This window comes from Micromonospora humidisoli (assembly GCF_016900955.1).
Taxonomy (GTDB): domain Bacteria; phylum Actinomycetota; class Actinomycetes; order Mycobacteriales; family Micromonosporaceae; genus Micromonospora; species Micromonospora wenchangensis.
This window is the reverse complement of record NZ_JAFEUO010000003.1, coordinates 510052-565910: the sequence shown is the minus strand read 5'-3', so window position 1 is coordinate 565910 and position 55859 is coordinate 510052. Positions and strand designations below refer to the sequence as shown.

The window sequence follows — 55859 nt, the reverse complement described above, 5'->3', positions numbered from 1 at the left end:
TCCGGACCACCGTGCCGGACGCGACGCCGAGGCTGCGCCGTACGGTCGAACCGGGCGAGTTGGTCGGCAGCCAGACGACGCCGTCGGGCATCTCGGTGATGGCCGCCGGCAGGGTGACCGCACCCCGGTCGGTGCCCACCGTGACCGGGTCACCGTCGGCCACGCCGAGCGTCTCGGCGGTGCCCTTGCCCAGCCGGACCACCGGCGGACGGGCGGTGCCGGCGAGGTGCTCGTCGCCGTCGGTGAGGCTGCCCAGGTCGATCAGCTGGTGCCAGGTCGCCAGCACCGCCTCGCCCGCACCCGGCTGGGGCACGGTCGCCGGGGCCACCGACGGGCTGACCGGCCGGTCCGCCCGGGTCGGCGGCAGCGCGCCCAGCTCCCGGCGGATGCTCGACACGTCGCCGGTGCCGAGCCGGACGTCGAGCTGCGCGGCGATCGCGTCCAACACCCGCGCGTCGGTCATCGCGGTGGTGTGCAGCACCGCCTCGAAGGTGCGCAGCCGGCCCTCCCAGTCGAGGAAGCTGCCGGCCTTCTCGACCACCGGGGCCACCGGCAGCACCACGTCGGCCCGGCGGGCCACCGCCGAGTTGCGCAGCTCCAGGCTGACCAGGAAGGGCACCGCGTCGAGCGCCTGCTCGGCCAGCCTCGGGTCGGCCAGGTCGGCCGGGTCCACCCCGGCCACCACCAGGGCGCCGAGCTGACCGTTCGCGGCGGCGGCCAGGATCTGGTCGGTGTCCCGACCGGCCTGGCTGGGGATCACCCCGGCCGGAATGTCCCACGCCTCACCCAGTTCGGCACGGGCCGACGGCTCGGTCACCGGACGTCCACCGGGCAGCAGGTTGGGCAGACAACCCGCGTCGACCGCACCCCGGTCACCCGCGCGCCGCGGCACCCAGGCCAGCTTCGCACCGGTACGCCTGGCGACGTCCGCGGCGGCGGAGAGGCCACCCGGCACGCCGGCCAGCCGCTCGCCGACGAACAGGATCGCGCCCTCGGCGCTCAGCGCCTCGGCCACCGTGTCGTGCTCGGCGAGCACGCTCGCCTCCTCGCCCGGCACCACCCGGGCCAGCTTGGCCCCGAGCTTCTCCAGGCCGCGGGTGGCGAACGGGGCGATCGCGTAGACCGTCAGCTTCTTCTTCAGGTACGCCTTGCGCAGCCGCAGGAAGAGGATCGGGCACTCCTCCTCCGGCTCCAGCCCGACCAGCACCACCGTGGACGCCTTCTCCACGTCGGCGTAGGTCACGTCGGTGACCCCGGCGACGGTGCTGGCCAGGAAGTCGGACTCCTCGCGGGAGACCGGCCGGGCCCGGAAGTCGATGTCGTTGGTGTTGAGGGCGACCCTGGCGAACTTCGCGTACGCGTAGGCGTCCTCGACGGTCAGCCGGCCGCCGGTGAGCACCGCCGTGCCGCGACCCTCGTCGCGGGCGGCCCGCAGCCCGTCGGCGGCCCGGGTCAGCGCCTCGCTCCAGGACGCCTCCCGCAGCTCACCTGACTTCTCGTCACGCACCAGCGGGGTGGTGAGCCGGTCGAAGGCGCGGGTGTACTGGAAGCCCCACCGCCCCTTGTCGCAGTTCCACTCCTCGTTGACCTGCGGGTCGTCCCCGGCGAGGCGGCGCAGCACCTTGCCCCGTCGCCAGTCGGTGCGCTGCGCGCAGCCGGCCGAGCAGTGCTCGCAGACGCTCGGGCTGGAGACCAGGTCGAACGGGCGGGCCCGGAACCGGTACTGCGCCCCGGTGAGCGCGCCGACCGGGCAGATCTGCACGGTGTTACCGGAGAAGTACGAGTTGAAGGGGACGTCGCCGGAGTCGCCCTCGGCACCGTAGGCGTCGTCCCGGTAGATGTTGATCTCCTCGGCGGACGACCGGCCCATCAGATCGATGAACTTGTCGCCGGCGATCTCCTCGGAGAACCGGGTGCAGCGCTGGCAGAGCACGCAGCGCTCCCGGTCGAGCAGCACCTGGGTGCTGATCTCCATCGGCTTGACGTACTCCCGCTTGTGCTCGTGGAAGCGGGAGTCGGTACGGCCGGTGGACATCGCCTGGTTCTGCAGCGGGCACTCACCGCCCTTGTCGCACATCGGGCAGTCCAGCGGGTGGTTGACCAGCAGCAGCTCCATCACCCCCTCCTGCGCCTTCTTGGCGACCGGGGAGGTGAGCTGGGTGCGGACCACCATGCCCTCGGCGACGGTCTGGGTGCAGGAGGCGACCGGCTTGCGCTGCCCCTCCACCTCGACCAGGCACTGCCGGCAGGCGCCGGCCGGGGCCAGCAGCGGGTGGTCACAGAACCGGGGGATCTCGGTGCCCAACTGCTCGGCGACCCGGATCAGCAGCGCCCCCTTGGGGGCGGTGACCTCGACGCCGTCGATGGTGAGCGTGACCGTCTCGGTCTGCTTGGCTACGTCGGTCATCAGAGTCGCCTTCCCTTCGCGACTACAGGACTCGCGTTCATCAGTGCGCCCCCACCAGCTGCTTGTCCGACAGCTTCGGCGCGGTACGCCCCTCGATGTAGTCGAGGTAGTCCTGCTTGAAGTACTGCAACGACGAGGTCACCGAGCTGGTCGCGCCGTCACCCAGACCGCAGAACGAGCGGCCGAGGATGTTGTCGCAGGTGTCGAGCAGAGTGTCCAGGTCCTCGTGGGTACCCTGGCCGGCCAGGATGCGCCGGTAGACCCGGACCATCCAGTAGTTGCCCTCCCGGCACGGGGTGCACTTGCCGCACGACTCGTGGTGGTAGAACTCCAGCCACCGGTAGGTCGCGTAGACCGGGCAGTCCTGGTCGGAGAAGATCTGGGTGGCCGTGGTGCCCAGGATCGAGCCGGCCGCCGCCACCCCCTCGAAGTCCAGCGGCACGTCCAGGTGCTCGGCGGTGAGCAGCGGGGTGGACGATCCGCCGGGCGTCCAGAACCTGAGCTGGTGACCGGGCTGCATCCCGCCGGCCAGCTCGATCAGCTCGCGCAGGGTGACACCCAGGCCGCACTCGAACTGGCCCGGGTTGACGATCCGCCCGGAGAGCGAGTAGATCATCGGCCCGGACGACTTCTCGGTGCCCATGGACTTCCACCAGTCCGCGCCGCCCAGCACGATGTACGGCACGCTGGCGATGGTGCCGACGTTGTTGACCACCGTCGGGCTGGCGTACAGGCCGTGGGTGGCCGGGAACGGCGGGCGGAGCCGGGGCTGACCCCGGAACCCCTCCAGCGAGTCCAGCAGCGCCGTCTCCTCGCCGCAGATGTATGCCCCCGCGCCGGAGTGCACGACCAGTTCCAGGTCGAACCCGGTGCCCAGGATGTTGCGCCCGAGGTAGCCCTTGGCCTGTGCCTCGGCCACCGCGTTGCGCAGCCGGCGGGCGGCGTGCACCGCCTCGCCCCGGATGTAGATGTAGGCCCGGCTGGCCCGGATCGCGTACGAGGCGATGATGACCCCCTCGACCAGCGAGTGCGGGTCGTGGGTCATCAGCGGCAGGTCCTTGCAGGTGCCCGGCTCGCCCTCGTCGGCGTTGACCACCAGGTAGTGCGGCTTGCCGTCGCCCTGCGGGATGAAGCCCCACTTCAGGCCGGTGGGGAAGCCCGCGCCACCCCGGCCACGCAGGCCGGAGTCCTTGATCAGCTGGATCAGGTCGTCCGGGTGGGCCCTGAGGGCCTTGCGCAGCGCGGCGTAGCCGTCGAGCTTCTCGTAGCCGCCGATCCGCCAGGCGTCCGGGGACAGCCAGCGGCGGGTCAGCACCGGGGTCAGCTTGGCCAGGGTCTCCGGCCGGGGAGTGGTCACTTCTGGGCCCCCGTCTCGCTCGCGACGGCGGAGCCCGCGCCGGCAGCGCCCGTTTCCGCCTCGGCTTCCTTGAGGTTGCGCTCCTGCGCACCGGCCTCGTCGCCGGCGGGCTTGCCGTCACCGGCGGGGGCGTTCGCGGCCACCCCGGCCGCCTGCGCCGCCTGCGCGTCGCGGGACGCCGGTGGCGTGCCGTCGGCCGGGACCCTGGTGCCGGGGGCGTCCGGCACGGCGGTGGCCGCGTCGGGCTGCCGGGTCTCGGCGGTACGCACCTGCGGCGACTTGTCGTCCGGGGCCTTCACGTCCGGCGCGGTGCTGCCGGTGACCTGCTCCGGCTTCGCCGCCGGGGCGGCCGGGGCGGGGGCCTTGGCGGCCTCGGCCTTCGCCTTGGCCTCGGCGGCGGCCCGGTCGGCCTCGGCCTTGCTGCGGATCGGGGTCTTCGGGTCGTAGCCCGGTGCCGTGATGCCGTGCTGCTCGGCCAGGCGCAGGCCACGCAGGGTGGCCTCGCCCGGCCCGCCGTCGGCGACCGCGCCGTCGCGCTCGTCGGCGAAGCCGGCGAGCTGGACCGCCATCTCCTTGAGCGTGCAGAGCCGGGCGCCCCGGGTCGGCATCGGCCGGCCCCCGGCGCGCAGCTCGTCCACCACACCGACCGCGCCCTGCGGGTCGACGCCGTCGAAGAAGTCGTAGTTGACGGTCATGACCGGGCCGTAGTCGCACGCCGCCAGGCACTCGGCGTGCTCCAGGGTGATCTTCCCGTCGGCGGTGGTCTCGTCGTGCCCGACGCCCAGGTGCTCGACGAGCGTGTCGTAGACCTCCTGCCCGCCGAGCACGTTGCACATCGTGTTGGTGCAGACGCTGACCAGGTAGTCACCGGTGGGCCGGCGCTTGTACATGGTGTAGAAGGTGGCCACCGCGCCGACCTGGGCCTTGTTCAGTCCCAGCACCTCGGCGCAGAACGCCACCCCGGCCGGGGAGACGTAGCCCTCCTCGGCCTGCACCAGGTGCAGCAGCGGCAGCAGCGCCGAGCGGGACCGGTCGGCCGGGTAGCGGGCGATGATCTCCCGCGCCCGGACCCGGGTCTCTTCAGTAAACGTCGTCATCAGAGTCGCCTTCCGTTCGCGACTGCGGGGCTCCGCTTCGCTGCACTCCTCGCGCTCACCGGTCACAACCACCCATCACGGGGTCCAGCGAGGCGCCACCGGCGATCACGTCGGCGATCAGGCCGCCCTCGGCCATCGCCGGAAGGGCCTGGAGGTTGACGAAGCTCGGCTCCCGGTAGTGCACCCGGTACGGCCGGGTGCCACCGTCGGAGACCGCGTGCACGCCCAGCTCGCCCCGGGGCGACTCGATGCCGACGTACACCTGGCCCGGCGGGACCCGGAAGCCCTCGGTGACCAGCTTGAAGTGATGGATCAGCGACTCCATCGACTGACCCATGATCTTGGCGACGTGCTCCAGCGAGTTGCCCATGCCGTCCACGCCGATGGCGAGCTGCGCCGGCCAGGCGATCTTGCGGTCGGCGACCATCACCGGGCCCGGCTTCAACCGGTCCAACGCCTGCTCGACCAGCTTGAGCGACTCCCGGATCTCGGCGAGCCGGACCAGGTAGCGGCCCCAGACGTCACCGTCCGGGTGGGTCGGCACGTCGAACTCGTACGTCTCGTAGCCGCAGTACGGCATGGTCTTGCGCAGATCCCAGGCCAGGCCGGCGGAGCGCAACACCGGGCCGGTGACGCCGAGCGCGACACAGGCGGTCACGTCGAGCACCGCGACGCCCTGGGTGCGCTCGGTCCAGATCGGCTGACCGGAGAGGAGGTCCTCGTACTCCTTGAGCTTCTTCGGCATCATCGCGAGGAAGTCGCGGATCTTGGCGATCGCCGCGTCCGGGACGTCCTGCGCCACCCCGCCCGGCCGGACGTACGCGTGGTTCATCCGCAGGCCGGTGATGGTCTCGAAGATGTCGAGGATGTACTCCCGCTCGCGGAAGCCGTACAGCATGATCGAGATCGCGCCCAGCTCCATGCCGGTGGTGGCCAGCCAGACCAGGTGCGAGGAGATCCGGTTCAGCTCCATCATCAGGACCCGGATCGTGGTGGCCCGCTCGGTGATGTCGTCGGTGATGCCGAGCAGCTTCTCCACCGCGAGGCTGTACGCCGTCTCGTTGAAGATCGGGGCGAGGTAGTCCATCCGGGTCACGAACGTCGAACCCTGCACCCAGTTGCGGTATTCGAGGTTCTTCTCGATGCCGGTGTGCAGGTAGCCGACGACCGAGCGGGCCTCGCGGACCGTCTCGCCCTCCAGCTCCAGGATCAGCCGGAGCACGCCGTGCGTCGACGGGTGCTGCGGACCCATGTTCACGACGATCCGCTCGTCGTTGATCGGGTCGGTGCCGGAGACGACCTGGTCCCAGTCCCCACCGGTGACGGTGAAGACCCGCCCCTCGGTGGTCTCCCGTTCGGTCGCGTAGTTGGACGTGGTCACTGGTATGACCTCCTACGGTCCGGCGGCGGGATCTCCGCGCCCTTGTACTCGACGGGGACGCCGCCGAGCGGGTAGTCCTTGCGCTGCGGGTGGCCCTCCCAGTCGTCCGGCATCAGGACCCGGGTCAGGTTGGGGTGGCCGTCGAAGATGACCCCGAACATGTCGTACGCCTCGCGCTCCTGCCAGTCGGCCGTCGGGTAGACGGCGGTGACGCTGGGCAGGTGCGGGTGCTCGGCGGAGACGGCCGCCTCCAGCCGGACCCGCCGCCGGTAGGTCATCGAGGTGAGCTGGTAGACCACGTGCAGCCGGCGCTCGTCGGCACCGAGGTAGTCCACCCCGGACACCGAGGAACACAGCTCGAAGCGCAGCGCGAGGTCGTCCCGCATCACCTGGCACACCTCGGCGATCCGCTCCGGGCGGACGTGCAGGGTCAGCTCGCCCCGGTCGACGACGACCTTCTCGATCGCGTCGCCGAACTGCGGGTACGCCTCCTCCAGCGCGTCGCGCACCTCGTCGAAGTAGCCCCCGTACGGCCGGGGCGCCTCCTCGATCGGGGTGCGGTGGCGGACCAGGCCGCCGTAGCCGGAGACGTCGCCGGTGCCCTGCATGCCGAACATGCCGCGCCCGGCCGGGCTGGACGGCGGCAGCTCGGCGGCAGCACCGCTGGTCGCACCGGCCGGGGTGACCGGCACCGGCACCCCGCCGTCGTTCTTCCTGTCGTTGCTCATTTGGGGCCAGCCTGGGTCTGGAGGTGGTTCTGGGCGTTCATCCAGTTCTCGATCCGCAACTGCTCCTCGCGCCCCTCACGGACCGCCTTCGTCCATTCGGCACGGCGGGCCTTGTCGTTGCGGTACGACGACGGCATCGAGCCGTACGGCACCACGGGCACGTCACCGCGCTCCAGCCGGGCCGCCTGCATCTTGCGGCCGTTCGGGCCCAGCGGCTCGTACATGATCTTCTCGCGGAGCTTGAGGATCGCGTCGATGAGCATCTCGGGGCGGGGCGGGCAGCCCGGCAGGTACATGTCGACCGGGACGACGTGGTCGACGCCCTGGACGATCGCGTAGTTGTTGAACATGCCGCCGCTGCTGGCGCAGACGCCCATGGAGAGCACCCACCGGGGCTCGGCCATCTGGTCGTAGATCTGGCGCAGCACCGGGGCCATCTTCTGGCTCACCCGGCCGGCCACGATCATCAGGTCGGCCTGGCGCGGCGAGGCGCGGAAGACCTCCATGCCCCAGCGGCCCATGTCGTAGTGCGGGCCACCGGCCGCCATCATCTCGATGGCGCAGCAGGCCAGGCCGAAGGTGGCGCCCCAGACGGACGACTTCCGCGACCAGTTGACCAGCTTCTCCACGGAGGTGAGCAGGACGCCGGCGGGGAGTTTCTCCTCGATGCCCATCTGACGTTCCTCCCTCAGTCCCAGTCCAGCCCGCCGCGCCGCCACACGTAGGCGTACGCGACGAAGACCGCGACGATGAACAGGACCATCTCCACGAAGCCGAAGATCGGCAGGGCGTCGAAGGAGACCGCCCAGGGGTAGAGGAAGATGATCTCGATGTCGAAGACGATGAAGAGCATCGCCGTCAGGTAGAACTTGATCGGGAACCGGCCGCCGCCCACGGGCTGCGGGCTGGGCTCGATCCCACACTCGTACGCCTCGAGCTTGGCCTTGTTGTAGCGCCGGGGACCGGCGAAGCGGGCGGCGGCCACGGAGAACAGCGAGAACGCCGCGGCGAGGGCGAACAGCCCGATGATCGGTGCGTAAGGCGAGAGCGACATCTTTTCTCCTGCTCGTCCTTCCCCTGCCCCAGGTGCTTGACAAAATTCACACTATTCACGTCCCTCGTGACTGCCGTCAGCGGGGGTCGATCCCTGTCCGTGCCGGTGCCGCCGTTGGCCCTGGCCCGGTCACGCCTCACACGGCCGGGGCCGCCTTCGTCATCGCGTTGATGACCCGGTCCATCGCGTCCCCGCCGCGCGGGTCGGTCAGGTTGGCCAGCAGCTTGAGCACGAAGCGCATCAGCATCGGGTGCGGCATGCCGTGCTTGGTGGCCATCCGCATCACCTCGGGCCGGCCGATCAGCTTGACGAAGATCCCGCCGAGCCGGTAATAGCCGCCGAACCGGGCCTTCAGCTCCTGCGGGTACGCGGTCAGCGCCCGCTCCCGCTCCGGGCCGGCCGGCCGGGCCAGCGCCTGCACGATGACCTCTGCGGCCAGTTCGCCGGATTCCATCGCGTACGCGATGCCCTCGCCGTTGAACGGGTTGACCATGCCGCCGGAGTCGCCGACCAGCAGGACCCCCCGGGTGTAGTGCGGCACCCGGTTGAAGCCCATCGGCAGCGCCGCGCCGAGGATCGGGCCGTCGGCGTTGGTCTCGTCGGTCATCCCCCAGTCCGCCGGGGTGTTGGCCAGCCAGTCGGTCAGCAGCCGCCGGTAGTTCGTCTTGCCGAACGCGGAGGAGGAGTTGAGCACGCCGAGGCCGACGTTGACCCGGCCGTCACCGAGGCCGAAGATCCAGCCGTAGCCGGGCAGCAGCGCGTCGCTGCCCTTGCTGCGCAGCTCCAGCCAGGACTCCAGATAGTCGTCGTCGTGCCGGGCCGGCGAGCGGTAGTAGCGGCGGACGGCCACGCCGATCGGCCGGTCCTCCCGCTTGGCCAGGCCCAGGGCGAGCGGGAACCGGCCGGAGACGCCGTCCGCGGCGACCACCAGCGGGGCGTGGAAGGTGGCCGGTTCCCGGTCCGGGCCGACCTCGGCGGTCACCCCGACCACCCGGTCGGCCGCGTCGAGCACCGGGCCGATGACGTTGACGTTGGTCCGCAGTTCGACACCGGCGGAGACCGCCCGCTGGGCGAGCAGGTCGTCGAAGTCCAGCCGGGTGCGGACCAGGCCGTAGTTGGGGAAGCTGGCCAGGTCGGGCCAGTCCAGTTCGAGGCGTACCCCGCCACCGATCACCCGCAGGCCCTTGTTGTGCAGCCAGCCGGCCTCGGGCGAGGTGTCCACGCCCATCCGGATGAGCTGCCGGGTCGCCCGGGGGGTGAGCCCGTCCCCGCACACCTTCTCGCGGGGGAACTCGGTCTTCTCCAGCAGCAGCACGCGTACGCCGTGCCGCGCCAGGTGGTACGCCGTCGCCGATCCACCGGGACCGGCGCCCACCACGATCACGTCGGCGTCGTTCTCCACCGATGTCATCTGCGCCTCCTCCCGCACGCTCGTGAAATGCTTCACAAGCCGATCGGGTTGGAGTCTATGACCGTGGTTACACAGCTGCCGGGTGAGGGGTACCTAACTTCCTGGAAACAGGCCGGTCGGGGTGGGTTCGTCCCTCAGTTCCGGGCGATGTCGAGCCCGTCGTCGGCCCGGACCGCCGCCGGCAGGTGGTCACGCAGCGCTCCGCCGGCCGCTCGGTCGAGCGCACCCAGCACCTCGGCCACCACCTGACGGACCTCGGCCGGGTCCGCGCCGGCCAGCTCCCTGAGCTGGGCGACCAGCTCGGCGGCATCGTCGTCGGCGGGGATCGCGGGGTCGGTGGGCACTACTCCGGTCATGCCGGGGAGCTTACGCCCCAATTTAGACCAAAGGCAGACATTAAGGAAAAAGCGGCTTCACCCTCGGTCACGTCCGGATGGCCCGGTGCAGGGCCACCACCCCGCCGGTCAGGTTGCGCCACGCCACCCGGCCCCAGCCGGCCGCGCCGACCCGCGCCGCCAGGGCCGCCTGGTCCGGCCAGGCCCGGATCGACTCGGCCAGGTAGACGTACGCGTCGGGGTTGCTGGACACCGTCCGGGCCACCACCGGCAACGACCGCATCAGGTACGACAGGTAGACCGTCCGGAATGCCTGGTGCACCGGCGTGCTGAACTCGCAGACCACCAGCCGGCCCCCCGGCCGGGTCACCCGGGCCAGCTCCCGCAGCGCCGCATCGGGGTCGTTGACGTTACGCAGGGCGAAGGAGATCGTCACCGCGTCGAACGAGGCGTCGGCGAAGGGCAGCCGCAGCGCGTCCCCGGCGAGCAGCGGCACCTCCGGCCGGACCCGCTTGCCGGCGTGCAGCATCCCCTGCGACAGGTCAGCCCCCACCGCGTACGCCCCGGAGCGGGCCAGTTCCTGCGTCGACACCCCGGTGCCGGCGCCCACGTCCAGCACCCGCTCACCGGGGAGCAGCCCGAGCGCCGCCCGGGTGGCCCGTCGCCACGACCGGTCCTGCCCGAAGGACAGCACAGTGTTGGTCAGGTCGTAGCGGGCGGCCACCCCGTCGAACATCGCGGCGACCTCGTGCGGGGACTTGTCCAGGCCGGCGCGCTGGCCCTGCGGGGTACGGCTCACCCCTCCACTCTGCCAGCCTGACCCCACCCACCCGCCGCTGGGTCCGACCGACCCGGGGGTCGGCGACGGGCGGCACGCAAGGCGGGGCGGACGCGCGGCGGGCGGGGTGGTCGCCCACCCCGCCCGCCGTCCTGCCGTGGTGCGGAAAACCTGCCTCCGGTCAGCTCTGCGGCTTCTCGTCGCCCGGTGCCACCAGCACCAGCCGACGCCGACGGGCGAGCATCAGCATCGCGCCGCCCGCGAGCAGCACGACGACGCCGATGCCACCGATCAGGGTGGCCTGCGCACCGGTCACCGGCAGACCGCCGTCGCCGCCACCCGTGCCGCCACCGGTCGTCGGGCTGACGCTGGTGCTCGGGCTCGGCTGACCGCTGGTGCTCGGGCTCGGCTCACCGGTCGGGCTGGGGCTCGGGCTCGGGCCGGTGCTCAGGTCGACGAACACGTCGAACAACGAGGTGTTGTCACCGTCGTCGGTCTCGGTGAAGACCTTGCGCTGCGCCTTGCTGGCGACCTGCGGCTCCTCCTCCGGGGTGCCCTCGGCCTCGGTCAGCCCGGCGGCGAACAGGACGCCCGGGGTGAGCACCTTCTCGGTGACGCCCGTGCCGACCTTGATCCGGACGTCGGCGGTGTAGAACTCGCCCGGCCGCAGCACCGCGCCGCCGTCCTCGCAGTACGCCACCACGCCGCCCAGGTCCTGCGTGACGCAGCTCTCCGGCAGGTCGACGAAGCTGGCGCCCTCCGGCAGGGCGATCCCGTAGAAGACGCCGGTCGCGCGGCGGCTGCCGCCGTTGTAGACCGCCCAGTCCAGCGGGGCGGTCCCGCCGGGCTTGACGCCGGTCAGTCCGCTCTCGCCGGCGTCGTCGCCGTCGACCACCACGTCGGCGTAGACGTCCTGCACCCAGGTGGTCAGGTCGTAGCCGGGCTTGACGACCATGATGTCGTGGTCGACCGAGTCCGACGTGGTGTTGGACCCGCTCACGGTCACCTTCAGCACGCCACCCTTGCCGCGCGTGTCGGTGCCGAACAGCGGGATGCCGAACTCCTCGGTGGTGCCGGCGGCGATGTCGTCGGTGGTGCCCCCCAGGTCGGACAGGGAGCAGGTGAAGGCGGTGCCGCTGACGGCGCAGCCGTCCGGCACGAGCACCCCTACCTTGTTGGGCCTCAGGCCCGCGGTCTCGACAGTGACCTTCACGTCCTTGGCGTCGACCGTGCCGCGGACGTTCTGCACGGAGAACTTGAACGGCTTGGCCTTGGCCTCCTTGACGCCCAGGGCCAGCTGGGAGCTGAGCGGGACGAGGTCGAGCTGCGCCTGGTCGGCGGCGCTGGCCGGGGCGGCGACGGTGGCCAGGCCACCGACGGCGAGCAGGGCCACGGCGCCGAGGCGGGCCAGGGCCGAGCGGTGGAACAGAGTCATCGATCCCCCGGGGGGCTAGGGACTGCTGGGAAAGGTGGGGCTGATGTGGCGAACCGAGCGGACGTTATCCGAGATCGACGCCGGTACGCCAGCCGTGACGTGCGTTTTTGTCCGAGACGGGGCCGAACGGAGGAGGAGCGGGGGCGGGACGGTCACCCGTCCCGCCCCCGTTTTATATGAACGGCCCTCCCGGGCCGATGGAGGACGTACGACACTCGTCATCCGCTCGCCGCAGGCGGTCAGCGGAGGTACGTCGGGCGCACGTTAGCGGGCACCGCCGCGCCGCGCCAACCCCCGCGCCGTAGCGCCGGCTGCGGAATATCCGCCCAGCGTGCCGCACGCCGCCCCAATTGCCGCGTCTTGTGGGGGCTGGTCCCGCGTCGCCTCGGCCGAACGGCGACCACGAATATCCCCTGGGCCGACACCCGGACCCGTTCAGCCAGTCACGATTCCAGCCCGACCGGTGACTCCCCGTGACAACCAGCCGGGCTCAGCGTGCCTCGACGAGCGGCAGCGTACGGCCGGCGCCCCCGCCGGGCATGGCGATCGAGGAGAAGTGCGACACCACCCGGTCGTCGGTCGGGTCGTCGGCGGGGGTGTGGTGCACCGCCAGCCGCCGGTAGAGGGTGTCCCGCTGGGCCGGGATCCGGTCCGCCGAGCGGATCATGCCGATCAGCTCGTGCAGGTTGGACCGGTGCCGCGCGCCGGCCGAGGAGATGACGTTCTCCTCCAGCATGATCGAACCGAGGTCGTCGACGCCCATGTGCAGGGCGAGCTGGCCGACGTCCTTGCCGGTGGTCAGCCAGGACGCCTGCAGGTGCGGCACGGTCTCGAAGAACAGCCGGGCCACCGCCACCAGGCGCAGGTACTCCAGGGTGGTGGCCTGGGTGCGGCCCTTGAGGTGGTTGTTCTCCGGCTGGTACGTCCACGGGATGAACGCCCGGAACCCCCGGGTGCGGTCCTGCACGTCGCGGATCATCCGCAGGTGCTCGATCCGCTCGGCGTTGGTCTCGCCGGTGCCCATCATCATCGTGGCGGTGGACTCCAGACCCTGCCGGTGGGCCAACTCCATGACCTCCAGCCAGCGCGCGCCGGATTCCTTGAGCGGGGCGATCGCCTTGCGCGGCCGGTCGGGGAGCATCTCGGCCCCGGCGCCGGCGATCGAGTCCAGCCCGGCCGTCTTGATCCGGGCGATGGCCTCGTCCAGGCTGACGCCGGACACCTTCGCCATGTGCAGGATCTCGCTCGGCCCGATCGAGTGGATCGCCAGTTGCGGGTACGCCTTCTTGACCGAGGAGAACAGCTCCTCGTAGTACTCCACGCCGTAGTCCGGGTGGTGGCCGCCCTGGAGCATGACCTGGGTGGCGCCCAGCTCGACCGCCTCGCCGCAGCGACGCAGGATCTCCTCGGTCGGGTGGGTCCACCCCTCGGCGTGCTTGGGGGCCCGGTAGAAGGCGCAGAACTTGCACGCCGTCACGCAGACGTTGGTGTAGTTGATGTTGCGGTCGATCAGGTAGGTGACGACGTTGTCCGGGTAGCGCCGCCGGCGTACCGCGTCCGCCGCCTCGCCCAACGCGTGGAAGGGCGCCTCGGTGTAGAGCAGCAGCGCCTCTTCGGGCGTGATCCGCCCGCCGTCCGCGCCACGTTGCAGGATGTCGTCGATCTCCCGGTTCGCCGTCACATCCCGAGCGTACGCCGAACGCGGTTTGCTGCCCGTGGGGGTGCGCCGGGGCGCGCTCCGCTCGACCAGGGAGCTGTCATATTGTCAAGATCATGACAACTTGTATGCCATCCCTTGACAACCTGTGATGCCAATACACAACATGATGGCCGGACTGCGTGGCGACGATTGTTGAGGAAGATGGAGCAGACACCCGGCACTGCCGCCCGATGCCGAGCGGACGGAGGACTAACGGAAGCCAGCCTCGGAGAGTTACGAGAGGAACTCGGCTACCGGAAGCTGGGGCGTTGGGTGCTGGCAGAGATCGCAGAAGCGCTCCAGGCCACCGGGCTCGGCTACTTCCCGCCAGAGCGCTTGGACCCGGACCAGAACACCGAACCGCGACAGAACCAGACCGTGTGGATCTACTGCCGCGACGGCGGGCCGCGGGCTCGCGTCATCGATGCCGTCCTCCGTCCCCAGGAGTGCGACGTACGTGCCGTTCTCGACGGGATCGGGGGTGGCAACCTGGCCGCCCTCGGCCCTCAGGACCGCCTTGAACTAATCCGACAAATCGTCAATGCCGGAAACAACGGGTGACCGCCACGGCAGAGGGGCACCCGGGTTGAGGAGCCACATCTTCGTGGACGAGACCAAGGAACGCAGCTTCCTCCTGGTCGCCGCCGTCGTGCTGCCTTCCGACCTGATTCGCGCCCGCAGGACAGTGCGGAGTCTCGTCCTGCCCCACCAGCGCCGGATCCACTTTCACAAGGAAAGAGATGACCGGCGGCGGCAGATCGTCACCGCGATCACCACCATCGGGGTTCAGGCCACCGTGTTCGATGCAGTCGGCCACCGGACCACGAAAGCTGCCCGGGATGCCTGCCTCGCCGGGCTGGTCGAATACGCCGCGAAGACCAGTGCAGCGCGTCTGGTCATCGAGCGGGACGACTCGACGCTCAAGGCCGATCAGCGGCTGCTCTTTGATGAGGTTCGCAGAGCCGGAATCGCCGGACAACTCCGCTACGACCATCTGAAAGCGCACGAGGAGTGCCTGCTGGCCATCCCTGACGCACTCGCCTGGTGTTGGGCGAGAGGAGGACACTGGCGCACGGCGGTGCGGGCCGTGGTCACCGAATCACACCGGGTCTGACCGGCCCGAGAAACGCGAGACCCGGCCCACCCACCGTCCGGAAGGCTGCCGGGTCCACTTCCAGGGGGCTACTGCCCCCGGCGATAGCCAGGCTACCTTCGTCCGGAGCATCCGGACAACTCATTGCCAGTATGTCTGGCCGGGGACACCCGGAGCGAAGTCTCGGCACTCACTCACCCGTCGAGCACCACTCCGACCTCACCTACCGGCCCGCCCATGTCGGCACCGACTGAGCGGTCGCCAGGATGGCGAAACCGGTGCAGATCGGTCGATCCCGGGTGAGTCGCTGACGTCATCAGCTCGACAGGACCCGCAACAGACAACAGGCCCGCCGACCGGGGCGGGACGCGGCCGACGACGCTATCCGTCGTAGTCGACAGTAAGGGTGTCGGTGGTGGGGGTGGACTGGCAGGTCAGTACGTACCCGGCGGCCACCTCTTCCGGCTCCAGGGCGTAGTTGCGGGCCATCGTCACCGCACCGGAGACCACCTTCGCCCGGCAGGTCGAGCAGACCCCGCCCTTGCAGGCGTACGGCAGTTCGCCGCGCACCTTCAGCGCCGCGTCCAGCACACGCTCGCCCGCGCCCATGGTGAACCGCGACGATCGGCCGTCCAGCACGATCGTCACCTCCGCGCCGCCTGTCGACTCGCCGCTGCGGCGTACCGGCTCCGGTGGGGCGTCGACGTGGAACAACTCGGTGTGCACCGCCGACTCCGGCAGGCCCCGGCCGGTCAGCACCGCCTTCGCGTCCAGCACCAGTTGGTACGGGCCGCAGAGGAACCACTCGGCGATGGCGTCGCCGGGCACGATGGTGTCCAGCAGCCGGCCCAGCCGGTCGGCGTCGATCCGGCCGGAGAGCAACGGTGACTCGCCCGGCTCCCGGGAGAGCACATGCACCAGGTGCAGCCTCGTCGGGTAGCGGTCCTTCAGGTCGGCCAACTCCTCGGCGAACATCACCGTGTTCGCCGTCCGGTTGCCGTACACCAGGGTGAAGGTGCTGGCCGGCTCGACGGTCAGGGCGGTCGCGACCAGCGCGAGCACCGGGGTGATCCCGGAGCCGGCGACCACCGCGCCGTAGTGCCGCACCCGGTCCGGCGCGAACGCCGTGGTGAAATGCCCCAGCGGAGGCAGCACCTCGACGGTGTCGCCGTGCCGCAGCGCGCCGCAGGCGTAACTGGAAAACGCGCCGCCGGGGATCTCCCGCACCCCGATCCGCAGCCGGCCGTGCCGGGCCAGGTCGTCAGGCGTCGAGCAGATCGAGTACGACCGCCGCACGTCCGCACCGGCGGCACCGGGCAGGCGGACGGTCAGGTGCTGGCCGGCGACGAAGGCGAACGTCGCCCGCAACTCCTCGGGCACCGCGAAGGTGATCGCCACGGCGTCGTCGGTGAGCCGGTCGACGGCGGCGACCGGCAGCGGGTGGAAGGACGGCCGGCGACGGACCGGGCGGGTGATGGTGACAGTCATAGCGCCTTCAGGTGGTCGAAGGGTTCGGAGCAGGAACGACAGCGCCAGAGCGCCTTGCACGCGGTGGAACCGAACCGGCTGACCTGCGCGGTCTCCGGCGAGCCGCACCGGGGGCAACGCACCGCCAGGGTCAGCGGCACCGCCGTGCCGTCGCCGCGCGGGCCGGGCGGGGCGATCCCGGCGGCGGCGAGTTTCGCCCGGCCGCCCTCGGAGATCCAGTCCGTACTCCAGGCGGGGCTGAAGACCGTGCGGACCTCGGCGTCGGGATACCCGGCGACCGCCAGCGCCCGCCGGATGTCGTCCCGGATCACGTCCATCGCCGGACAGCCGGTGTAGGTGGGGGTGATCGTGACGACCACCCGGCCGGTCTCCCGGTCCCGGTCGACCGCCCGCAGGATGCCCAGCTCGTCGATGGTGATCACCCGGATCTCCGGATCCACCACCGCCGCCACGGCCGCCCTCGGGTCGGTCACCGCTGCCACCCCAGGCCCGCCCGGCTCACCACCGGGCCCCGGGGTGGGCGCGGTGCAGCACCTGCATCTCGGCCAGCAGGAAGGACAGGTGCTCGGTGTGCACGCCGGCCCGGCCGCCGCCCGGCGTCCAGCCGGTCTCCGGCCGGGTCAGGGTGGCCTCGGCCAGCACCGGGTGCACCGCGGCGTCGAAGTCGGCCCGCAGGGTGGCCGGGTCGACCGGGGCCGCCGGGTCCGCCGTGAACAGCTCGTGGTGGTACGGCCAGATCTGGTCCAGCGCGGCCTGGGCGCGGCGGTGCGACTCGTCGGTGCCGTCGCCGAGCCGCTTCACCCACAGCGCGGAATGGTCCAGGTGGTAGGCGGACTCCTTGCGCGCCTTCGCGCCGATGGCGGCGAGCCGCTCGTCGGAACAGCCGGCCAGCGCGGTGTAGAGCGGCACCTGGTACGCCGCGAGCAGCAGCAGCTTCACCATGGTCACCGCGAAGTCGCCGTTGGGCAGCTCGACCAGCAGGCAGTTGCGGAACTCCCGGTCGTCGCGCAGGTACGCCAACGCGTCCTCGTCCCGGCCGGCGCCCTCCAGCTCCCCCGCGTACGACAACAGCAGGCGGGCCGCGCCGAGCTGGTCGAGGGCGATGTTGGCCAGCGCGATGTCCTCTTCCATCTCGGGCGCACGGGTGGCCCACTCGCCGAGCCGCTGGGCGGCCACCAGCGCGTCGTCGCCGAGGGCGAGGGTGAAGTCGAAGGGGCCGTTCACAGGTGGGCCACCCCGTCCGGCACCTCGTAGAAGGTGGGGTGGCGGTAGACCTTGTCGGCGGCCGGGTCGAAGAAGGCGTCCTTCTCGTCGGGGCTGGACGCGGTGATCGCCGCGGCCGGCACCACCCAGATGGAGACGCCCTCCTGCCGGCGGGTGTAGAGGTCCCGGGCGTTGCGCAGGGCCAGCTCGGCGTCGGGGGCGTGCAGGCTGCCGACGTGGGTGTGGGACAGCCCTCGTCGGGCCCGGACGAAGACCTCCCACAGCGGCGAGGTCGCCGAGGCCCGGGGCGGTTCGTTCTGCTCGCTCACGCGGCCACCTTCTCCCGCTGCGACTCGGCCCGCTGCTTCGCGGCGTACGCCGTGGCGGCCTCGCGGACCCACGCGCCGTCGGCGTGTGCGCGGCGGCGGTGTTCCATCCGCTGCCTGTTGCACGGGCCCTCCCCCTTGATCACCCGCATCAGCTCGTCGTAGTCGGGCTGGGTGAAGTCGTACGCCTGCCGCTCGTCGTTCCAGCGCAGGTCGGGGTCGGGGATGGTGAGGCCGAGGACCTCCGCCTGCTGCACGCACATGTCGACGAAGCGCTGCCGCAGCTCGTCGTTGGAGAACCGCTTGATCTTCCAGGCCATCGACTGGGCGGAGTGGGTGGAGTCACCGTCGGGCGGGCCGAACATCGCCAGTGACGGGTACCACCAGCGGTCGAGCGCGTCCTGCGCCATCGCCCGCTGGGCCGGGGTGCCCTGCGCCAGGGTGTGCAGGATCTCGAAGCCCTGCCGCTGGTGGAACGACTCCTCCTTGCAGACCCGGATCATCGCCCGCGCGTACGGCCCGTAGGAGCAGCGGCAGAGCGGGACCTGGTTGACGATCGCCGCGCCGTCCACCAGCCAGCCGATCGCGCCCACGTCGGCCCAGGTGAGGGTGGGGTAATTGAAGATCGAGCTGTACTTCTGCCGGCCGTCGAGCAGCAGCTCCACCAGTTCGTCGCGGCTGACGCCGAGGGTCTCGGCGGCGGCGTAGAGGTAGAGACCGTGGCCGGCCTCGTCCTGGACCTTGGCCAGCAGGATGGCCTTGCGCTTGAGCGAGGGGGCGCGGCTGATCCAGTTCCCCTCGGGCTGCATGCCGATGATCTCCGAGTGGGCGTGCTGGGCGATCTGCCGGACCAGGGTCCGCCGGTAGGCCTCGGGCATCCAGTCGCGGGGTTCGATCTTCTGGTCGGCGTCGATCACGTCGGCGAAGTACGCCGCCGGATCCGCACCGGGCGTGGTGGCACCCTCCCGGGCGCGGGCCGCCGCCTCGCGCAGCGCCGCCTCGGCGGCCTCGACCTGACCGAGCAGGCCACCGCCGGGCGTGTCCTGCTCCGGGGCGAAGTCGTTGCCATACATTCGTCAAGTGTTACAGCTCGCCTCCGATGACACCAGAGGGTGTAACAGGATTTGAGTAGCGGCTTCCGTTACCAGGTGGATGCGCTCGGTCGACACCAGGACACCTGCTCAGATATGACTTGGGTCACTGATCAAAGATGAATACCTACAAGGGGCGCAAACCGTGCCTTTATCTCGACTTACCGGCAGTTTGCCGTGCGTCGGATTCTGGCGAGTCGGCTGTCCGGACGTAGACTTCCCCGGTCACCACCGATCGGCTACCGACGATCGCCAGCGAGACACAGGCCATTCCCCCGGCCTCGGCGGTCGAGCCGACACCCGCGGAAGCAGCCGGTCCCCCCGGCCTGACATCTGGAGTTCACCCACGCATGCGATCTCGCGTGATCATGGTGCTCGCCGTCATGGCGGTGCTGCTCGGCACCGGCCTGCTGGTGCCGACCGCGTACGCCAAGCTCGCCGGCGACGACCCGACAGGCGGTACCGGCGGCGGCACGGCGGAGAAGGTGCCCGCGCCCGCGCCTACCGCACCCCCGGCACCCACCCTGGCCGCCGGCCCGGTCACCGTGAACTTCAAGGGGGAGTTCTTCGCCTGGGCCCTGCAGGACCGCAAGACCGGTCAACTCTCCGGCTCGAAGAACATGACCTCGACCAGCTCCACCGAGTCGATGCTCAAGGTCTGGATCGTCTCCGACTACCTGCGCGAGCTCGGCGACCAGAAGCCACCGGCAGCGATGTTGAAGAACGCGAGCCTGGCCATCCGGGACAGCAACGACGACGCCACCAACCGGATCTACGCGAAGTCGGGCGGCTCGTACCGGGCGCTGGACAACGGCCAGCCCGGCCCGGTGCTCAAGCGGGCGATCACCACCTGCGGCCTCAAGGACACCAAGCCCGGCAACGTCTCCGGCTACGAGGGCTGGTGGAGCTTCACCCGGATGTCCCCCCGCGACGCCGCCCGGCTCGGTGACTGCATCGCCGACGGCACGGCCGCCGGCCCCCACTGGACCAAGTGGGTGCTCAACGAGATGGCCCAGGTCCGGGGCAGCGTGAGCAAGCAGCTGGCCCGCGCCGGCGGCGGCCGGTGGGGCATCATCGACGGCCTGCCCGACGAGATCACCAAGCAGGGCCCGGTTGCCATGAAGAACGGCTGGACCCCCCTCAGCTACGACGGCAACTGGCACGTCAGCTGCCTCGCCGTCACCGACAAGTGGAGCCTCGCCGTGATGATGCGCTACCCGATACGCCAGCAGTTGACCTATGGTGCCAAGGTGTGCGCCAGCGTCGCCACCCAACTGGTCACCCCGCAGCCCGGTGCCGCACTCAAGGTGCCCCAGCCGCTCGGGAAGCTCTGATGCCGGGCAGCCGGCGGCCCGGCCGCTCCACCCGACGGGACCACCGACCGTTGAAGATCGCCGCGGTCGCCGCGGTCCTCACCGGTCTGGTGCTCGTCTCGCTGCGGCTGCTCCCCGGCTCACCGATGGAGTCCACCGCCGCCTCACGCTGGGGTGACGCGTCCACCGAGTCCCGGTCCACCGGATCGGCCGTCGACCGCCGCAGCCGGCCGGCCCCGGCACCGTCGCCGACCCCCTCGCTCACCCCGCTGCCCTTCGCAGACCGGGACCTCGACCTCGACATCAAGGGCTGGTACGCCTGGAGCGTGCTGGACCGCCGCACCGGCGCGATCATCGGCTCGGACAACATGGCCGAGACCAGCACCACCGCCTCGCTGATCAAGTCGTGGATCGTCGCCGACTACCTGCGGCGGGCCGACGAGAGCGGGCAGACCCCGAGCGACGCCAAGCTCGCCGACGCCACCCGGATCATCCGGGACAGCGACAACACCCGGGCCGAGCAGTTCTACAACGGGGTCGGCCGGTCCGCCTCGATCAAGCGGCTGATCTCGCTGTGCAAGCTCACCGACAGCAGTGTGGCCGCCGACGGTGGCTGGAGCCGGACCAACCTCTCCCCCCGTGACGCCGCCCGGCTCGGCAACTGCATCGCCGACGGTCGCGCCGCCGGCCCCGAGTGGACCAAGTGGCTGCTCAACGAGATGCGGCTGGTCCGGGGCTCGGGTGACTTCGGCATCCGCAAGGCGTTCCCGGCCGCCCAGCAGAAGAAGATCGCCATCAAGAACGGCTGGATCGACCGGACCCGCGAGCAGGAGATGCACATCAACTGCCTGGCCATCGGCGACACCTGGACGATGGGTGTGATGGTCCGCTACCCGATCAACCTGGGCTACGAGTACGGCATGAAGAACTGCCAGAAGATCACCGAAGCCCTGATCGGCCCCAGCACCTGACCCGAACCGGCCGGTCCGGAGCCGGGTCGACGGGTCAGCCGGCGAAGAACTCCGGGCCGCCCTCGGGCAGGGCGGGGGCCTCGCCGGTCGCCGCCGCCCGCCTGGCGAACTCGCGCAGGCCGGCGACCTGCCGCCCGCCCAGCGAGAAGTCGAGGGCGCGGAAGTACGTGGCCAGCGTCGCCGCGTCGAACGGCTCCCAGCGGGCCGCCGCCTCGGCCACCTGGTCCAGCTCGGCCAGGCACAGGTCACGGGAACGCAGGAACGCCTCGTGCACCTCCTTGACCAGGCCCGGGTGGGCGGCGGCGAAGTCCCGACGGACCGCCCAGACGGCGAAGACCATCGGCAGCCCGGTCCACTCCCGCCACGCCTGCCCGAGGTCGGTCACCGCCAGCCCCCGACCCGGCGCCTCGTAGAGCGCACGCAGCGCCACGTCGCCGATCAGCACCCCGGCGTCGGCCTCCAGCAGCATCTGGGTCAGGTCCGGCGGGCAGCGGAAGTACTCCGGTTGGACGCCGTACCGGTCGGCGAGCAGGAGTTGCGCCAGCAGCACCCCGGTCCGCGAGGTCGAGCCGAGCGCGACCCGACGGCCGTCCAGCTCGGTCAGCGGCCTGGTGGAGACCACGTTGACCGAGAGCACCGGCCCGTCGCTGCCCACCGCCAAATCCGGCAGGAGCAGCAGTTCGTCGGCGTGCCGCAGGTATTCCACCTGGGAGATCGGGCCGATGTCCAGGTCACCGGCGACCAGCGCCGCGCTGAGCCGGTCCGGCGAGTCCTTGTGCAGGTCGACGTCGAGCAGCGCGCCGGAACGCATCAGCCCCCAGTAGATCGGCAGGCAGTTCAGGAACTGGATGTGCCCGACCCTGGGACGTGCCACGCGCTCAACCATGCCCCGACCGTATCCCCGCCGGCCCGTACCGGCTCACCGGGAGTCCCGGACAGTGGCCAACCCCGCACCGCCGGCCAGCGCCCGGGGCCGCCCCGTCAGGGGCCGTCACATCACCGGCGACGCAGCAGGGCGCGGGTGTCGATCTCGAACGGAAACGGGCCGTCGGCGGTCAGCGTCTCGCCGCCCTTCGCCACCACATGCTCGACATAGTGCCCACCGTCGAGGCGGAACAACCGCAGCGTCACCGAATCCGGCTGCTCGGATTCGACGAGTAGGTACCACCCGATCCGCGCAGCGGCGTAGAGCTGCATCTTCAGTAACCGGTCAGCGCCCGCATTGCCTGGTGAGACCACCTCACCGACCAGCACCACGTCCGAGGCGTCGATGATGGTGACGTCGTCGATCGGAGTCACCACGAGGTCGGGGATGAAGATCCGACCGGTGGCCAGGCGAACGTTCACCGCTTCGTAGGCCCAGAGGCCGACCTCGTCGGCCGACGGGTCGATCAGATTGGCCAGCCGTCGCGAGATGTGCTGATGGCGTGTGGTGGGTGCCGGACTCACCAGCAGACTGCCGTCGAACAGCTCGATCCGATCGGCGGTCTCGCCGAGCTCGAGATACTCGTCCTCGCGCCACGGACCCACATGCTCAAGCACGGCTACGCTCATCGACGACTCACCTCCTGACGAATCCTGTCACAAGGGTGCCACGCGGACCGGCGCAGACGGCCGAAAACCGGGTGGAGCGGGAGGGAGGGCGGGGCGTAGTGTGGTTGACCGCTCGACGGCCGTGGTGAGGTAGCCACCGCAGCGGACGTCCCCACGCGCCAGGAGACCCTTCCTGGATACGCGGGCGAGCCGATCGAGACCGTCAAGAGGATCACCGTGCCCGCAACCGAAGAACGCGGCAGCGCACACCCCCGACCAGCACACCCCGGACAAGCACACCTCGAAACAGAACTGGACGCCGAGCGGGCCCACCTGGCAACCTCCCGGCAGGCCCTGGGCCGGATGCGCGACCGCGCCGAGTCGCTCTTCGCCACCGGCGACAAGGTCGCCGGGGACGCGTACACCGCCGAGCAGCTCGGCCGGCACCTGGCCCGACGGGTCGCCGAGCTGGCCGACGACCCGACCACCGCGCTCTTCTTCGGCCGGCTGGACTTCGGCCCCGCCGACCCGGAGCACGCCGGCCGGGGCTACCACGTCGGCCGGCGGCACGTCACCGACGACCGGGGCGAACCGCTGGTGCTGGACTGGCGGGCCCCGGTCTCCCGATTGTTCTACCGGGCCAGCGCCCGTGACCCACAGGGTGTCGCGGTACGACGGCGGTTCGGGTTCAGCGCCGGGTCGCTGACCAGCTTCGAGGACGAGCACCTGGACCGGGGCGAGGAGTTGGGCACGGCCAGCCGCATCCTCACGGCCGAGATCGAACGCCCCCGGGTCGGGCCGATGCGGGACATCGTCGCCACCATCCAGCCCGAGCAGGACGAACTGGTCCGGGCCGACTTGGCTGACTCGATCTGCGTCCAGGGCGCCCCGGGCACCGGCAAGACGGCGGTCGGGCTGCACCGCGCCGCGTACCTGCTCTATCTGCACCGGGAACGGCTGCGCCGGGCCGGGGTGCTGATCGTCGGACCGAACCGGGCGTTCCTGTCGTACATCGCGGCGGTGCTACCCGCCCTCGGCGAGGTCGAGGTGGCCCAGGCCACCGTGGAGGACCTGGTCGCCCGGGTGCCCGTCCGGGCGGTCGACGATCCGCCGGTGGCCGCGCTCAAGCATGATCCCCGGATGGCCGAGGTGCTGCGTCGGGCGGCGGACCAGCTGATCACCGCGCCGACCGAGCCGATCATGGTGTCGGACGGGTCGTTCCGCTGGCGGATCGGCCTGGAGCCGCTGCACCTGGTGGTCGAGGAGACCCGGCGGGAGGGTCTGCCGTACGACACCGGGCGGGAGCGGGTGCGGGCCCGGGTGGTCGGGTTGCTGCAACGGCAGGCCGAGGCCCGCCGGGCCGAGTCGCCGGGCGATGCCTGGCTGCGCCGGATGGGCAAGGCCCGCCCGGTCACCGACTTCCTCGACGCGGCCTGGCCGGCGCTCACCCCGGAGGGGCTGGTGCACGCGGTGCTCGGTGACCCGGCCGTGCTCGCCGCCGCCGCCGACGGCCTGCTCACCCCCGCCGAGCAGGCCCTGCTGCGCGGCCCGGCAGCCACCGACCCGACGGGCACCGGACCCACCGGCACCGGACCGGCAGGCACCGGGTCGGTCAGGCGTCGGTCGGGGGCCGGCCCGGCGGTGGGCACGAAGCTCGGCCGCACACCGAAGGCGACCCGGTGGACCGCCGCCGACACGGTGCTGATCGACGAGGCGGCCGGGCTGATCGAACGGCCCGTCGGGTTCGGGCACGTCGTCGTCGACGAGGCGCAGGATCTGTCGCCGATGCAGTGCCGGGCCATCGCCAGGCGCAGCGAGCACGGTTCGATCACCCTGCTCGGCGACCTGGCCCAGGGCACCGCGCCGTGGGCGGCCACCGACTGGCGGGAGTCCCTGGCCCACCTGGGCAAGCCGGACGCGGTGGTGGTGCCGCTGAGCGTCGGGTTCCGGGTGCCGGCCGTGGTGGTCGCGTTCGCCAACCGGCTGCTGCCGGCGCTGGCGGTCGACGTACCGCCGGCGGTGTCGTTGCGTCGTGACGGCGCGCTCGACGTGCGTACCGTGACCGATCTGGCGGCGGCGACGGTGGCCGAGGTGCGCACGGCGCTCGGGCACGACGGTTCGGTCGGGGTGATCGCCGCCGACGACGCGGTGGAGGGGCTACGGTCGGCGCTCGCCGCGGCCGGGGTGCCGACCGCGACCGCCGACGACGTGGCGGCCTCGGCGCGGGTCACCGTGGTCCCCGCGACCCTGGTCAAGGGCCTGGAGTACGACCACGTGGTGGTCGTGGAGCCGGCCGCGATCGTGGCCGCCGAGCCGCGTGGCCTGCACCGCCTCTACGTGGCGTTGACCCGGGCGGTGTCCCGGTTGTCGGTGCTGCACACCGCCCCGCTGCCCGGCCCGCTGGCCGATCCGTCGGACGGCCCGACGGCCTGACCCCACCTGACCGCCGGCCGACCCAGCGCACGCCGCCGGCCCGGGCCCCGCTGTCCGGTGGCCGACCCGGACGGCCGACGGCTCGACTTTGTGTTTTAAAGTAGTTTGCATGACCCCCGAAGACGACGCCCCGATCGACGCCGCCGCCGCGATGCGGCTGATCCGCGAGCAACAGGCCAGCACCGTCCGTGGGCTGGAACCCGACCCCCGGGTGCACTACTGGCCATGGGGGTTCGCCTGGCTGATCGGCTTCGGGGTCTACTTCCTGCGGTTCTCCCCCGACGGCCGCACCATCGTCGCGATGCCCGCCTGGCTGCCGCTGACCGTGCTCTTCGTACTGCTCGCCGCCGCCGCCGTGGTGTTCGGGGTGGGCAGCGCCCGCGCCTACCGGCACGTCGCCGGCGAGTCGGCCCGGCGCGGCAGGTGGTACGGCACGGCGTGGGGCCTCGGATTCTTCGGCCTGTCCGTGGTGATCGGCCGGGTCACCGACAGCCTGCCGCCCGAGCTCGCCGGGCTGCTCTGGTCGGCGCTGTCGGTCGGGCTCACCGGTGCCCTGCACATGGCCGGCGGCGCGATCTGGCTCGACCGCACCCTGTTCCGCCTCGGCGTCTGGCTCACCGCCGTCAACATCGTCGGCGTCGTCGCCGGCCCCGGCTGGCACGCCCTGGTGGTGTCGGTGGCCGGCGGCGGCGGACTGCTGGTGGCCGGCGCGCTCGCCCGGCGGCGGCACGGATGAGCGAGCTGGACCCGGTCATCCACGCCCAGGCCCGGCTGCGGGTGGTGGTCACCCTGGCCACCCTCGCCGACGGCGACCGGATCACCTTCCCCCGCCTCCAGGAACTGCTCGCGATGACCGCCGGCAACCTCTCCGTCCACCTGCGCAAGCTGGAGGACGCCGGCTACGTCGAGATCGACAAGACCCACCGCGGACGCACGCCGACCACCCTGGTCCGGCTCAGCCGGCGCGGACGGCGGGCGTTCGAGGAGTACACCGAGAACATCCGCGCCCTGCTCGACCCCGCCGACCCCCGGGAGCCCCGATGATCCTCGCCCATGCCGACCAGGCCACCCGCCGGTACGGCGACGTCCTCGCCCTCGACCGGGCCGACCTGACCGTCTCCGCCGGCGAGCTCGTCGGCCTGCTCGGGCCGAACGGCGCCGGCAAGAGCACCCTGATCAACCTGCTGGTCGGGCTGCGCCGGCCCACCGCCGGGCAGGTCGAGCTCTTCGGCGGCGACCCCCGCCGGCCGGCGTCGAGGCGGCAACTCGGGGTCACCCCGCAGGAAACCGGACTGCCCGGCACCCTCCGGGTCGGCGAGGTGGTCGACTTCGTCTCCGCGCACTATCCCGACCCGGTGCCCCGGGGCGAACTGCTCGACCGGTTCGGCCTCACCGACCAGGTACGACGGCAGACCGGCGGGCTCTCCGGCGGGCAGCGGCGGCGGCTCGCCGTCGCGCTGGCGTTCGTCGGCCGGCCCCGGCTGGTCGTCCTCGACGAGCCGACCACCGGACTGGACGTCGAAGCCCGGCACACCCTGTGGGAGGCCATCCGGTCGTTCCACGCCGACGGCGGGACGGTACTGCTGAGCAGCCACTACCTCGAAGAGGTCGAGGCGCTGGCGCAGCGGGTGGTGGTGCTCGGGCAGGGCCGGGTGCTCGCCGACGACAGCACCGACGCGATCAGGGGCATCGTCGGCGTCCGCCGGGTCAGCCTCGTCGCCGACGACCTGCCCGCGCTGCCCGGCGTGGTCGCCACCGAACACACCGAGGGACGTACCCACCTGCTCACCACCGACGCCGACCAGCTGGTCCGCGACCTGGTCACCGCCGGGGTGACGTTCCGCGAGCTGGAGGTCCGCCCCACCTCGCTGGAAGAGGCGTTCCTCGCCATCACCGCTGACCCGGCCACCACCGACCCGGCCACCCCCACCGGCGCAGCCGTCGCCGCCCGACCCACCGCCTGAGGAGCCGACGCCGTGCCGCTCACCCTGGTCCACGCCCGCTACCAACTCCTGGAGACCCTCCGCATCCCCGTCGCCGTGGTCGGCAGCGCGTTCTTCCCCGCCGCCGCGATGCTCTTCTTCGTCGTCCCGTTCGCCGGGGACGATCCGACCGGCGCGACCTACGCCACCGCCGCGATGGTCACCTTCGCGGTGATGAGCGCCAACATCTTCCAGTACGGGATCGGCGTCGCCGAGGACCGCGACCAGCCGTGGAACCCGTACACCCGGACCCTGCCGGCCGGGCCGGGACCCCGCCTGGCCGGGCGGATCCTGGCCGGGCTGGTGCTGACCTACCTGTCGATGCTGCCCGTCGTGGTCATCGCGGCGGTCGCCACGGCCGCCCGGGTCACCCCGGTCGGGCTGCTGCTCGGCGCGGCCACCGTGGCCGTGGTGTCGGTGCCGTTCACCCTGCTGGGGCTCGCCATCGGCTACTCGCTGCCGAGCAAGGCGGCGATCGTCGTCGCGCAGGTCATCTTCTTCCCGCTGGCCTTCGGCGGCGGCCTGCTCTCCGCGCCGGGTGACGCGCCCGGCTTCATCCAGACGATCGCCCCGTTCCTCCCCACCCGGGGCGCGGTCGAACTGATGTGGGCGGCGGTCGGCGACTGGCGACCCGACCCGCTCGCCCTGGCCATGCTCGGCGTCTGGATCGTGCTGCTCGCCACGGTCTCCGGCTGGGCGTACCGGCGGGACGAGGGTCGCCGGTTCAGCTGACCTGTACGCCGCTTCGGCCCGGGTGGCCGCCGCCCGGTGCCACGATGCCGGCAGGGCGTCCACCCGTACGCCCCACAGCCGAGAGGGGCCGACGTGCGCACCGTCGCCGCGGGCACGCCCTGCTGGACCGACCTGGCGACCCCCGACCTGGACGCCGCCAGGCGGTTCTACCCGGAGCTGTTCGGCTGGACCGGCCGGATCGCGCCCGAACCCGAGCGGGCCGGCTACACCACCTTCCACCGGGACGGCCGGGCGGTGGCGGGTGCCGGCCCACCTGCCGACCCGGGCCGGGAGCCGGTCTGGTCGACGTACGTGGCGACCGACGACGCCGACCTGGTCAGCACCCGGGTCGGGGCGGCCGGCGGTCAGGTGCTGGTCGCCCCGTTCGACGTCCTGCACGCCGGTCGGATGGCGGTCTTCGCCGACCCGGCCGGCGCGGTGTTCAGCGTCTGGCAGCCGATGCGGACGCCCGGGGCGGAACTGCTCGACGCGCCCGGGGCGATGTGCTGGAACGAGCTGGTCAGCCCCGACCCGGAGGGCGCGAAGGTCTTCTACGAGCTGGTCTTCGGCTGGCACCCGGAGGAGCAGCCCGCCGGCGGATCCGGCTACACCGGCTGGCGGTGCGGGGCCCGGATCGTGGCCGGGATGCTGCCCACCCCCGACCCGGCGCGGCCGGCGTACTGGTCGGTGTTCTTCGCGGTGGCCGACGTCGACATGGCCACCGCCCGCGCCACCACCCTCGGCGGCACCATAATCACCCCGCCCCGGGACACCCTGCTGGGCCGCCGGAGCACCCTGCGGGACCCCGCAGGGGCCCGGTTCTCCCTGCTGTGCCCCGCCACCGAACCCGCCTGACGACGCGCCGCAGGTCAGCGGCGCGGTGGGCCGGGTCGGCTGGGCACCACCAGCGGACCGTGGTCGCCGGGGACGACCCGGACCCGGGCCCGGTAGTGCCGGGACAGCAACTCCTCGGTGAGCACCTGGTCGGGCGGGCCCGCCGCGACGACCCGGCCGTCGGCGAGCAGCACCATCCGGTCGGCGTACTCGCCGGCGACGGAGAGGTCGTGCATGGTGGCCAGCACGGTCAGGCCGTGCGTGCGGCGGAGCTGGTCGACCAACTCCAGCACCTCCTGCTGGTGGCCGATGTCCAGCGCGCTGGTCGGCTCGTCGAGCAGCAGCAGGGTGGCGCCCTGGGCGAGGGCGCGGGCCAGGAACACCCGCTGCCGTTCCCCGCCGGAGAGGGTGGCCAGCTCCCGCCCGTGGAACCCGGTCAGGTCGAGTCGGTCGAGGACGTCGTGCACGACCGCCAGGTCGGCCGCCGACTCCCGGCCCAGCGGCGCGACGTACGGGGTGCGCCCCAGCAGGACGTAGTCGAACACCGACATCCCCGCCGGCACCACCGGGGACTGCGCCACCGTCGCCACCACCCGGGCCCGCTCCCGGCGACGCAGCGCGCCGGACGGCGTACCGAACAGGGAGACCGCGCCCGGGGCGGGCAGCAGGCCGCCGACGGCGCGCAGCAGGGTCGACTTGCCGGCGCCGTTCGGCCCGATCACGGTGACCCACTCGCCGCTGTCGACCGTCAGGTCGACGCCGGCCAGGATCACCTCCCCACCGAGCCGCACGTGCAGCCCCCGCACCTGCACCGCCGGCACACTCATGGAAATACCCGGCGGGCGGTGCGCAGGACCAGGACGAAGAACGGGCCGCCGAGCAGGGCGGTGACCACGCCGATCGGGATCTCGGCGGGGGCGGCGGCGGTCCGGGCGACCACGTCGGTCAGCGCCAGGAACGCCGCGCCGAACAGCAGCGACAGCGGCAGGATCACCCGGTGGCTCGACCCGGCGAGCAGCCGTACGGTGTGCGGCACGATGATCCCGACGAAGCCGATCAGCCCCGAGGCGGAGACGGCGGCGGCGGTGCCCAGCGAGGCGGCGGCGATCAGCAGGTAGCGGGAGCGTTGCGGGTGCAGCCCGAGGCTGCTCGCCTCGTCGTCGCCGACGGAGAGCACGTCGAGTTCCCGCCGGTGCAGCAGCACCACCACGGTGGTCAGCACGAAGTAGGGCAGGATCAGCCGCACGTCACCCCAGCCGGCGGTGCCGAGCCGGCCGAGCAGCCACGAGTAGACCTGCTGGATGCTGTCGGAGTGCCGTTGCAGCAGGTACGTCTGCCCGGCGGCGAGGAACGCGGACACCGCGACCCCGGCCAGGATCAGGGTGGCCGGGGAGCGGTCCCGCCCGCCGGCCGCCCCGAGCAGGTACGTCAGGGCGACCGCACCGAGCGAGCCGACGAACGCGGCGAGCGGAATGGTGACCGGCATCCCGGTCAGCGCGCCGCCCGCCCCGATGCCGCCCAGCGTGATCACCGCGGTCACCGCGAATCCCGCGCCGGCCGCCACCCCCAGCAGGTACGGGTCGGCCAGCGGGTTGCGGAACACCCCCTGGTAGCAGCCGCCGGCCAGGGCGAGCAGACCGCCGACGAGCAGGCCGAGCACCACCCGGGGCAGCCGCAGCTCGGTGACGATCGCGATCTCGCGTTCGGTGAGCCCGCTGTCCAGGCGTACTCCGGGCAGCAGGTTGAGCAGTTCGGCGGCGACGCTGCCGGGCGGCAGGCTGACCGGCCCGAGGGACACCCCGGCGACCAGGGCCACCAGCACGGCGAGCACCCCGGCGGCGAGCCAGCGCTTGCGCAGGCCGGCCGGCCGGGGCGTACCGGTGACGCGGGCCGGCCGGGACGCGTCGCGCGTCCCGGCCGGTGCGGGTGTGGTGGACCGCACGGTCACCGGACCGTCACGCGGGCACCTTGGCGGTGGCGTCGACGATCGACCGGAGCAGGTCGACCACGCGCGGGCCCCAGCGCGAGGCGACGTCGTCGTCGAGCGCGACGACCTGGTTGTTCCTGACGGCGGTGACGCCGGCCCAGCCGCTACGGGCCTTGACCGTGTCGGCGCTCTGCTGGCAGCACTTGACGTCGGCGAGGAAGACGAAGTCGGGGTTCGCCTTGACGATGACCTCCTGGGAGAGCTGCGGGTATCCGCCGTTCTTGCCGTCGGCGTCGGAGGCGTCGGCGATGTTCTCCAGGCCGGCCAGCGTGTAGATCGAGCCGATGAAGGTCTTGCTGGTCGCGCTGTACAGCTCCGGCCCCAGCTCGTGGTAGTAGGTCAGCTTCGTCGACCGCTGCGGCAGGTCCTTGGTGAGCTTGCCGATCTCGTCCTTCATCCGGGCGGTGACGTCGGCGGCCTCGGTCGGGTGGCCGGTGAGGGTACCCAGGTCGGCGAGCTGCCGGTAGGTGTCGTCGAGGGTGGTCGCCGCCGGGGTGAGCAGCACCGGCACCTTCAGCGCGGTGAGCTGGGCGATGATCTTGTTGGTGTCGTTGGCGAGGACCACCAGGTCGGGGTTCTTGCCGGCGATCGCCTCGGCGTTGGGCTGGAAGCCGGACAGCTCGCTCTTGGGCGCGTCGGCCGGGTAGTTCGACTGGTCGTCGACGGCGGTGACCTGCTTGCCCGCGCCGATGGCGAAGAGCATCTCGGTCGCCGTGGGCGACAGCGAGACGATCTTCTCGGGCCGCTTGTCGAGGGTGAGGTTGCCCACCGTGGCCGGGAAGGCCGCCGCGCCGGAACTGCTGCCGCCGGTGGCGGGGGTGTCGTCCGAGGTCTTTTCGGCGCACGCGCCGAGGGCGAGGGCCGCCACCGCGAGGGTCGCGGCGAACAACCGGGGGGTACGTCGGAACATCTGGCCTCCTGTCGGTCGAGGAGCGTGGTGCTTCGCCGACAGGGAGCGTGTGCGCGCCCGTCCGCGAGGCGCCCTTCCTCGAGAGCGCGTGTCGCGACCGACCACAGGCGACCTGGCTCGTCCCCACACACGGCGACGCCGGCCACGTCGGGCCGGGCGTCGCGGCGGCTCCCGGCGCAGGGCGGGGAGCCTCGGTGGGTCATCACAGTTGCGGGACAGCGCCGGTTTCGCACCGGCTTCGCTGCGGTCGATCGGGTGCCACGGTAGCGCACGACCAGCGAAGATCGTCCGGACGGAGGGGGTGGGTGGGGCCCCGTCGGGGGCTTACGGGACCCCACCCGGAGTCAGGTCAGCGGGGTCAGCAGTACGTGCTCTGCTTGTTGATGACCCGGTAGGGGCAGTCGGCGTACTCGGACAGGAGCAGCACCGCCTCCTTGTTGCGGGAGGTCTGGGCGGGGATCACCTCGTCGGGCGGGTAGAAGCCGCCGCCGGCTCCGGACTCCCCGGGGTACATCTCGAAGGTGTACGCCCAGATCTTGTGGGTCGCCCACATCCAGTCGAGGCTGTCGCCGTCGGTGATGTAGAGGTCGCTGGACTGCTCGGGGGTGTAGCCGTTGGTGGCCGCCATCCGCTGCCCGAGGGTGGCGAAGGTGTTGTACTGGTCGGCGGTCATCCCGCTGGGGGTGTTCGCCGTGGTGTAGCCGAACGGCCAGAGCACCAGCTGCGAGTAGGTGTGCCAGTCGATGTTGGCCTTGATCTGCTGCACCCCGCCGACGACCCGGCTGTTGACGAAGTCCCGCAGCGCCTTGGTCTCCGGCGCGGAGAACGCGGACGGCCCCCGGTAGGTGCTCGACGACGGCGCGCCGGACGAGCCGCCGCAGCAGCCCCAGTTGTAGCCCCAGTTGCGGTTCAGGTCGGTGCCGACCGCCGCCGCACCACTGTTGGGCTGCCGGTTCTTGCGCCAGGACCGGTAGGAGCCGGTGGCGATGTCGTACTCGCTGCCGTCCGGGTTGACCGTGGGGACGATCCAGATCTCCCGGGAGTTGACGATGCTGGTGATCCGCGAGTCGGTGCCGTAGCTGTCGGTGAACAGGTTGAGCAGGTAGATCGCCATCTCGACGGTCAGGTGCTCGCGGGCGTGCTGCTGGGCGTTGAACAGGATCTCCGGTTCGGCCTCGTCGGTGCCGACGTTGTCCGAGATCTTCACCGCCATCAGGTCGCGGCCCTCGTACGACCGGCCGATGCTGATCTTGCGGGCGATCGCCGGGTGGTCGGCGACCACCTGGTTGACCACGGTGGTCAGCTCGGCGTAGTCGTGGTAGTTCGAGTCGGCCGGCGGGAAGGCGTTGGCGCGGGCGCCCTCGGCGGGGGCCGGCTCGACCTCCCGTTCCAGTCGGAAGCCGAGCCGGGTGATGGCGGCGGCCTCGGACCGGTTGGCCGAGACGTACAGCACGCCGTGCTCGGCGGAGTCGATGGCCGCGCCGGTGCGGGCGACCGCGTTGCGGTCGGCGAGGGTACGCGGGCCGAGCACGCGGTAGCTGACGGCGGTGGGCTCGGGCTCCGGGGCCGGGCGGGCGGAGACCGGCCCGGTGGCGACGGCGGTGAGGCCGAGGCCGGCGACGACGGCCAGCGCCAGGCGACGCCGGAAGGGGGAGGTGCGGAAGGCCATGGACGTCCTCCTCGGGGTACGGGGTATCCCGTTGTGCGCCCACTTCACCAGCAGTCACATGGTCATATCAATATCCGTGACTATCTCCCACCATCCCGACCGGATCGTCATACCGGCAATGGTTTTCCCGACGACGCCCTCTGGCGAAACTTCCTGCCAGGCGGGACAGTGAACGGCAACGATTCCCCACCCTGCGGAGTTGCCATGTCCAGCAGAGCCCTGCGCACCGTCGCCCTGGTCGGCGTCGCCACCCTCACCCTGCTCGCCAGCACCGCACCCGTCCGGGCCGGCGGCCCCACGCCCGCCGGGGCGCACCCACCTGCCGGGGACCGTCCACCCGCCGGGGACCGCCCGCCTGCCGGTGGGCACGACGAGCAGATCACCTTCCAGGAGTGGTCCCGCTACCCCGACTGGCGGGCCGGCACCCACCGGGGCACCCACGCCGCCCCCGGCGACCACGCCGGCCTCACCATGGGCCGCCCCGCCGGCACCATCGAGTTCACCGACGAACACACCGGCACCACCCGCACCTGGGAATACGCCACCTGGACCTCCCCGCCCACCCCGATCGGCTTCGACGCCACCGAACTGGTCGCCTCCTGGAACGCCGACACCCCCGCCGGCACCTGGCTCCAGGTCGAACTCCAGGGCACCTACTCCACCGGCGACCACACCCCCTGGTACGTGATGGCCCGCTGGGCCTCCGGCGACCGGGACATCGCCCGGGCCACCCTGGACGGTCAGGGCGACCCCTGGTCCAGCGTGTGGACCGACACGTTCGCCATCGACGACGCCGACGCCGGGGTGCTGCTGCGGTCGTACCAGCTCCGGTTGACCCTCTACCGCGCGCCCGGCCAGGCCGCCGCACCCCGGGTCCGGATGCTCGGCGCGATGAGTTCGTCCGTGCCGGACCGGTTCACCGTCACGCCGAGCCGGGGCCGCATCGCCTGGGGCACCGAACTGCCGGTGCCCGCCCGCTCCCAGATGATCCACCGGGGCAGCTACCCCGAGTGGGGCGGCGGCGGCCAGGTCTGGTGCAGTCCGACGTCCACCGCGATGGTGCTGGAGTACTACGGCAGGCTCCCGTCGGCGGCCGACCTGTCCTGGATCGACCCCGGCCACCCCGACCCGCAGGTTGTCCAGGCCGCCCGGATGACCTGGGATAACGAGTACGAGGGCGCGGGCAACTGGCCGTTCAACACCGCATACGCGGCCAGCTTCCCCGGCATCGAGGCCCGGGTGACCCGGCTGCACTCCCTCGACGAGGTGGAACGCTTCATCCGCGCCGGCATCCCCGTGGTCACCTCACAGTCCTTCCTCGACACCGAGCTGGACGGCTCCAACTACGGCACCTCCGGGCACCTGTTCGTGGTCGTCGGCTTCACCGCCGACGGCGACGTGATCGTCAACGACCCGGCGTCCGCGTCCAACGCCGAGGTGCGCAACGTCTACCGACGCGACCAGTTCGAGCAGATCTGGCTGCGGACCAAGCGGCACCGGGCCGACGGGACGGTGGCCGGCGGGTCGGGCGGCATCGCCTACCTGATCAAGCCGACCGACCGCCCCTGGCCGATCGTCCCCGGCTCGACCAACTGGTGACCCAAATCAAGATCCACTCTCGGGAGCCGAAGTAGCGGTATCGCCAGACAGCGACACCGCCCCTGAGTCAACCTGGAGTGGATCACGCCCGGTAGGACGCGGTGCGTCGCTGGTGCCCGGTGATCAAGAGGTATGCGTCAGGTTGACGATCAAAGTTGGCGCAAACCTCTTGATCACCGCGGCGGGCGGGGGCCGGAGAGGGCGCGGGGCGTGTCCGCGCGGGGGGCGGGGATCAGGGGCGCGGGGCGTCCCCGCCGGGGTGGTCGTCGCCGGCCAGGGCGGAGCGGAGCCGCTCCTTCTCCGCGCGTCGCCGCTCGGCGGCGGCGGCCACCTCCTCGGCCATCTGGTCCCGCCAGCCCCGGAGCAGGAAGAACGACGCGGCGGCGGAAAAGATCAACGCCACCATCAGCTTCAGGAAGAGGTTCATCCCGACCGGCCACAACGCCGCCACGACCACCAGGAACAGCCCGATCCGGGCCAGCGTGTACTTCACCGCCGCGCTCACCGGACCATCCTCATCCGCGACCGCAGGGCTCGCACACCCCGCTCGCTGCTCGCGCCCACGTTGCCCACTCCTTGCTTCTGCGTCGGAACGCCGCCGTCGGGTGTGGCTCAGCCCGTCCGTCGGGCCAGCCAGTGCACGCCCTGGAACCAGAGCACCGCGTACCCGACGGTGAACGCGAGCGCGGCCAGCCCGCCGGTGAACAGCGGCGCGAGCCCGGCCGCCAGGCCCGCCACCAGCAGCCCGGCGAGCACCGCGACCACCGCGGCGGACAGGGCCGCGACCACCCTGGCCGCGCCGAAGTCCCAGGCCCGGAAGTCGTCCCAGAACAGCCAGGCCGGCAGGATCACCGCGAGCCAGCCGTTGGTCCGACCGAAGTCACCCGCGCCGGCCACGGCGAACGCCCAGTCGAAGAGCACCAGCGCCAGCAGGCCGATCAGCCAGCCGGCCAGGCTCACCCCGAGCAGGTCACCCAGGGTCAGGATGCGTCCCTCGGCGTCCCGGCGGGGAAACCCGCTGCGCTGCTGCGCGGTCGGCTGCTGTCCGGTCATGGTGTGACGAGCATACGGCCGGGTCAGGCCCAGACCTGCTGCGGCTCGGCACGCCGAGACGAAAGCGACGGCGCACGGTCGTACTCGCGGACGACGTTGTAGCGGGTGTCCCGCTCCACCGGCTGGAAACCGGCGTCCCAGATCAGGTGCAGCAGGTCGTCACGGTGCATGGTGTTCGGGGTGCCGTACGAGTCGGCGTCGTGGGTGATCTTGTATTCGACGACCGAGCCGTCCAGGTCGTCCACGCCGAAGTTGAGCGAGAGCTGGGCCACCGACAGGCCGTGCATCACCCAGAAGTTCTTCAGGTGCGGGACGTTGTCGAAGAGCAGCCGGGAGACCGCGAACGTCTTGAGCGACTCGGCCGGCGACGCCATGGTGGTGCGCGCCTGGATCCGGTTCCGGATCTTGCCGTCCGCCGAGTCGACGAAGTCGTGCTGGTAGCGCAGCGGGATGAAGACCGCGAACCCGCCGGTCTGGTCCTGCAACTCGCGCAGCCGCAGCACGTGGTCGACCCGGTGCCGGGGCTCCTCGATGTGGCCGTAGAGCATCGTCGCCGGGGTCTTCATGCCCTTGGCGTGGGCCAGCGCGTGGATCCGCGACCAGTCCTCCCAGTGGCAGGCGTGGTCGACGATGTGCTGGCGGACCTCCCAGTCGAAGATCTCCGCGCCGCCGCCGGTCAACGACTCCAGGCCGGCGTCCATCAGCTCGTCGAGGATCTCGTCGGCGGACAGGCCGCTGATCTTCTCGAACCACTGCACCTCGGTCGCGGTGAAGCACTTGAGCTTGACGTTGGGCAGCGCCGCCTTCAGCTCGCGCAGCACCTTGGGGTAGTAGCGCCAGGGCAGGGTGGGGTGCAGGCCGTTGACGATGTGCAACTCGGTGAGCTGCTCGTCCTCCATCTCCTTGGCCTTGCGGACCGCCTCCTCGATCCGCATCGTGTATGCGTCCTTCTCGCCCGGCTTGCGCTGGAACGAGCAGTACGCACACGAGGCGGAACAGACGTTCGTCAGGTTGAGGTGCCGGTTGACGTTGAACATCACCCGTTCGCCGTTCAACTCCGTACGCCGGTGGTGGGCCAGCCGGCCCAACCAGGTCAGGTCGTCGCTCTCATAGAGGGCGATCCCGTCCGAGCGGGTCAGTCGCTCCCCCGCGTACACCTTCTCTTCGAGCTCACGCTTGAGTCCGGCGTCCATCGAAAAGCCACGTCCCTTCCACCTGCGGTCCGATCGAGCCTACGTCGGACGACCGACAGGTCGGCAGGACGGGCACCGCCAGCGACCTACCTCACCCGTACTCCCAGGCTTCTCCAAGCCGTCTCCGCATCGACATCGTTGTCCCGGTGCGGTAAGACAGGATGGGACGCGGCGCACACCGGCGGCGTTCCGGGTCGCCGCGCCCCACCTCACGCGGTGACACCATCACGCGGCACAGGGAGCGGAATGGTCGACAGCGGGCACGGGCGACGACAGCGACGACGCAGGGTCCCGGTGGTCTCCCCGGTGCTGCGGCCGGCGCTCTGGTCGGCGCTGCTCGGCGCGGTCGCCGCGATGGCCCTGGCCACCCCGGTCTACGCCGACCCGGCACTGCCCAACACCGTTCCGGACACCGGTTCCCGACCGGTGGCGACAGGCACGCTGCGACTGCCCGGTGCGGCGGCCCCCGGCTACCCGACCGTGGGCCAGCCGGGCAGCTCGACCGCGCTGCCCGTCGGCGGGCTGCCGACCAGCCCGCTGCTGTCCCAGATCGACACCCTGACCGCGCAGAACGGCCAGCTCGCCGACCAGCTCCTCCAGCTCGAAAAGCAGCGCGACGACGCCCGGGTGCAGCTCACCGGTGTGCAGGGCGAGCTGACCCGGGCCCGGAGCGCGCTGACCGTTGCCGAGCAACGGGCCAACGCCGTCGCCGCGGACGCCTTCAAGGCCGCCGCCGCCCTGCCGCCCGGCGAGTTCGCCCGCGACCTGCACGGGCTGAGCGTCCTGCAACGGGTCTCCCGGGGTGAGCAGGCCGACGGCGAGACCACGGCGGCCTCCGGTGAACTCTCCCGGGCCCGTACGGCTGAGCAGGTCGCCGCCCAGGCGGTCACCGCCGCCACCGACCGGGTCCGGCGGGCCGAGGACCAGTTCGCCGCGGTGCAGAAGGCGCTGCGCGACAACGATGCCAAGATCGCCAAGCTGCGGGCCGACAACCAGGCCCAGCTCATCGCCCTGGAGAAGCAGCAGGAGGCCGCCGAGCAGAAGCTCGGGTCGGCGTACGTCGAGGGGCAGAGCAGCAGCGGCCTGAACGCCAGCCCGCAGGCGCTCGCCGCCGTGCGGTACGCGCTGGCGCAGCTCGGCGACCCGTACCTCTGGGCGGCCGAGGGGCCGGACCGGTTCGACTGCTCCGGTCTGATGTGGGCGGCCTACCGGTCGGCCGGCTACTACGACCTGCCCCGGGTCGCCCGCGACCAGTACTACGCCACCCGTGGCCGGACTGTCTCGCAGAGCGCCCTGCTCCCCGGCGACCTGCTCTTCTTCGCCTCGGGCAGCAGCTGGACGACCATCCACCACGTCGCGATGTACATCGGCAACGGTCGGATGGTGCAGGCGCCGCGCAGCGGGGACGTGGTCAAGATCTCCCAGGTGCGGTGGTCCGGCCTCTACGCCTCCACCCGGGTCGTCGGCGCGGTGACCACCCCCGGGGCCCCGGTCACCCAGCCCCCGCCGCCCACCCCGAAGCCCACCACGGCCTCGCCGAAGCCCACCACCCCCACCCCGAAGCCCACCACGGCGTCACCGAAGCCGACCACGCCCACGCCCCGGCCGACCGGCGGGTCGACCACCGCGCCGACGAAGCCGCCGGTCACCCCGAGGCCGTCGGCCACCACGGCGACGCCGACCCCCACGCCGACCAGGACCGCCGACCCGACGCCGAGCCTCACCGGTTCCGGCACCCCGGACCCGGAGGACAGCGGCACCGTGGAGAGCAGCCGGTCGGCGTCCGCCCCGGCGTCGGCGGGAGCCTCGGCGAGCACCGGGAACTGACCGGCCGGCACCGCCCCGACCGTCCCATCGGCACTCCGGCTGTGCCGACGGGACGAGATGTGGCACGGTGACACGAGGCACATCCGGTCACCGTTCGCGGGACGCGGATGCGAGGGGGCACGGAGGGCGATCATGGGCGAGCAAGAGGTTCCGGTGGGGCACGTGGACCAGGGACCGGTGCCCGACCCGGCCGGCCCCACCGCTCGCGCCGACGAGGCCACCCCGGCACCCGGCGACGCCCCGCCCCGCCCCGGCCGGGTCACCAGCACCCCGGTCCGGCCCGGCCCGGCCGTGGAAGGCACGGCCCGCGCCACGGCCAGCGTACGTACCGTGACCGCCCCGCCCGGGGGTGGCGACCTGCCGGCAGGGCCGGGCACCGCGACCACCTACCGGGCCGGCACCCCGACCGCCGCCGAGCCGGCCGTCCCGGCCTCCCGAACACCCGAGCCGGACGGCTCCGCCGGCGGCGACCCCATTCCGGGCGGCCCGGTCACCGTCCCGACCTCCCGGACATCCGACCCGGACACCGCCGGCAGTCCGGCCGGCCCGGCAAGTGTCCCCGGGCAGCGTGACGGCTCGGACGGCGGCCCGGCACGGGCCAGCGTCTCCGTCCCCGGGCTCAGCCGGGTCTCCGCCGCCGAGGCCGAGGACGCCGCAGCGGACGCGGGCACCCGGCCCGGCGACGCGGCCCCCGGGGTGTACCGGTCGACGCCGGTCAACCCGGAGCCGCCCGAGCCCGTGCAGCCCCCGGAGCCGGCACAGCCCCCCACCCCGCCGACACCGGAGCCGGAGCCCGCCCCCGAACCGTCGCCGGCCCCCACGCCCGAGCCCTCGACGCCGGGCACTCCCGAGCCGCCGGCCCCCGGTCCGTTCCCCGCACCGGTCCCGCCGCTGCCCGGTCCACCGCCGGGCCCCGTTCCGGTTCCTCCCGGCCCGGTCCCACCCGTACCGGGGCCGCCGCTGCCGCCCCCGGGCCCGGCGGTGCCCCCGCCCCCACCGCCGCCCGGCCCGATGCCGGCACCCCCGTTCCCCCCGCCGCCGGCCATGCCCGGCGCCCCGACGGCCTTCCGGGCCAGCGCCTCCGTCACCGCGCCCGCGACCGGCGGCACCGTCGCCCCGCCCACCTCGGCACCCCCGGCCGGCAGCCTCCCGACGCCTGCGGCTGCCGCACCCCCGGCCGCCACCTCCCCCGTCTTCAGGCCGCCCGTCTCCGCACCCCCGGCCACGACCCCCTCCGGGTCGACCCCACCGACTTCCGCACCCCCGGCCCCCGCCGCCTTCGCTCCGCCGACCTCCGCACCCCCGGCGGGTACCGGTGGAACGGGTGCCGCCGGCGTCAGCGCAGGCAGCGCGGAAACAAGCCGCACCGGAGCCGGCAGCGCGGGAGCAGCAGGTACGGCCATGCCGACGTTCCGGGCCCCGGTCGTACCCGATCCGGTGGGTGACGGCGCGACCTCGGTGCTGCCGGTGGTGCCGGCCCCGGCGCTGCCCACCTGGCCGGCGTCCGGGTCCGCGCCGCGCCGCACGGCCGGCGACGCCGCCCGTCCCTCCTCCGGTACGCCCTACCGGGGCGGCCCGAACCTGGCCAGCGTCGGCTACGGCGGCACCGACGGCCCGGGGCACGCCACGGTCGCCTTCCCGGCCGCCAACCCGGTGGAGAACTCCGGCTCGCTGACCGGGCACATCCTGGCCCAGGGCTGGTCCGACACGCCGGCACCGCGATCCAGGACCACCCGGGTGGTGATCGTGCTCGCCGCCTCGCTGGGGCTGCTGGTGGCGATCAGCGTGCTGGTCGTCCTGCTCGCCAACGACGTGATGGACGGGCTGGTCGGCGGCATGCTGTCCCAGTGAGGCCGGGCGGCGGGTGACGCCGGTGGAGGGGGCCGCCGGCAGGTGGCTGACGGCCCGGAACGGGTGAGTCCGCCCACTACCGGCTCGGGGCCCACTGGCGACGTCACCGGATCGCCGTACACTTGTCGGGATCACTGACCCGGCACGCGTGGCGTGCCCCTGGGCGATCTTGCGGGCGATTCGGCGGCGTATTCCATGCTGCGGCGGGCCATCGCGAAGATGCGCCCCGCTCGAAAGGCTTTTCTTGACCACCTCCGTTGACCCCGGCACCAGTCCGTCCGCCCACGACCTCCCGACCGACGACCTCGCCGTCCCGGCCACCCCCGTCGGCTTCGCCGACCTGGGGCTGCCCCGGCAGCTCGTCGACGCCCTCGCCCGGCAGGGCATCACCACCCCGTTCGAGATCCAGCGGGCCACCCTGCCCGACGCCCTCGCCGGCCGGGACGTCCTCGGCCGGGGCCAGACCGGCTCCGGCAAGACCCTCGCCTTCGGCCTGCCCATCGTCGCCCGGCTGGCCGAGCTGAACCGGGCCCGGCCGCTGCACCCGCGCGCCCTGGTCCTCGTCCCCACCCGCGAGCTGGCGATGCAGGTGAACGACGCGCTGCTGCCGCTGGGCAAGGCCGTCGGGATCTTCCTCAAGACCGCCGTCGGCGGCGTGCCGTACGACCGGCAGATCGACGCGCTGCGCCGGGGCGTCGAGATCGTCGTGGCCACCCCGGGCCGGCTCGGCGACCTGATCAGCCGGGGCGTCTGCGTCCTGGACGATGTCGAGGTGACAGTCCTCGACGAGGCCGACCAGATGGCCGACATGGGCTTCCTTCCCGAGGTCACCGAGCTGCTCGCCAAGACCCCGGCGGGTGCCCAGCGGCTGCTGTTCTCGGCCACTCTGGACGGTGACGTCGACACCCTGGTCAAGCGGTTCATGACCGACCCGGTGACGCACTCGACCGCGCCGTCGACCGCCTCGGTATCCACGATGGACCACCACCTGCTGCTGATCCCGCCGCACGACAAGTTCGCCGTGGCGGCGTCGATCGCGGCCCGGTCCGGTCGGACGATGCTCTTCGCCCGTACCCAGCTCGGGGTGGACCGGCTGGTGGAACAGCTCGGCGCGGTGGGCGTACGGGCCGGTGGGCTGCACGGCGGAAAGACCCAGCGGATGCGTACCAAGACCCTCGCCGAGTTCCGTGAGGGACGGATGGACGTGCTGGTCGCCACGGACGTGGCGGCCCGGGGCATCCACGTCGACGGGGTGTCGCTGGTGCTGCACATCGACCCGCCGAAGGACCCGAAGGACTACCTGCACCGGGCGGGGCGTACCGCGCGGGCCGGCGAGTCCGGCGCGGTGGCCACGTTGGTGCTGCCCAAGCAGCGGCGGACCACGCTGGCGATGCTGGAGAAGGCGGGCGTGGAGCCGGCCGAGACCCGGGTGCGGGTCGGCGACGCGGTGCTCGCCGAGCTGACCGGTGCCCGCGAGCCCAGCGGTGTCCCGGTCCGTGACGAGCCCGAGCCGCGTCGGCACGGCGACCGCCCGCGCCGCTTCGGCGACCGGGACGCCCGGGGCTACGGCGGCGACCGGGGCCACGGCGGCAGCCGGGACGGCCGTGGCGGCTACGGCGGGGAACGGCCGCGCGGCAGCTACGGCGCGGAGCGACCGGCCCGGGAGCGGAGCTACGGCGACCAGGGCGGCGACCGGCAGACCGGGGACCGCCGTTACGGCGACCGCCCGTTCGGTGACCGCGCTGCCCGGGACGACCGCCCCACCGGCGACCGGGGCTACGGCGACCGGACCGGGGGCGGCGACCGGGGCTACCGCGAGCGCACCGGCGGCTACCGCGACCACAGCGGCGGCGAGCGGGGCCACCGTGACCGCCCCACCGGCGGCTACGGCGACCGGACCGCCGCCGGTCAGGGGTACGGCGAGCGGACCGGCGGGGGTTACCGGGAGCGGCCGAGCGGCGAGCGCGGCTACGCCGAGCGGCCCCGGACCGACCGGAGCTACGGCGACCACGGCGACCGGGGTTACGGCGACCGGGGTTACGGCGACCGGCGGTTCGGCGAGCGCAGCGAGCCGCGTTTCGGCGACCGGGACGCCCGGGGCGAGCAGCGGTCCGGTGAGCGCCGGTTCGGCGGCGGCGATTCGCGGGGCACCGACCGTCGGGGCGGGTTCCGCACCGAGGGCCGGGTCCGTGACGACCGGCCGCGTGACGACCGGCGGGGTTTCGGCGGCCGGCCGCCGGCGCGTACCCACTGATCGGACGGGAGCGGGCCGGCCCGGCCACGGTCCCCCGCGGTTTTCCGACGCCGCCCCGGAGCACCTGCTCCGGGGCGGCGTTCGCGCATGCGCTGCCGTCGACGCCCTGCTGGCGTAACGTCCGGACCATGCCGAGGTCACTTTTCTGGAGCCGGACCGACACCGCCGGGGCCGAGCACGCCGTCCTCGACGACGGGGCCGGATTCGCCGCGCACGGGACCCAACTGGCGGTCGACCCGATCCCCTACACCTGCCGCTACCGGTTGGAGACCGGCTCGGACGGGGCCACCACCTCGCTCGCCGTGGAGGTGGAGGGGGACGGCTGGTCGCGGAGCGTACGGCTGGAACGCGGCGCGGACGGGTGGCGGGTGCGTACCGGCGAGCAGGGTGACCTGGACGCGGCGCTGCGGGCGGCCGGGCAGCCACCGGCCGGCCTACCCGGCATCGAGGACACCAACCGGTTGCACGCGGCGCTCGACGTCGACCTGGGCGGCTCGGCCCTGTTCAACAGCCTGCCGATCCGTCGGCTGGGGCTGGCGGGGGCCGCGTCCAGCACCGAGCACCGGATCACCGTGGCGTGGGTGCTGGTGCCCAGCCTGGAGGTGGTGGCCGGCGAGCAGGTCTATACCGCGCTCGGGCCGGGGCGGGTGGGGTTCACCAGTGACACGTTCCGCACCGAGCTGGAGGTGGACGGCGAGGGGCTGGTCCGGCACTACCCCGGGCTGGCCGACCGGGCCGACCTGGGCTGACGGCGGAACCGGGCGGGCAGGGCCGGGTGTCGGCCCGGCCGGCTCCGGGGGTCAGCCGGGCCAGCTCCCGGTGCTGAGGAACCGGTCGATGGTGGCCAGGTACGGGGCGAGGTCGAGGCCCTGTGCGGCCACCCAGTCGTCGTCGTAGTAGGTGTCGGCGTACCGGTCCCCGGCGTCGCAGATCAGCGTCACCACCGAGCCGGGTCGCCCCTGGGCGAGCAGTTCGGCGATCAGCCCGAACGCCCCCCACAGGTTGGTGCCGGTGGAGCCGCCGACCCGCCGGCCGAGCACCGCCGATCCGGCCCGCATGGCGGCCAGCGAGGCGGCGTCGGGCACCTGGGTCATCCGGTCGACCACCGAGGGGAGGAAGGACGCCTCGACGGTGGGTCGGCCGATCCCCTCGATCCGGGAGCCCCGGCCGGTGCGTACCGACCAGTCGGCGGCCTGCCACGCCGGGTAGAACGCCGAGTTCTCCGGGTCGACCACGCAGAGTTTGGTGGGCAGCCGCTGGTAGCGGGCGTACCGGCCGATGGTGGCGCTGGTGCCGCCGGTGCCGGCGCCGACCACGATCCAGGCGGGCACCGGGTGCCGTTCCAGGGAGAGCTGGGCGTAGATCGACTCGGCGATGTTGTTGTTGCCCCGCCAGTCGGTGGCCCGTTCGGCGTAGGTGAACTGGTCCATGAAGTGCCCGCCGCTGTCCTCGGCGAGCCAGCGCGCCTCGACCACCACCTTGGCCGGGTCGTCGACCAGGTGGCAGCGCCCGCCGTGGAACTCGATCTGGGCGATCTTCTCGGGTGAGGTGGAGGCGGGCATCACGGCGACGAACGGCAGCCCGAGCATCCGGGCGAAGTACGCCTCGGAGACCGCCGTCGAGCCGGAGGACGCCTCGATCACCGTGGTCTCCGGCCCGATCCAGCCGTTGCACAGCCCGTACAGGAACAGCGAGCGGGCCAGCCGGTGCTTGAGCGAGCCCGTGGGGTGCACAGACTCGTCCTTGAGGTAGAGGTCGATCCCCCACTGCCGGGGCAGCGGGAACGGCAGCAGGTGGGTGTCGGCGGACCGGTTGGCGTCGGCCTCCACGGCGGCGATCGCCTCGGTCACCCACACCCGGCTGGCCTCGTCGCACCGGTCGAGATGAGTCACGTCGGCAACGGTACAAGCGAGGTCGGCTCGGGTTCGGGCCGACCCGGCGTCGTCGCCGCTCGCACCAGCCGGTCAGGAGGCCGACGGCTCGATCGGCTGGGGCCGGTTCTCCCACTTGGTCGACAGGGCGATGCCGGTACGGGTGGAGGCCACCCCGGGGGTACGGCTCAGCCGTACGATCAGCTGTTCCAGCTCGGCGATGGTGCCCACCCGAGCCTTGAGCAGGAAGGACTCGACGCCGGCCATGAAGTAGCAGGATTCGATCTCGGGCATCTGCCGGAACGTCTCCAGCACGTCGTCGGTGTCCCCGCCGGAGTCCTCGACGATGCCGATGAGCGCGGTCACGCCGAGGCCGATCGCCTCCGGCTCGACCTCGGCCCGGTAGGCCCGGATGACGCCGCTGGACTCCAGCTTGCCGACCCGTTCGTGCACGGCCGGCGCGGAGAGGCCGACCTGCCGGGCCAGCTCGGCGTACGACAGGCGGGCGTTACTCCGCAGTAGTTCGACGAGGCTCCGGTCGATCGCGTCCACGGAGGGTGAGCCTATCCGTTGGGGCGTAACGTCCGGCGACCGGCATCCGTTGGATCTGACAGCAGGTGACAGTTCGCAGACCGACGGTCAAGGGAGTCCCGCGCCGGTACCATTTACTAACTTCCCACTCCGTGCGTTTTTCGCGTTTGGCGGACAGGCCAGTTCGCTGGTGCTGTAATTGCCATACGTCCCTCATGACGGCTCTGGGCTCGCACCGGCCGGGGGCAGTGTGTTCAGCCGAGGGCTTCGTCGACGCGAGGAGGGGGCTGTGGACACTGGAGATCGCCTGCTGACACCGGGTGAGGTCGCCGCACTGTTTCGGGTGGACCCGAAGACTGTGACGCGGTGGGCGGCGGCCGGCCGGATAGGCAGCATCCGGACTCCAGGCGGGCATCGCCGGTTTCGGGAATCCGAGGTGCGGGCCCTGCTGGAAGGGGAGGGCATGTTGGACGAGGCGGACGACATGGGCAAGCCACGCAACGTGGGCCCGGCCGCCTCGACCGGGCCGGGTCCGGCCAATGCCGGGATGTACTGAATGGTGCGAGACGGACGCACGGGCCGGCCGACGAGGCCGGCCCGTCGCCGCTTGAACGGCCCCGGGCAGCGCCACCTGCTCGCCGTCCGGGCCCTGCGCCAGGGCCGGCGGGCAGCGACCCGCGTGGGCTGAGCACGGGCCGGCCAGCGGTCGGGGGCGGGTCAGCGGTCGGGGGCGGGTCAGCGGTCGGCGGCCAGCTCGCCCGACCAGCGGCGGAACAGGGTGTGCGGCACGCCCAGGGCGTCCAGCACCTTGCCCGCGACGAAGTCGACAAGTTGTTGGGCGGTGGCGGACGCACCCGCGCCGTAGAAGCCGGGGCTGGCCGGCAGCACCACCGCGCCGGCGTCGTGCAGCGCGATCAGGTGTTCCAGGTGGCTGCGGGTCACCGGGGTCTCCCGGGGCACCAGCACCACCGGGCGTCGTTCCTTGAGGTTGACCTCGGCGGCGCGTTGCAGCAGGTCCTTCGACAGGCCGATGGCGATGCCGGCGCAGGCTGCCGTGCTGGCCGGCACGACCGCCATGCCGCGTACCCGGTAGGAGCCGCTGCTCGGGCCGGCGGCGATGTCACCGGCCGGCCAGTGCCGCACGTCGTCGCCGGTGAGGTCGCGGCCCAGCCAACCGGCGAGGTCCTCGGCCCAGTGGCCGTCCCGGAACGGCCGGCCGGTCTCGTCCAGGACGGTCAGCCGGGCGGCCCGGGACACGATCAGGTCCACCGGCTGCCCGGCGTCGAGCAGGCCCCGGACGACGGCCGCCGCGTAGGGGGTGCCGGACGCCCCGGAAACCCCCACCACCCATGGTTCGCGCATACGCCCAGCCTGCCTGGTGTACGCCGACCGCCGACGCCCACCCCCGTGATCGCCCCGTCGGCACGGTGCGGGACCGGCCGGTCGACCCACCGTCGCCGTACCGGTGGGCCGCGCCTCCGACGGCAGGCCCGGCCGGCAGGTCAGCACTCGACCTGCGATGCTGCGGACTAAAGATCCACACGGCACGGGGGAGACATCGATAATGGTCGACAAGATCCTCTGGTCGTTACGGTCGACCTGCCCGATCCCGCCCCGGCTCTCCCCGTACGCCGACGGCGTGCAGGAGTGGTTGCTGGAACTGCTACCCCGGCTGGGTCTGCCGTTGAGCGTCGAGGCGTTGCACCGGCTCGACCGGGCCGGCTTCGCCAGGTACGCGGGCCGCCTCTACCCGGACGCCAGCGAGCCGGACCTACGTACCGTGTCAGCCCTTTTCACCTGGTTCTTCCTGGTCGACGACGCCTGCGACGGGCCGGACCGGCTGCCCTCGGAGCAGATCCGGGCACTGCGACGCGGGACGCTGACCCTGCTGCACGACGGGCCCCGACGGCGGCACCCGGGATTCGGGGGGCCGCTGCGCCGGCTGCTGGTCGAGGCGTGGCGGGTGCCCCGCCGCCGGATGCCGGCGCGCTGGCGGCTGCGGTTCGCCGACGCGGTCGGCGACCACCTGGACGGCAACTGGCGGGAGGCGGTGGCGAAGGAGAGCGGCCGGCCGCCCAACGTGGCCGAGTACGTGACGCTGCGCCGGGCCACCTCGGCGGCGTACGTGTCGTACCCGCTGATCGAGTTCGTCGGGGGTCGGACGCTACCGGACGCGGTCTACCACCATCCGCTGCTACGCCGGATCGGTGACCTCGGCAACGACCTGCTCTCCTGGTACAACGACCTTGCCTCGATGGAACGGGACCGGACCACCTCGGGCGGGCACAACCTGGTGCTGGCGCTCGCCGACGAACAGGCCGTGCCGGTGGAACGGGCCGCCGAACTGGTCGCCGACCGCTGGCGGGACACGATGACCCGGTTCCAGGTGCAGTGCGCCGCGGTCCCGTCGTTCGGCCCGGCGCTCGACGGTGCCGTCGCCGCCCACCTCGACGGCATCGCGAACGCCGTCCGGGGCACCATCGACTGGACCCTGGAAAGCGCCCGCTACCCCGTCCACCCCCACCCCTAACCCATCCCTAACCCATCCCCCCACCCGCCCCACCGACCCCCGCCCCGCCGACGCCCACCCCGCCCCGGTGATCAAGAGCTTTGCGTCAAGTTTGATCTTCGAGTTGACCTGAACCTCTTGATCAACTGACGCAAACTTCTTGATCATCAAGGACAGCGGGCGGGGCGGGGCAGAGCGGGGCGCAGCACGGTGCAGCGCCGGAGATGAGCAGCCGGAAGGAGGCGGGATCAGGGGCGCAGGTCGAGGCGGATCACCAGGTCGAGCAGGGCGAAGACGAACAGGGCGATGCCGACGAAACCGTTCGCCGTGAAGAACGCCCGGTTGACCCGGCTCAGGTCGGTCGGGGTGACCACCACGTGCTGGTAGCCGAACGCGACCGCGGTGAACGCCAGCCCGATCCACCAGGGCCAACCGAAGCCGACCAGCGCGCCGAACCAGATGAACAGCGCGAACGTCACCACGTGTGCCCCGGTGGAGGCGTGCAGGGCGAAGCGCCGGCCGTAGCGGGCGGGAACGCTGCGTACCCCGATCTGCCTGTCGACCTCGTCGTCCTGGCAGGCGTAGATCAGGTCGAAGCCGCCGATCCACAGGCCGACGGCCGCGCCGAGCAGCCAGGCCGGCCCGGACCCGGCGAAGGTGCCGGTGACGGCGAGCCAGGCGCCGACGGGGCCGACCGCCTGGGCGACGGCCAGGATGGCGTGTGGCCAGTCGGTGAACCGCTTGCCGTAGGGGTAGACGACCAGCGGGATGACGGCGAGCGGGGCGAGCACCAGGCAGAGCGGGTTGAGCAGGGCAGCGGCGGCGAGGAAGACCACCAGGGCGACGGCCGCGCCGGTCCAGGCCGTCCGCACGCTCACCGCCCCGGTGACCAGTTCCCGCCCGGCGGTACGCGGGTTCCGGGCGTCGATCCGCCGGTCGAGGATGCGGTTGGCGGCCATGGCGAACGTGCGTGCACCGACCATCGCCACGGTGATCAGCAGCAGGTCTCCCCACCGCACCCGACCACCGTTGACCTGCATCGCGGTCAGCGCCGACAGGTACGCGAACGGCAGCGCGAAGACGGAGTGCTCGATCGCGACGAGCTTGAGGAAGGATTTGACCCGGCCAGGGCGGGGGGCCGGGGCGACGGCGGTGGCCATCAGATGCCGTACTCCTTCCAGCGTTTGTCGACCAGCGAGGTGACCTCCGGCGACATCGTCATCTCCTCGGGCCAGCCCCGGGTGTAGCCCTCGGCGGGCAGTTTACGGGTGGCGTCGACACCGACCTTGCCGCCCCAGAACTGCTGGTAGGAGGCATGGTCGAGGTGGTCCACCGGCCCTTCGGTGAGCAGCAGGTCGCGGGCGTAGTCGACGTTGCCGAAGGCGCGGAACGCGACCTCGTTGTAGTCGTGCACGTCGCAGTCGGCGTCGACGATCACGATCAGCTTGGTCAGCGACATCAGGTGCGCCCCCCAGATGGCGTTCATCACCTTCTGTGCGTGCTTGGGGTAGCGCTTGTTGATCGACACGATCGCGCAGTTGTGGAACACCCCGGCGGCCGGCAGGTCGTAGTCGACGATGTCCGGGATCAGCAGTTTGAGCAGCGGTTGGAAGATCCGCTCGGTGGCCTTGCCGAGGCCGTGGTCCTCCTGCGGCGGCTTGGACGTGACGATCGAGTGGTAGACCGGGTTGCGCTGCGTGGTCATCGTCTCGACGTGCAGCACCGGGAACGGTTCGACCGGGGTGTAGAAACCGGTGTGGTCGCCGAACGGCCCCTCGGGCAGCCGCTCGCCGGGTTCCAGGTAGCCCTCCAGCACGATCTGCGCGTGCGCCGGCACCTGCAACGGCACGGTCAGGCAGTCGACCATCTCGACCCGTTCGCCGCGCAGGAACCCAGCGAACAGATATTCGTCGATGTCTCCGGGGAGCGGCGCGGAGGCGGCGTAGCTGACCACCGGGTCGCAGCCGATGGCGATGGCGACGGGCAGCCGCTGGCCGAGCCGTTCGGCGACCGCGTGGTGGGCGGTGGAGTCCTTGTGGATCTGCCAGTGCATGCCGAGAGTGTTGCGGGAGTGCTGCTGGAGGCGGTAGAGCCCGAGGTTGCGCTTGCCGGTCTCCGGGTGCTTGGTGTGGGTCAGCCCGTAGTTGTGGAAGATCCCGCCGTCGCCGGGCCAGACCTGGAGGCCGGGCAGCCGGCCCAGGTCGACGTCGTCACCGGAGTAGACCACCTCCTGGCAGGGCGCGGTCTTCACCTTGCGCGGCGGCACCGACTTGAGCTGCATGACCTTGCCCAGGCCCTCGCGGATGCCGGACCAGCCGACCGGCAGCTCCGGCTTGATCAACGCGCCGATCCGGTCGCCGATCTCGTCGAGCGAGTCGACGCCGAGCGCCATCGCCATCCGCTTCTCGGTGCCGAACAGGTTGATCGCCACCGGCATCTCACCCCGGGTGGGCCGCTCGAACAGCAGCGCCGGCCCGCCGGCCCGGACCGTCCGGGTGACCACCTCGCTGATCTCCAGCGTGGGGTCCACCGGGACGGTCACCCGCCGCAGCTCGCCCGCGCGCTCCAGCGCCGCGAGAAAGTCCTTGAGATCGGTGTACGGGAAGCCACGAGCCGCCATACGGCCAGTCTCCCGCACCCCCGCCGGCCCCGCCCACGCCGGGTGGGACCCGGCGGTGTGCGTCTCCCCACCCGGCGGCTGCTCGTTGCACGGGTGACGGTGGGGCGGCTGGTCGGGCCGGCGACGTCGGGACGGGGGCGGGGATGGGCGACGGAGGGGTTCCGGCGGGCTTCACCGAGCAGCGGGCGCAGGTCGGTGACGTGGCGATCAACTATGTCCGGGGCGGCCGTGGACCGACCCTGGTGCTGCTGCACGGCTATCCGCAGTGCTGGCGGATGTGGCGGGGGCTGCTGCCGGAGCTGGCCGCGACGTACCACGTGGTCGCCCCCGACCTGCGCGGCTTCGGCGACAGCGACGCCCCACCCGACGGGTACGACAAGAAGACCGTCGCCGCCGACCTGCACGGGCTGCTGACCGGGCTGGGCCTGGCCGACGACATCCGGCTGGTCGGCCACGACGTGGGCACCATGGTCGCGTACGCCTACGCCGCCGCCCACCCGGACGCGGTGTCCCGCCTGGTGCTGTCCGAGGCACCGATCCCGGACGAGGGAATCTACACGTTTCCCGCGCTGACCGAGGCGGGGCCGGCGGTGTGGAACTTCGGCTTCTTCAACCTCACCAACGGCCTGCCGGAGGAGCTGGTCACCGGCCGGGAGGCGCGCTGGGTGGACCGCTTCACCGACTCGATCATGGTGAACAAGGGCAGCATCGGTGCGGACGACATCGAGGAGTACGCCCGGCACCTGACCGACCCGGCCCACCTGCGGGCGAGTTTCGACTACTTCCGGGCCTTCGCGCAGGACGTCAAGGACAACGCCGCGTACCGGAAGAATCCGCTGCCGATGCCGGTGCTGGCCATCGGCGCGGCGGCCAGCCTCGGCGGCCAGGTCGCCGACCAGGTACGCCGCTACGCCCACACGGTCGACGGCCGGGTGGTCACCGACTGCGGCCACTGGCTGTTCGAGGAGCGCCCCGCCGAGCTGACCGCCCTGCTACTCCCCTTCCTGCACGACTGACAGCCCCGGTCCGGCGGGAACTGCCCGCGACAGCGGGCCCTGCCACAACGACGTCCGGGTTCGCGTCCCGCGTGGTGTCACTGATCCCCTGCGGCACGAGCCTGCGCCCAGTGCCCTGAAACAATCTTGTGTGCCTCGATGGCAGACGTCACCGCCAGCCCGATCTCCGCAGCCAGGACTTCGTACCGGGCGTTCCACGATGGCGGTGGTTCGGGGAGATCATCCGGCACGGTGTGGGTACCTCGGATGGAGAAGACGTGGTGCACCCGCCTGACCAGCGCTTCATCAGCCGGCACACCGTCCTCCACCAGCAGGACGAGGTCGACCAGATCCCTGACCCGGGTGGACAGCCCGGTTTCGTAGAGCCGCGTCAGGGCGTGCAGCTTTTCGGCGTACTGCTGCCGCAGGTCAGCTACCCAGATCACCCGGGTGGGGATCGCGGCGAATGCCAGGTCGTCCGGCAGTTCGCGCAGCTCGACGCCGCCCAGTTCCTCGGGTCGCGCCACCACGTCCAACTTGAGTGTGGCGAAGAGTTGGCCGGCAAGGCGGCTCTCGACCGGGAAACGCCAGGCCGGACGGCCGTACGCGTCGTCGCGTAGCCGGGTCGGCGCGGCGGCCGAGTAGATGAACCAGTCACCGTCAGGGTCGGTGAGCAGTGCCTCGATGAGCGCCTCGTGGAGTTCCGTTCCGTCAGCCGGGTCCGCTACCAGGCCCGGCCTTATCACCAGGTCGACATCGCGGGTCGATCGTGCAAGCCCGGGCCGTCGCAGCTCGACCGCCATCCCGCCCTTGAGCACCCAGGCATCGGTGTTCTGGTGAACGAGGCGCACCAGGAGCCTGGTGAAGGCAAGGCGACGACGGAGCCAGTTGGGGTCCCTGCCGAGCAGTCGCGCACGTTCGAGGATGCGGTTGTCGACGGCAGCACGCAGCGCGGAAGCCGTCGAGTATCTCCTGCTCATCGACCTGCCGCCGCCAGGGCGATATGCGCACCCAGCTCCGCCGTCGGACCCAACTCCGTGGCGGCGGCACGCAGACGCCGTGCAGTGGTGAGGCCCCGGCTGAGCGCCTCGGCGACAGCACCGTCGAGCCACTGTTGCTCGATCCTTGCCTGTGCGCACTCGGCAAGTGCGCGACTCGGGGTCGTCACCCGGAACCCTTCTCGATCTTCGATGTCCGCCTCGGGGGGAAGCGGTCGGTGCAGGACGATCTCCGGAGCCGAGCGTCGGAACCGCGCGGGAACCGACAGATGCACCCTGGCCGGGTCGAGATCACCAAGGTCGTGCACGGAGAGCGCGCTGGCATGACTCACCACGCCCACCGCCCCGCTCCACAGCACCCAACGGACGAGATGGTCCGCCGGATGCGCCGGCCAATCCATCAGCCGGAAAACTCCCCGGTCGACCCGCACCCAGTTGCCGTGATCAACGTGGTGTTTCTGCGCCTGATACGAGTATCCAATTTCCCGAGCCTGCGCGGCGGTGACGTAGCCGTGCTGACGGGCAGCAAGCTGGAACAGCGCTCGCCGGTTCGATGTTGACACTCGCCAAGGCTACCAACCTAAAGAAAAGCTTTAGGTTCCGGTCAGGTGAAGCCGAAGAACTAAAGTTGTGTTTTACTTTCGTGCCAGCGCAAGGTGTCCGTCCTCGACGGCGGCCGGTCGGTCAGGCCGCCGGCTCCCAGGCGTACGCGGCGAGGGGCGGGTCGAGCGGGGCGCGGGTGAGTCGGTTGGCGAGGGTCGAGATGGTGTACGTCCCGACCCCGAGCACCACGTCCAGGGCGTGCCGGGGCCGGTAGCCGGCGTCGAGGAAGGCGGTCAGCTCCTCGTCCGGCACGTCACCGGCATGGTCGAGGACGGCGAGGGTGAACCGGCGCAGCGCCGCCAGCCGGGGTTCGGGCAGGTCGGTGCCGTCGCGCAGCGCGGCGATCAGTTCAGCGGCGGCACCCAGCCGGTGCAGGGTGACGGTGTGCAGCGCCACGCAGAGGTGGCACCGGTTGCGGGTGGCCACCGTCAACACCACCACCTCCCGCTCGACGGGCGCGAGGTCGGTGGTCTCGAAGGTCGCGGAGGCAGCGAGGAACCCCTTGAGCAGCTCGGGGGACTCGGCCATCAGACCGACCGCGCCGGGCAGGTGGCCGAGCTTCCGCCGTACGCCGGCCATGGTCGGCCGGGCGGCGTCGGGCGCGGTGTCGAGGGTGTGGGTGGTGAAGCCGGATCGGGACATGGGGCTACCCCTCACGTACGATAGTCAACGTGGTTGTCGAAACAGTAAACCAGGTTGTCGAACATGTCGACGGGTGACCCCGAGCGGCCCGGTTTCGTGCTGCCCCTGCTGCTGCTCGCCGGGTTCCGCAGCCTGGTCGACGACCTGCACGCCGAGTTGGCCCGGCAGGGGCACCCCGAGCTGCGGCCGGCACACGGCTTCGTACTCCAGGCCGTCGGCGTGCACGGCACCACCGCGTCCGACCTGGGCCACCGCCTCGGCGTCTCGAAGCAGGCCGCCGGAAAGACCGTCGACCGGCTGGTCGCCCTCGGTTACCTGGAACGCGCCGACGACCCGGCCGACGCCCGCCGCAAGCTGATCCGGATGACGGCTAAGGGCGTCGACGGGCTGCGCCGCTCGGCGACGATCTTCGACGCGCTACGGGAGCAGTGGGTTGGCCGGCTCGGCGCGGAGCGGGTGGCCGCCCTGGAGGACGACCTCCGCGCGGTCACCCCGCCGGACACCTTCCGCCTCGACGTCCCTGGCTGGTTCGGCAGCTGAAACGCCCTCCGGGCACACCTGCCCGGCGACCGACGCGGACGTCAGGAACGCGCCCGGGTCACCAGTGGCCCAGCCTGTGCGACGGGAGTGCCCGCCGGCCGGCGGGCGGTCAGTGGCGGCGGGTCTGCGCGACGAAGGCCCGCCAGGCGGCCGGGGCGAAGGTCAGCACCCCGCCGTCGCGGTCCTTGGAGTCCCGGACGTGCACCCGACCGGGCAGGTTGTCGGCGACCTCGACGCAGGCGCCGGAGTCGTTGCCGCTGCGGGTGGCCTTGCGCCACCGGGCGTCGGTCAGATCCATGGCCTCACGATCTCCTCAAGCAGGTCGATCGACTGCTGTCGGGGCAGCGCCTCACTGCGCAGAGTTTCCCATCTTCCCAGCAGCGTCGCCACCCCGTCGATGTCGTCCACCACCGTGCCGCCGGTCTGCGTGTCGAGAAAGCCCACCCAGTCGCCGTCGGCCGAGCAGCCGAGAATGAACGGCCCGAAAAGGCCCGCATGCAATCCGACCGTAGCCGGCAGGACGTGCACGTTGACGTGCGGCCGGCGGGCGCACTCGATCAGGTGCCGGAGCTGACCGGCCATCACCTCGGCGCAGCCCTCGGCGAACCGGCGGAGCGCGCTCTCGTCGATCACGGCGGTGAGCTGCGGCGGGTGCTCCCGGTCGAGGATCTCCTGCCGGGCGAGTCGGGCCGCCACCAACTCCTCGACCCGCTCGGCGGTGTAACTGAGATCAAGTCGGAAGCCTGCCCGCGCGTAGTCGGCGGTCTGCAACAGGCCCGGCACCATGGTCGCGCCGAAGCAGCGCAGCTGGGTCGCCGTCCGCTCGGCCTCCAGCCACGGGCGGAACCACACCGGCTCACCGTCGCGCCGCCCCAACTCTCGCAGGGCGACGAAGAGGCCGCCGCTGTCGAGGACGTCGTCGGCGCGCTTGAGATAGGAGTGGTTCGGCACGACCTGCCCCAGCTCCACCGCCGACACCGTCGACGGGGAGTAGTGCACCCGGCGGCCGAACTCCTCCTGGGTCAGGCCGGCGGTCGCCCGCGACCGGCGCAACTGGGCCCGGATCAGCTCCGCCGTCGACACCCGCTCGCTCATCCGGCACTCCTATCGGGACGGCGACCGTCCACCCGGCAGCGGACGGAATCACCGTGTCGCAGAGTAGTCATCAGGAAGCTCCCTGTCAGACCCCGCCGCTCCACAGTCCCGCCAGCATTTCCCGACCCCGCTCCAGCGCCGCACCCGGATGTGACGTCGGGTCCTGCACCGTCCTGATTCGTCAGCGCCCGTAGAGCACCTCGGGATCGACAAGCACGACGTCCGGTCGGTCGGCGGCGACCCGGACGAGTTCGTCGGTGAAGCCCTCGGCGCTGGCGAGGAGCAGGCGTACGTCGGTCGCTTCCACCCCGGGCCGCCCCCGGAGAATGTCGCGTAGGCGTGCCAGTCGTTCCAGGTCGGGAAGACCCAGTCGACGCCCCCACTTCACTTCACCGATCGCCAGCAACGGACGCGGACCGTCCCCCATCGGC

Annotated in this window: 55 protein-coding genes and 1 pseudogene (2 of these 56 only partly in view); 19 read left to right on the top strand and 37 right to left on the bottom strand. The window is 72.1% G+C overall.

What is annotated here, in order from left to right:
* The 12 genes from JQN84_RS13335 to mqnC all read right to left on the bottom strand — a co-directional run.
* On the bottom strand, positions 1-2407 hold the 5' portion of the coding sequence (locus JQN84_RS13335; RefSeq protein WP_204958668.1) for an NADH-quinone oxidoreductase subunit G. It extends 20 nt beyond the left edge of the window; the window shows 2407 of its 2427 coding nt (coding positions 1-2407); its start codon is at positions 2405-2407; its stop codon lies beyond the left edge, outside the window.
* A 40-nt stretch (positions 2408-2447) separates the two neighbouring features.
* Complete coding sequence (nuoF, locus tag JQN84_RS13330; protein ID WP_204958667.1) at positions 2448-3764, bottom strand: NADH-quinone oxidoreductase subunit NuoF; 1317 nt, start codon at positions 3762-3764, stop codon at positions 2448-2450.
* Complete coding sequence (nuoE, locus tag JQN84_RS13325) at positions 3761-4861, bottom strand: NADH-quinone oxidoreductase subunit NuoE (protein ID WP_204958666.1); 1101 nt, start codon at positions 4859-4861, stop codon at positions 3761-3763. Before nuoE ends, nuoF begins: the two co-directional genes overlap by 4 nt.
* Positions 4862-4916: 55 nt before the next feature.
* Complete coding sequence (locus JQN84_RS13320) at positions 4917-6242, bottom strand: NADH-quinone oxidoreductase subunit D (RefSeq protein ID WP_204958665.1); 1326 nt, start codon at positions 6240-6242, stop codon at positions 4917-4919.
* The gene (locus tag JQN84_RS13315; RefSeq protein WP_204958664.1) at positions 6239-6970 is read right to left on the bottom strand and encodes an NADH-quinone oxidoreductase subunit C; all 732 of its coding nucleotides are present in this window, start codon (positions 6968-6970) and stop codon (positions 6239-6241) included. The genes JQN84_RS13320 and JQN84_RS13315 overlap by 4 nt, the downstream gene beginning before the upstream one ends.
* The gene (locus JQN84_RS13310; RefSeq protein WP_067300532.1) at positions 6967-7644 is read right to left on the bottom strand and encodes a NuoB/complex I 20 kDa subunit family protein; all 678 of its coding nucleotides are present in this window, start codon (positions 7642-7644) and stop codon (positions 6967-6969) included. The genes JQN84_RS13315 and JQN84_RS13310 overlap by 4 nt, the downstream gene beginning before the upstream one ends.
* Before the next feature lie 14 nt (positions 7645-7658).
* The gene (locus JQN84_RS13305; protein ID WP_067300536.1) at positions 7659-8024 is read right to left on the bottom strand and encodes an NADH-quinone oxidoreductase subunit A; all 366 of its coding nucleotides are present in this window, start codon (positions 8022-8024) and stop codon (positions 7659-7661) included.
* A 136-nt stretch (positions 8025-8160) separates the two neighbouring features.
* Positions 8161-9435 (bottom strand): geranylgeranyl reductase family protein, encoded by a 1275-nt coding sequence (locus JQN84_RS13300; RefSeq protein ID WP_204958663.1) that lies wholly within the window; start codon positions 9433-9435, stop codon positions 8161-8163.
* A 134-nt stretch (positions 9436-9569) separates the two neighbouring features.
* Entirely contained in the window at positions 9570-9791 is a 222-nt protein-coding gene (locus JQN84_RS13295) for a hypothetical protein (protein WP_204958662.1), read from the bottom strand.
* A 67-nt stretch (positions 9792-9858) separates the two neighbouring features.
* A complete protein-coding gene (locus JQN84_RS13290) occupies positions 9859-10569 on the bottom strand; it encodes a demethylmenaquinone methyltransferase (RefSeq protein ID WP_204958661.1) in 711 nt (236 codons plus the stop codon).
* Positions 10570-10729: 160 nt separating this feature from the next.
* Positions 10730-11983 carry an LPXTG cell wall anchor domain-containing protein gene (locus tag JQN84_RS13285; protein WP_204958660.1) on the bottom strand — a complete coding sequence of 418 codons (1254 nt, stop codon included), beginning with the start codon at positions 11981-11983 and terminating at the stop codon, positions 10730-10732.
* 490 nt (positions 11984-12473) lie between these two features.
* Positions 12474-13664 carry a cyclic dehypoxanthinyl futalosine synthase gene (mqnC, locus tag JQN84_RS13280; RefSeq protein ID WP_204958659.1) on the bottom strand — a complete coding sequence of 397 codons (1191 nt, stop codon included), beginning with the start codon at positions 13662-13664 and terminating at the stop codon, positions 12474-12476.
* A 291-nt stretch (positions 13665-13955) separates the two neighbouring features.
* Between mqnC and JQN84_RS13275 the strand changes: the two genes are divergently transcribed.
* Both JQN84_RS13275 and JQN84_RS13270 read left to right on the top strand, forming a co-directional pair.
* Positions 13956-14243 carry a hypothetical protein gene (locus tag JQN84_RS13275; protein ID WP_204958658.1) on the top strand — a complete coding sequence of 96 codons (288 nt, stop codon included), beginning with the start codon at positions 13956-13958 and terminating at the stop codon, positions 14241-14243.
* 43 nt (positions 14244-14286) lie between these two features.
* Entirely contained in the window at positions 14287-14796 is a 510-nt protein-coding gene (locus JQN84_RS13270) for a hypothetical protein (RefSeq protein WP_204958657.1), read from the top strand.
* A 360-nt stretch (positions 14797-15156) separates the two neighbouring features.
* Here JQN84_RS13270 and paaE read toward each other — a convergent pair whose 3' ends face one another.
* Genes paaE through paaA form a run of 5 tightly spaced genes read right to left on the bottom strand, consistent with a single transcriptional unit; the run spans position 15157 to position 18865 of the window.
* Positions 15157-16263 (bottom strand): 1,2-phenylacetyl-CoA epoxidase subunit PaaE, encoded by a 1107-nt coding sequence (gene paaE, locus JQN84_RS13265; protein WP_204958656.1) that lies wholly within the window; start codon positions 16261-16263, stop codon positions 15157-15159.
* Positions 16260-16736 (bottom strand): 1,2-phenylacetyl-CoA epoxidase subunit PaaD, encoded by a 477-nt coding sequence (paaD, locus tag JQN84_RS13260; protein ID WP_204958655.1) that lies wholly within the window; start codon positions 16734-16736, stop codon positions 16260-16262. The genes paaE and paaD overlap by 4 nt, the downstream gene beginning before the upstream one ends.
* A 25-nt stretch (positions 16737-16761) precedes the next feature.
* Entirely contained in the window at positions 16762-17487 is a 726-nt protein-coding gene (gene paaC, locus JQN84_RS13255; RefSeq protein ID WP_204958654.1) for a 1,2-phenylacetyl-CoA epoxidase subunit PaaC, read from the bottom strand.
* On the bottom strand, positions 17484-17795 hold the full coding sequence (gene paaB / locus JQN84_RS13250) for a 1,2-phenylacetyl-CoA epoxidase subunit PaaB (protein ID WP_204958653.1): 312 nt from the start codon (positions 17793-17795) through the stop codon (positions 17484-17486). Before paaB ends, paaC begins: the two co-directional genes overlap by 4 nt.
* Complete coding sequence (gene paaA, locus JQN84_RS13245; protein ID WP_204958652.1) at positions 17792-18865, bottom strand: 1,2-phenylacetyl-CoA epoxidase subunit PaaA; 1074 nt, start codon at positions 18863-18865, stop codon at positions 17792-17794. The genes paaB and paaA overlap by 4 nt, the downstream gene beginning before the upstream one ends.
* Before the next feature lie 368 nt (positions 18866-19233).
* On the opposite strand from paaA, the gene JQN84_RS13240 reads away from it, so the two are divergent.
* Together JQN84_RS13240 and JQN84_RS13235 are read left to right on the top strand one after the other, a co-directional pair.
* Positions 19234-20217: a hypothetical protein gene (locus tag JQN84_RS13240; protein WP_204958651.1), complete on the top strand. Its 984-nt coding sequence runs from the start codon at positions 19234-19236 to the stop codon at positions 20215-20217.
* Positions 20217-21167, top strand: a complete 951-nt coding sequence (locus JQN84_RS13235) for a serine hydrolase (protein ID WP_204958650.1) — start codon at positions 20217-20219, stop codon at positions 21165-21167. Before JQN84_RS13240 ends, JQN84_RS13235 begins: the two co-directional genes overlap by 1 nt.
* Before the next feature lie 34 nt (positions 21168-21201).
* Here the strand turns inward: JQN84_RS13235 and JQN84_RS13230 are convergent, their stop codons facing one another.
* Both JQN84_RS13230 and JQN84_RS13225 read right to left on the bottom strand, forming a co-directional pair.
* Positions 21202-22053 carry a menaquinone biosynthetic enzyme MqnA/MqnD family protein gene (locus tag JQN84_RS13230; protein WP_204958649.1) on the bottom strand — a complete coding sequence of 284 codons (852 nt, stop codon included), beginning with the start codon at positions 22051-22053 and terminating at the stop codon, positions 21202-21204.
* A 110-nt stretch (positions 22054-22163) separates the two neighbouring features.
* Entirely contained in the window at positions 22164-22721 is a 558-nt protein-coding gene (locus JQN84_RS13225; RefSeq protein ID WP_204958648.1) for a Uma2 family endonuclease, read from the bottom strand.
* Between the two features lie 291 nt (positions 22722-23012).
* Here JQN84_RS13225 and JQN84_RS13220 point away from each other — a divergent pair, with 291 nt between their 5' ends.
* From JQN84_RS13220 to JQN84_RS13195, 6 genes are all read left to right on the top strand, one after another.
* Positions 23013-25133 carry a HelD family protein gene (locus JQN84_RS13220; protein WP_372445983.1) on the top strand — a complete coding sequence of 707 codons (2121 nt, stop codon included), beginning with the start codon at positions 23013-23015 and terminating at the stop codon, positions 25131-25133.
* Between the two features lie 109 nt (positions 25134-25242).
* The gene (locus JQN84_RS13215; protein WP_204958646.1) at positions 25243-25869 is read left to right on the top strand and encodes a transporter; all 627 of its coding nucleotides are present in this window, start codon (positions 25243-25245) and stop codon (positions 25867-25869) included.
* Complete coding sequence (locus JQN84_RS13210; RefSeq protein ID WP_088646174.1) at positions 25866-26177, top strand: winged helix-turn-helix domain-containing protein; 312 nt, start codon at positions 25866-25868, stop codon at positions 26175-26177. Before JQN84_RS13215 ends, JQN84_RS13210 begins: the two co-directional genes overlap by 4 nt.
* Positions 26174-27097 carry an ABC transporter ATP-binding protein gene (locus tag JQN84_RS13205; protein WP_239485281.1) on the top strand — a complete coding sequence of 308 codons (924 nt, stop codon included), beginning with the start codon at positions 26174-26176 and terminating at the stop codon, positions 27095-27097. The genes JQN84_RS13210 and JQN84_RS13205 overlap by 4 nt, the downstream gene beginning before the upstream one ends.
* 12 nt (positions 27098-27109) lie before the next feature.
* Entirely contained in the window at positions 27110-27847 is a 738-nt protein-coding gene (locus tag JQN84_RS13200) for an ABC transporter permease (RefSeq protein WP_204958645.1), read from the top strand.
* A 93-nt stretch (positions 27848-27940) separates the two neighbouring features.
* Positions 27941-28702 carry a VOC family protein gene (locus tag JQN84_RS13195; RefSeq protein WP_204958644.1) on the top strand — a complete coding sequence of 254 codons (762 nt, stop codon included), beginning with the start codon at positions 27941-27943 and terminating at the stop codon, positions 28700-28702.
* Positions 28703-28716: 14 nt separating this feature from the next.
* Here JQN84_RS13195 and JQN84_RS13190 read toward each other — a convergent pair whose 3' ends face one another.
* From JQN84_RS13190 to JQN84_RS13175, 4 genes and pseudogenes are all read right to left on the bottom strand, one after another.
* Positions 28717-29508 carry an ABC transporter ATP-binding protein gene (locus JQN84_RS13190; protein ID WP_204958643.1) on the bottom strand — a complete coding sequence of 264 codons (792 nt, stop codon included), beginning with the start codon at positions 29506-29508 and terminating at the stop codon, positions 28717-28719.
* Entirely contained in the window at positions 29505-30539 is a 1035-nt protein-coding gene (locus JQN84_RS13185) for a FecCD family ABC transporter permease (RefSeq protein ID WP_204958959.1), read from the bottom strand. Before JQN84_RS13185 ends, JQN84_RS13190 begins: the two co-directional genes overlap by 4 nt.
* 97 nt (positions 30540-30636) lie before the next feature.
* Positions 30637-31578 (bottom strand): ABC transporter substrate-binding protein, encoded by a 942-nt coding sequence (locus JQN84_RS13180; protein WP_204958642.1) that lies wholly within the window; start codon positions 31576-31578, stop codon positions 30637-30639.
* A gap of 361 nt (positions 31579-31939) precedes the next feature.
* A pseudogene (locus JQN84_RS13175) lies at positions 31940-33247 on the bottom strand (M14 family metallopeptidase); the annotation flags it as partial.
* A gap of 204 nt (positions 33248-33451) precedes the next feature.
* Between JQN84_RS13175 and JQN84_RS13170 the strand changes: the two are divergent.
* Positions 33452-34846 (top strand): C39 family peptidase, encoded by a 1395-nt coding sequence (locus JQN84_RS13170; RefSeq protein ID WP_204958640.1) that lies wholly within the window; start codon positions 33452-33454, stop codon positions 34844-34846.
* Between the two features lie 232 nt (positions 34847-35078).
* Here JQN84_RS13170 and JQN84_RS13165 read toward each other — a convergent pair whose 3' ends face one another.
* The 3 genes from JQN84_RS13165 to mqnE all read right to left on the bottom strand — a co-directional run bounded on the left by JQN84_RS13165 (position 35079) and on the right by mqnE (position 37092).
* Positions 35079-35351 (bottom strand): DUF4229 domain-containing protein, encoded by a 273-nt coding sequence (locus JQN84_RS13165; protein ID WP_204958639.1) that lies wholly within the window; start codon positions 35349-35351, stop codon positions 35079-35081.
* A 107-nt stretch (positions 35352-35458) separates the two neighbouring features.
* On the bottom strand, positions 35459-35899 hold the full coding sequence (locus JQN84_RS13160) for a hypothetical protein (RefSeq protein WP_204958638.1): 441 nt from the start codon (positions 35897-35899) through the stop codon (positions 35459-35461).
* A 23-nt stretch (positions 35900-35922) separates the two neighbouring features.
* On the bottom strand, positions 35923-37092 hold the full coding sequence (mqnE, locus tag JQN84_RS13155; RefSeq protein ID WP_204958637.1) for an aminofutalosine synthase MqnE: 1170 nt from the start codon (positions 37090-37092) through the stop codon (positions 35923-35925).
* A 246-nt stretch (positions 37093-37338) separates the two neighbouring features.
* Here mqnE and JQN84_RS13150 point away from each other — a divergent pair, with 246 nt between their 5' ends.
* From JQN84_RS13150 to JQN84_RS13135, 4 genes are all read left to right on the top strand, one after another.
* Positions 37339-38919: a C40 family peptidase gene (locus JQN84_RS13150; RefSeq protein WP_204958636.1), complete on the top strand. Its 1581-nt coding sequence runs from the start codon at positions 37339-37341 to the stop codon at positions 38917-38919.
* 132 nt (positions 38920-39051) lie between these two features.
* Positions 39052-40770, top strand: a complete 1719-nt coding sequence (locus JQN84_RS13145) for a hypothetical protein (protein WP_204958635.1) — start codon at positions 39052-39054, stop codon at positions 40768-40770.
* Positions 40771-41014: 244 nt separating this feature from the next.
* Entirely contained in the window at positions 41015-43024 is a 2010-nt protein-coding gene (locus JQN84_RS13140) for a DEAD/DEAH box helicase (RefSeq protein ID WP_204958634.1), read from the top strand.
* Positions 43025-43152: 128 nt separating this feature from the next.
* Complete coding sequence (locus tag JQN84_RS13135; protein WP_204958633.1) at positions 43153-43773, top strand: putative glycolipid-binding domain-containing protein; 621 nt, start codon at positions 43153-43155, stop codon at positions 43771-43773.
* Between the two features lie 51 nt (positions 43774-43824).
* On the opposite strand, the gene cds1 is transcribed toward JQN84_RS13135, so the two are convergent.
* On the bottom strand, positions 43825-44916 hold the full coding sequence (cds1, locus tag JQN84_RS13130; protein WP_204958632.1) for an L-cysteine desulfhydrase Cds1: 1092 nt from the start codon (positions 44914-44916) through the stop codon (positions 43825-43827).
* Between the two features lie 72 nt (positions 44917-44988).
* Positions 44989-45447, bottom strand: coding sequence for an Lrp/AsnC family transcriptional regulator (locus JQN84_RS13125; protein WP_204958631.1), 459 nt, complete (start codon positions 45445-45447; stop codon positions 44989-44991).
* Positions 45448-45715: 268 nt separating this feature from the next.
* Here JQN84_RS13125 and JQN84_RS13120 point away from each other — a divergent pair, with 268 nt between their 5' ends.
* A complete protein-coding gene (locus JQN84_RS13120; RefSeq protein WP_084261470.1) occupies positions 45716-45982 on the top strand; it encodes a BldC family transcriptional regulator in 267 nt (88 codons plus the stop codon).
* A 179-nt stretch (positions 45983-46161) separates the two neighbouring features.
* Here JQN84_RS13120 and JQN84_RS13115 read toward each other — a convergent pair whose 3' ends face one another.
* Positions 46162-46788: a UbiX family flavin prenyltransferase gene (locus tag JQN84_RS13115; RefSeq protein WP_204958630.1), complete on the bottom strand. Its 627-nt coding sequence runs from the start codon at positions 46786-46788 to the stop codon at positions 46162-46164.
* Between the two features lie 202 nt (positions 46789-46990).
* On the opposite strand from JQN84_RS13115, the gene JQN84_RS13110 reads away from it, so the two are divergent.
* Positions 46991-47956 (top strand): terpene synthase family protein, encoded by a 966-nt coding sequence (locus tag JQN84_RS13110; RefSeq protein ID WP_204958629.1) that lies wholly within the window; start codon positions 46991-46993, stop codon positions 47954-47956.
* Positions 47957-48183: 227 nt separating this feature from the next.
* Here JQN84_RS13110 and mqnP read toward each other — a convergent pair whose 3' ends face one another.
* Together mqnP and JQN84_RS13100 are read right to left on the bottom strand one after the other, a co-directional pair.
* Entirely contained in the window at positions 48184-49095 is a 912-nt protein-coding gene (gene mqnP, locus JQN84_RS13105; RefSeq protein ID WP_204958628.1) for a menaquinone biosynthesis prenyltransferase MqnP, read from the bottom strand.
* On the bottom strand, positions 49095-50555 hold the full coding sequence (locus JQN84_RS13100; protein WP_204958627.1) for a menaquinone biosynthesis decarboxylase: 1461 nt from the start codon (positions 50553-50555) through the stop codon (positions 49095-49097). Before JQN84_RS13100 ends, mqnP begins: the two co-directional genes overlap by 1 nt.
* A gap of 143 nt (positions 50556-50698) precedes the next feature.
* Between JQN84_RS13100 and JQN84_RS13095 the strand changes: the two genes are divergently transcribed.
* Complete coding sequence (locus JQN84_RS13095) at positions 50699-51571, top strand: alpha/beta fold hydrolase (RefSeq protein WP_204958626.1); 873 nt, start codon at positions 50699-50701, stop codon at positions 51569-51571.
* A 77-nt stretch (positions 51572-51648) separates the two neighbouring features.
* On the opposite strand, the gene JQN84_RS13090 is transcribed toward JQN84_RS13095, so the two are convergent.
* The 3 genes from JQN84_RS13090 to JQN84_RS13080 all read right to left on the bottom strand — a co-directional run bounded on the left by JQN84_RS13090 (position 51649) and on the right by JQN84_RS13080 (position 53793).
* Complete coding sequence (locus tag JQN84_RS13090) at positions 51649-52530, bottom strand: nucleotidyl transferase AbiEii/AbiGii toxin family protein (RefSeq protein WP_204958625.1); 882 nt, start codon at positions 52528-52530, stop codon at positions 51649-51651.
* A complete protein-coding gene (locus tag JQN84_RS13085; RefSeq protein WP_204958624.1) occupies positions 52527-53111 on the bottom strand; it encodes a type IV toxin-antitoxin system AbiEi family antitoxin domain-containing protein in 585 nt (194 codons plus the stop codon). The genes JQN84_RS13090 and JQN84_RS13085 overlap by 4 nt, the downstream gene beginning before the upstream one ends.
* A gap of 121 nt (positions 53112-53232) precedes the next feature.
* Positions 53233-53793 (bottom strand): carboxymuconolactone decarboxylase family protein, encoded by a 561-nt coding sequence (locus JQN84_RS13080; RefSeq protein ID WP_204958623.1) that lies wholly within the window; start codon positions 53791-53793, stop codon positions 53233-53235.
* 63 nt (positions 53794-53856) lie between these two features.
* On the opposite strand from JQN84_RS13080, the gene JQN84_RS13075 reads away from it, so the two are divergent.
* Complete coding sequence (locus JQN84_RS13075) at positions 53857-54333, top strand: MarR family winged helix-turn-helix transcriptional regulator (protein WP_204958622.1); 477 nt, start codon at positions 53857-53859, stop codon at positions 54331-54333.
* A gap of 109 nt (positions 54334-54442) precedes the next feature.
* On the opposite strand, the gene JQN84_RS13070 is transcribed toward JQN84_RS13075, so the two are convergent.
* The 3 genes from JQN84_RS13070 to JQN84_RS13060 all read right to left on the bottom strand — a co-directional run.
* Positions 54443-54631 (bottom strand): DUF397 domain-containing protein, encoded by a 189-nt coding sequence (locus JQN84_RS13070; RefSeq protein ID WP_088642057.1) that lies wholly within the window; start codon positions 54629-54631, stop codon positions 54443-54445.
* Positions 54622-55428 carry a helix-turn-helix domain-containing protein gene (locus tag JQN84_RS13065; RefSeq protein ID WP_204958621.1) on the bottom strand — a complete coding sequence of 269 codons (807 nt, stop codon included), beginning with the start codon at positions 55426-55428 and terminating at the stop codon, positions 54622-54624. Before JQN84_RS13065 ends, JQN84_RS13070 begins: the two co-directional genes overlap by 10 nt.
* Before the next feature lie 181 nt (positions 55429-55609).
* Positions 55610-55859 carry the final stretch of an ATP-binding protein gene (locus JQN84_RS13060; RefSeq protein ID WP_204958620.1) on the bottom strand. 1232 nt of this gene lie beyond the right edge of the window, so only the last 250 of its 1482 coding nucleotides appear in the window; the start codon falls outside the window, past its right edge; it ends in the stop codon at positions 55610-55612.

Coding starts and splice junctions, on each gene's coding strand:
- JQN84_RS13190 (WP_204958643.1), bottom strand. CDS start 29,508: ATGAGTGTGCCGGCGGTGCAGGTGCGGGGGCTGCACGTGCGGCTCGGT.
- JQN84_RS13115 (WP_204958630.1), bottom strand. CDS start 46,788: ATGCGCGAACCATGGGTGGTGGGGGTTTCCGGGGCGTCCGGCACCCCC.
- JQN84_RS13205 (WP_239485281.1), top strand. CDS start 26,174: ATGATCCTCGCCCATGCCGACCAGGCCACCCGCCGGTACGGCGACGTC.
- JQN84_RS13240 (WP_204958651.1), top strand. CDS start 19,234: ATGCGATCTCGCGTGATCATGGTGCTCGCCGTCATGGCGGTGCTGCTC.
- JQN84_RS13230 (WP_204958649.1), bottom strand. CDS start 22,053: ATGGTTGAGCGCGTGGCACGTCCCAGGGTCGGGCACATCCAGTTCCTG.
- JQN84_RS13090 (WP_204958625.1), bottom strand. CDS start 52,530: ATGAGCAGGAGATACTCGACGGCTTCCGCGCTGCGTGCTGCCGTCGAC.
- JQN84_RS13180 (WP_204958642.1), bottom strand. CDS start 31,578: ATGTTCCGACGTACCCCCCGGTTGTTCGCCGCGACCCTCGCGGTGGCG.
- mqnE (WP_204958637.1), bottom strand. CDS start 37,092: ATGGACGCCGGACTCAAGCGTGAGCTCGAAGAGAAGGTGTACGCGGGG.
- JQN84_RS13300 (WP_204958663.1), bottom strand. CDS start 9,435: ATGACATCGGTGGAGAACGACGCCGACGTGATCGTGGTGGGCGCCGGT.
- JQN84_RS13295 (WP_204958662.1), bottom strand. CDS start 9,791: ATGACCGGAGTAGTGCCCACCGACCCCGCGATCCCCGCCGACGACGAT.
- JQN84_RS13210 (WP_088646174.1), top strand. CDS start 25,866: ATGAGCGAGCTGGACCCGGTCATCCACGCCCAGGCCCGGCTGCGGGTG.
- JQN84_RS13075 (WP_204958622.1), top strand. CDS start 53,857: ATGTCGACGGGTGACCCCGAGCGGCCCGGTTTCGTGCTGCCCCTGCTG.
- JQN84_RS13095 (WP_204958626.1), top strand. CDS start 50,699: ATGGGCGACGGAGGGGTTCCGGCGGGCTTCACCGAGCAGCGGGCGCAG.
- nuoE (WP_204958666.1), bottom strand. CDS start 4,861: ATGACGACGTTTACTGAAGAGACCCGGGTCCGGGCGCGGGAGATCATC.
- JQN84_RS13135 (WP_204958633.1), top strand. CDS start 43,153: ATGCCGAGGTCACTTTTCTGGAGCCGGACCGACACCGCCGGGGCCGAG.
- JQN84_RS13070 (WP_088642057.1), bottom strand. CDS start 54,631: ATGGATCTGACCGACGCCCGGTGGCGCAAGGCCACCCGCAGCGGCAAC.
- JQN84_RS13285 (WP_204958660.1), bottom strand. CDS start 11,983: ATGACTCTGTTCCACCGCTCGGCCCTGGCCCGCCTCGGCGCCGTGGCC.
- mqnP (WP_204958628.1), bottom strand. CDS start 49,095: ATGGCCACCGCCGTCGCCCCGGCCCCCCGCCCTGGCCGGGTCAAATCC.
- JQN84_RS13225 (WP_204958648.1), bottom strand. CDS start 22,721: ATGAGCGTAGCCGTGCTTGAGCATGTGGGTCCGTGGCGCGAGGACGAG.
- paaA (WP_204958652.1), bottom strand. CDS start 18,865: ATGTATGGCAACGACTTCGCCCCGGAGCAGGACACGCCCGGCGGTGGC.
- JQN84_RS13100 (WP_204958627.1), bottom strand. CDS start 50,555: ATGGCGGCTCGTGGCTTCCCGTACACCGATCTCAAGGACTTTCTCGCG.
- JQN84_RS13170 (WP_204958640.1), top strand. CDS start 33,452: ATGTCCAGCAGAGCCCTGCGCACCGTCGCCCTGGTCGGCGTCGCCACC.
- JQN84_RS13110 (WP_204958629.1), top strand. CDS start 46,991: ATGGTCGACAAGATCCTCTGGTCGTTACGGTCGACCTGCCCGATCCCG.
- JQN84_RS13160 (WP_204958638.1), bottom strand. CDS start 35,899: ATGACCGGACAGCAGCCGACCGCGCAGCAGCGCAGCGGGTTTCCCCGC.
- JQN84_RS13315 (WP_204958664.1), bottom strand. CDS start 6,970: ATGAGCAACGACAGGAAGAACGACGGCGGGGTGCCGGTGCCGGTCACC.
- JQN84_RS13310 (WP_067300532.1), bottom strand. CDS start 7,644: ATGGGCATCGAGGAGAAACTCCCCGCCGGCGTCCTGCTCACCTCCGTG.
- JQN84_RS13080 (WP_204958623.1), bottom strand. CDS start 53,793: ATGTCCCGATCCGGCTTCACCACCCACACCCTCGACACCGCGCCCGAC.
- paaE (WP_204958656.1), bottom strand. CDS start 16,263: ATGACTGTCACCATCACCCGCCCGGTCCGTCGCCGGCCGTCCTTCCAC.
- JQN84_RS13065 (WP_204958621.1), bottom strand. CDS start 55,428: ATGAGCGAGCGGGTGTCGACGGCGGAGCTGATCCGGGCCCAGTTGCGC.
- JQN84_RS13215 (WP_204958646.1), top strand. CDS start 25,243: ATGACCCCCGAAGACGACGCCCCGATCGACGCCGCCGCCGCGATGCGG.
- JQN84_RS13235 (WP_204958650.1), top strand. CDS start 20,217: ATGCCGGGCAGCCGGCGGCCCGGCCGCTCCACCCGACGGGACCACCGA.
- JQN84_RS13145 (WP_204958635.1), top strand. CDS start 39,052: ATGGGCGAGCAAGAGGTTCCGGTGGGGCACGTGGACCAGGGACCGGTG.
- JQN84_RS13150 (WP_204958636.1), top strand. CDS start 37,339: ATGGTCGACAGCGGGCACGGGCGACGACAGCGACGACGCAGGGTCCCG.
- JQN84_RS13305 (WP_067300536.1), bottom strand. CDS start 8,024: ATGTCGCTCTCGCCTTACGCACCGATCATCGGGCTGTTCGCCCTCGCC.